Origin of the sequence: Lentzea miocenica (genome assembly GCF_033949945.1) — a bacterium.
Taxonomy (GTDB): Bacteria; Actinomycetota; Actinomycetes; order Mycobacteriales; family Pseudonocardiaceae; genus Lentzea; species Lentzea miocenica.
The window spans coordinates 1-57,671 of the sequence record NZ_JAXAVW010000047.1 but is presented as its reverse complement, the minus strand read 5'-3'; the positions used below and the strand labels follow the sequence as shown (position 1 = coordinate 57,671).

Below are 57,671 nucleotides of genomic sequence, written 5' to 3'. Positions count from 1 at the left end.
CCCGGCCGTTCGGAGTGGACGGCGTGAACCGCCAGGAACTGGTCGGCTGGGCGGTCTCGTGCGACGACATCGACCAGGCGCGGGCTGACGCCGCCGCAGCGGGCTTCGACCCCGGTGCCGTCATCGACGGACAGCGGCAGACCGCGTCGGGCGAGGTGGTGCGGTGGCGGCTGACCAGCAACGCTCTCGCCGGCGGCGTGGTGCCGTTCCTGATCAGCTGGGGCAGCACACCGTCCCCCGCGGTCTCGGCACCGTCCGGACTCGTCCTGGAGTCGCTGCACGTCGAGCATCCCGACCCGGCGCTGATCATCGCGCACCTGCGCGCTCTCCGGGCCGACGTCGAGGTGCGACACGCACCGAAGCCCGCTCTCGTGGCCCAGATCGCCGGGCCTACCGGTCGCCATCTCCTCAGATAAGTAACACTTGACTACTAAGTAACACATGTGCACGATCTGAGGTGTGGAGCTGCCCGCGGTCGAACCCGCGCTCGATCCGCGGGTGCGCCGCACTCGCGCCGCCGTGCTGCGGGCAGCGGTCGACCTGGTCACCGCACGCGGCACCGCGGCGGTCACGATCTCCGAGATCGCCACCGCCGCGGACGTCAGCCGCAGGGTGGTCTACCAGCACTTCGGCGACCTCGACACGGTGCTGCTGGAGGCCGGGCTCGACCTCGCCCGGCGTGAGCTGCTGCCCCGCCTGGCCGACCTCCGGGAACCCGTGGACGCACGGGCCGAGACGCTCACGATGGCGTCGCACTTCGCCGAGCATCAGACGTTCTACCGCGCGCTGCTGACGGGTTCCTGCGCGTTCGCCCTGGACCGCGGCCTGATCCAGCTGATGCTTCCGGTCAACCGGCAGGTCGTCGAGCACCTGCACGGCGATCGGCTCACCGCGTCGGCAGCCGACGACCTCGCCGCGTTCATCACCGGCGGGGTGGGGTCGTTCGTCACGGCCTGGGTCGTCGCGGGGGCGCCCGACCCGGAGGCGTTCACCGACCGCCTGCTGCACGTCGTCTCACTCTTGATGGAGCCCAGATGAATGGAGCTCAGGTGATCAGCCGAATTCTCCAGCGCAAGCTGAAGCTCACGCCGCCGTTGACGCGGAACGTGGTGGTGCAGCGGGATTTACGCGTGCCGATGCCCGACGGCGTCGAACTGCTGGCGGACCGGTGGATGCCGCGCTCCGGTGGCGACGGGCTGCCGACCGCGTTGATCCGCTCCCCGTACGGCCGGCGCATGTTCGGCCAGCTCCTGGCGCGGGCGCTGGCGGAGCGCGGGTACCAGGTGGTGATCCAGAGCGTGCGCGGCGGATTCGGCTCCGGCGGTACGTTCGACCCGATGCGCCAGGAACGCGCGGACGGGCTCGCGACCCTCGACTGGCTGGTGCGGCAGCCGTGGTCCGACGCGATCGTGCTGTACGGCGTGAGCTACCTGGGGCACGTGCAGTGGGCGATCGCCGACCAGCTGCCACCGCAGGTCAAGGCGATGATCCCGATCGTGACCGAGTCCGCGCTGACGCTGGAGTTCCTGCGCGCCGACGGCATGTCGCTGGAGACGCCGTTCGCCTGGGGCGTGCTGGTCGGCACTCAGGAACGCTCGCTGTCCGTCCTGCGCCAGGCGTTCCAGGGCAGGAGGACCGCGCGGGCACTGAACACGCTTCCGTTGCGGGAGGCGGACATCGCCGCGTTCGGCGAGCGTTCCCCCTACATCCAGGACATCCTCGCCCACGACGCCGACGCGCCGCGGTGGGAGGGGTTCGACCACAGTCACCGGGTCGCCGGCGTGACGGTGCCGGTCAGCTCGGTCGGCGGCTGGTACGACATCTTCCTGCCCGGCCAGCTGCGTGACTTCAAGGTCCTGCAGGAGAACGGGCGTCCGGCGCGCCTCACCGTCGGACCGTGGACGCACGCGCAGTTCACGAGCACACCGGTCGACGAGGCGGTGGAGTTCGGGCTCGCCCACGCTCACGGAGTGGAGCCGCCGCATCGCGCGCCGGTCCGGTTGTACGTGACGGGCGAGGAAACCTGGCGGGACTTCGAGTCCTGGCCGCCGCAGGGGTACTCGCCGCGGCGTTTCCACCTCGGCGCGGAGGGTTCGCTGACTTCGGAGGCACCTGCCGAGTCCTCAGTGGACTCTTATCGGTACGACCCCGCTGATCCCACACCGGCCGCGGGTGGCGTGCGGATGGTCGAGGACGGCGGACGGGTCGACAACACCGCGCTGGAGGCCCGTCCGGACGTGCTCACCTACACCACGCCCGTGCTCGATCAGGACGTCGAGGTCGTGGGCGAGGTGAGTGCCGAGATCTGGTTCTCGTCGGGCGTGTCGCACGCCGACGTGTTCGTCCGGCTCTGCGACGTCGACGAGGAAGGGCGGTCGTGGAACGTGTGCGACGGCCTGGTCAGCCTGACCGACGCGGCCGAACCGCAGTGCGCCGTCGTCCAGTTGTGGCCGACAGCGCACCGCTTCCGGCGTGGGCACCGCATCCGGGTGCAGGTCTCGAGCGGCGCTTTCCCGCGCTACGCCCGCAATCCCGGTACCGGTGAGTCACGCGCCACGGCCACCGCGATGGTCGCCGCCGACCAGACCGTCCACATCGGACCAGCCCGGCCGTCCGCGATCACGCTTCCCGTGCGGGTGAAGCCCTAGAGAACGCGAACGGAGACGGCCTGCATCCCCTTGGCTCCCTGGGCGACCTCGAACTCGACGGCCTGGTTGTCCGGGATGCCCTGGTGGTCGTACCCGGCGATCTCGGACTGGTGCACGAAGAGGTCGGCGCCGCCGCCTTCGGGTGCGATGAACCCGAATCCCTTGGTGCCGTTGAACCACTTGATGGTGCCCTGGGTCATTCGCGTGCTCCTAGCGTTGCCTTGCCCGAAAGACCGAGCATCAGGAGAAGTTCTCGGCAGTCGCCGATGTCGAGGGATCGTTCGGCCACTCGACGGGCCGCCGCGCGCTGCTGAACGGCTTCCGCGGCCTCCGCCGCCATCCTCGCCTCGGCGAAGTCGACAGCGGCGCGGCGGGTGCGGTCGGGAGGATTCATGGTCGTCATCCGGGCATCAGCCGCACAGAGGACGAGAATCCGTTGACCTGCAAGAACTGGGACGAAGCGAAGTAGAGCTGATGGTCCGGCGGCAAGCCGGTGCTCCTGTCTCCGGCCGGAGAACCAGCTGGCCGGAATGGATCGGGGGACCGCGACGGCGGGCTGCCGACAACTCCGAACCCCGACCGGGCCGACTGTACAGCAGAGCCCGCCCGTGCGCGGCGCAGTACTGTTGGCGCATGTCAGAACAACAGGGCGGCCCCGCGGTCGGCCCCACGCTGTCCGAGTGGCGCAAGGCGCGCGAGGAGACCGAACGGCACCTCACGACGGGCACCGCGCCGGTCGACGGCGAGTGGGTGCAGCGGCTCTCGGACCTGTTGGCCACCGAGCGGTCCTGGCAGGATCAGTACACCGAACTGCTCGCGCTGGGCAGCAGCGGCGGCCAGTTCCCGTCGTCGAACCGCTGACGGATCAGGGCCCCTTGCCCTTCCCCTTGCCCGACTTGCCTTTCCCGCTGTTGCCGCTGTTCTCGTTCACGACCTGAACCGGCGGCGGCGCGGTGGTCGGCACGACCTGCTGTTCCGCTGCCTGCTCTGCCACCGTGGGCGCCGGGTTCTGCTGCACCGTGCGCGGCTGGGTCGAGGCAGGCGCCGGCCGCTCCGATTCCGCCGGGGCGGAACGGTCCCTGGCGATCATCCCCGTGCCGACGGCGGCGATCAGCACCACGGCCGACGCGGCGGCGACCAGTCCTCGTGAACGGCGTGGCACCGGCGCGACGACAGTCGGTGGATCCGAAGCGAGCAAGGCGTCCGCGCACTCACGCGCAGAGGGTCGGCGAGCAGGCGACAACGACGTCATGAGCGACAGCAACCGCACGAGGCCGAACGGCAGATGGTCCGGAATCACCGGCGGACGGTGCAGCCGCGCGACCGCCGACTCGATCTCCGCGCCCTCGTACTCGCGGTGCCCGGTCAGGCACTCCAGCAACACCAGCCCCAGCGCGTACACGTCCACCGCGGACGTGATCTCCTCGCCGCGCACCTGTTCCGGCGCCAGATAAGCCGCCGTGCCGATGACCTGGTCCGTCCTGGTGAAGCGATCGCTGCCCGCCAGCCGAGCCAGCCCGAAGTCCGCGAGGCGCGGGACGGCGTCGTCGTCGAGCAGGATGTTGGACGGCTTGACGTCACGGTGGACGAACCCGCGCTCGTGCACGTGAGCCAGCGCATCGGCCAGCGCCGCGCCCAGCCGGCGCACCTCCCCGACCCGCAGCGGTCCGTCGTCGATGCGATCGCGCAACGTCCGGCCCTCGACCAGCTGCAGGACCATGAACGGCGTCTCCGCGGTCAGATCCGCGTCGTAGACCGCCACCAGACCCGGATGCGACAGCCCGGCGAGCGTGCGGATCTCGCTGTCGAACCGGCGGGCGCCCGCGGCGTCCTGGCCCGGCCGGAACAGCTTGATCGCGACATCGCGCGCCAGCAAGGTGTCCCTGGCCCTGCGCACGACGGCCATTCCGCCCGTGCCGAGCACCTCGCCCAACCGGTAGCGGTCGGCGAGAAGAGTCCGGTGCGGCGACATGCCGGTGGATGCCCGCTGATCGGGTGATCTAACCGCTGGGAACGAGTGGAGCAGGCTCCACCTCAGGACACCGGCTGCCTGGATCGATCCGTCCACGGCCGGCGGTCAGGCTGGTCACGACCGTTGCCACCGTCGCTGATCCACCCGCGCTGGGTCGTGACAGCCGCGCACTGCGTCGCCCCGGAGGGAACCGGCGCGGTGCCGGACGGGACGGTGCGCGTCGGCAGCGTCCACCGGACCTCCGGCGGCACCATGCGCGGGATCGACCGCGTGGTGCGGCATCCGGGTTGTCGGCTCGACGGGCCGAACCGGCACGACACCGCGCTGGTCCGGCTGGACCGCCCGGTCCGCGAGCGCCCGATCCACATCGCCTGGGGCCCACGCCGGCTGGATTCGCGCGACGATCAATGGCCCCTCGCTCGACCGATCACCTTCTGACTAATGTCGGTTCGCGGCCGCATTCCGCCTTCCGACAACGAGGTGAAACAATCGTGCGTGCAATTCCGATTTTCGTTCTGGCCGCTGCCGCAATGGTGGCCATGTCAGTACCGGCGTCCGCACAGGTCGAGGCCGCCCTCGCCGTTCAGCCGCAGGGCCGGCTGGAGGCGCGCGGGGCCGCTGTCACCGTGCCACTACGTCTGATGTGCCAGAACGGCGCGACCGGGTCGCTGTGGGTGCAGGTCACCCAGAACGTGCGCGGCGAGCTCGCGATCGGCGAGAAATACACGGGGAACGTTCCGTGCACCGGCGCGTTCCACAAGGTCGACGTGACCGTGGTGTCGCGCACGAAGGCGTTTCGGCAGGGCGTCGCATTCACGTCCGCCTCGCTGAACGTCTACCTTCCGCCGGACAATTCGACCACGGTCGAGGAAAACCGGGAAATGGTCCTGGTCCGCTAGTCACCGTTTGACAGCGCTGGACGCGCGGACCACGAGCTCGGGCTGGAACTTCACGTGCCGGTGCTCGTGGTCCGGCTCGTTCTCGGCCAGCAGCAGCTGGGCGGCGGTGCGGCCCAGCTGCTCGCGCGGCTGGCGCACCGAGGTGAGCGGCACGGCGGCGGCCGCGGCGAACTCGATGTCGTCGTAGCCCACCACGGCCAGGTCGTCCGGCACCCGCAGGCCCTGCTGGGTCATCGACTGGAGCAGCCCGAGCGCGAGCAGGTCGTTGGCGCAGAACGCCGCGGTGGGACGACGTGACGACGGCAGGCCCACGAGCCTCTCCCCCGCGTTGCGCCCCTCCCCCACCTGCAGGCTCTTCGTTTCCATGAAGGTGAGCGCTTCCGCGGGCAGACCGGCGTTGGCCAGCGCGCGCAACGCCCCCTCGCGCCGGTCGCGCACCTGCTGGATCGACATCGGGCCACCGACCATCGCGATCCGGGTGTGGCCGGTCTCGATCAGGTGCGTCACCGCGAGCTCACCGCCGAGCACGTCGTCGACGGCGACCGAGCAGCGCGTGCCGTCCGTCGACTCGCGGTCGACCAGCACGACCGGGGTGCCGCGATCGGCGATCTGGGCGCTTTGGGCGTCGACCGGGGTGATCAGGATTCCCTCGACGCGCTGTTCGTGCAGCAGCTCCAGGTACTCGCGCTCGCGGCCGTCGTCGGAAGCGCTGTTGCACAGGAACAACGCGAGGCCCGCCTCCCGCGCCGCGTCCTCGACGCCGCGCGCCACGTCCGTGAAGAACGGGTTCGCCGCGTCGAGCACGACGTATGCGATCACCCGGCTGCTCCCGGCCCGCAACTGGCGCGCGGACTCGTTTCGCACGAAGCCCAGCTCCGCGATCGCGGCCAGCACCCGCTGCCGCGTGGCCGGCGCGACGACGTCCGGCCGGTTCAGCACGTTCGAAACGGTCGCGTTGGACACGCCGGCCTGCTGCGCGACGTCGCGGATGCCCACTGACGGCTTCACGGGCGGCTCCTTTGTTGAAACGTGACAACGAATGGTACCTCTCGTGTCTTGACATGCCGCCTCGCCGCACCCAGAGTGCACGTAACTCAGCCGTTAAAACGTTTCAACATCGAGGTGACGAGACGTGGACCGACCTCCCGTGGTGGCGCTGGACGAGGTGAGCAAGTCCTTCGGCGCCGTCCGCGCGTTGTCCGGGGTGTCGCTGCGACTGCTCCCCGGCGAGGCCCACGCCCTGCTCGGCGAGAACGGTGCCGGCAAGTCGACGCTGATCAAAACCCTCGCCGGCGTACACCGCCCGGACGCGGGCCAGGTGCTGGTCGACGGCTCCGCGCATAGGTTCTCCGGCCCCGCGGACGCGCTGGCCGCGGGCATCGCGATCATCTACCAGGAGCCGACGCTGTTCGGTGACCTGTCGGTGGCGGAGAACGTGTTCATGGGCCGCCAGCCGCTCGGCCTCGGCCGCCGCATCGACGTGGCCGCCATGCACACGCGCACGTCGGAGTTGTTCTCCCGCCTGGGTGTCCGGCTCGACCCGGCCCGCCCGGCCCGTGGACTGTCCATTGCGGACCAGCAGCTGGTCGAGATCGCCAAAGCACTGTCGTTCGACGCCCGCGTGATCGTCATGGACGAGCCGACAGCGGCCCTGTCCGCACACGAGGTCCAGCGGCTCTTCGGCGTGGTGCGGGCATTGCGCTCTCAGGACGCCGCGGTGCTGTTCGTGTCGCACCGGCTCGACGAGGTGTTCTCGTTGTGCCAGCGCGCCACCGTGTTGCGCGACGGCGAGTTCGTCTGGTCCGGCTCGTTGGACGGTGAGACACCGGACTCCCTGGTGCGCCGCATGGTCGGCCGCGAGCTGTCCCAGCTCTTCCCCAAGCAGGACACCACCGCCGGCGAGGTGTTGCTGTCCGTGCGACGACTCACCCGCGAGGGCGTGTTCACCGACGTCTCGTTCGACGTCAAGGCAGGCGAGATCGTCGCGCTGTCCGGCCTCGTCGGCGCCGGACGCAGTGAAGTCGCGCGGGCGGTGTTCGGCATCGACCGCCCCGACGGCGGTTCCGTGGTCGTGCGCGGCCGGAAGCTGAGGTACGGCTCCCCCACCGCCGCGATGGCCGCGGGCGTCGGGTTCGTGCCGGAGGACCGCCGCCAGCAGGGACTCGTGATGGACGCGTCGATCGAACGCAACACCGCACTCGCCTCGCTGGGCCGGCTGTCGACGTTCGGGTTGCTGCGCCGCCGCTCGGAACGCGCGCTGGCCCAGGACTGGGCGGTCAAGCTGCGGCTGAAGTTCGCGCGGCTGAGTGACCCGGTCGGCGTGCTCTCGGGCGGCAACCAGCAGAAGGTCGTGCTCGCCAAGTGGCTGGCGCGCAAGCCGTCCGTGCTGATCGTCGACGAACCGACGCGCGGGATCGACGTGGGCACGAAGGCCGAGGTTCACCGGCTGTTGTCGGAACTGGCCGCTGAGGGCGTCGCGGTGCTGATGATCTCGTCCGAACTGCCGGAGGTGCTCGGGATGGCCGACCGGGTGCTGGTGATGCACGAAGGCCGGTTGGTCGAGGAGCTGTCACGCGCCGAGGCGACCGAGGAACGGGTGGCGCTCGCCGCCGCCGGGCAGGTGACCCGATGACGGCGGACACCGTGGTGGCACCGCCCACCGAACGCACGGCCGCCCGGCGCCTCACCACGCGCGTCGGCCGGGTCCGCGAGCTCGGCATCGTCGTGGCGCTGGCCCTGGTCGTCATCCCCACCGCGATCGTCAACCCGAGGTTCATCCAGCCCCAAAGCCTCCGCGACCTCCTCCTCAACGCCTCGATCGTCGCCCTCCTCGCGGTGGGCCAGACCCTCGTGGTGGTGACCAGAAACGTCGACCTGTCCGTCGGCTCGGTCCTGGGCCTGTCCGCCTTCCTCACCGCGCAGCACTTCGCCGACCACCCCGGCACCCCGCTGGTGCTGGGCATCGGCTTCGGCATCGCGGTCGGCCTGGCGTGCGGCCTGCTCAACGGCCTGCTGGTGGCACTCGGCAACGTCCCGAGCCTCGTGGTCACCCTCGGCACGCTCTACGTGTTCCGCGGCATCGACTACGCGCTCGCGCAAGGCCGGCAGGTCAACGCCGCCAACCTCCCCGACGCGTTGCTGGGCCTGGGCAGCAGCCGCGTGCTCGGCATCCCGATCCTCGTGCTGATCACCGTCGTGGTCATCGCGGTCGCCGCCGTCCACCTCCGCTCCTACCGGTCCGGCCGCGAGCTGTACGCGATCGGCTCGAACCCGGAAGCAGCAACCCTCGCGGGCATCCCGGTCGCCAGGCGCACGCTCACCACGTTCGTCCTTTCCGGACTGATCGCCGGCTTGGCCGGCGCGCTGTGGGTGGCCCGCTACGGCACGGTCGACGCGGCGGCGGGCACCGGACTCGAACTCCAGGTCGTCGCGGCCGTGGTGGTCGGCGGCGTCGCGATCTTCGGCGGTTCCGGAACCGTGGCGGGCGCCGCACTGGGCGCGTTGCTGCTGGGCACGATCACGAGTTGCCTGGTGGTGCTGCAGATTCCCGCGTTCTGGCAGCAGGCGATCGCGGGTGCGCTCCTGCTCAGCGCCATCACCGTCGACCGGCTGCTGGCACTGCGGCTGGCGAAGGCCCTGCGCAAGACCGAAGGGACCAGCCATGCGTAACCTCCTGCGCTGGGAGACAGCGCTGGTCTTCCTGCTGATCGTGGTGGCGCTGACCGGCCAGGTCAGCACGGACGGCTCGTTCCTGTCCGGCGGCAACCTCTTCTACCTCGGCCTCGACATCGGCGAGATCGCGCTCATCGCGCTGCCGTTGACACTGGTGATCGTCGCGGGCGAGATCGACCTGTCCGTCGCGTCGGTGCTCGGCCTGTCCAGCGCGCTGATCGGCTGGCTGTGGAACGCGGGCTGGCCGCTCGAAACGATCCTGCCGACCGTGATCGTGGCGGGCGCGCTCTGCGGAGCGTTCAACGGGCTGCTCGTGACGCGGCTCGGCCTGCCGAGCCTGGCGGTCACCATCGGCACGCTCGCGCTCTACCGCGGTCTGGCACTGGTGGTGCTGGGTGACACGGCGGTCGCGGACTTCCCGGCCAGCTACACGTCGTTCGGCACGACACCGTTGCCCGGCACCAACATCCCCTACCCGATCGTGCTCGCAGCGGTGCTCGCCGTGCTGTTCGGTGTCGCGCTGCACGCCAGTTCGTTCGGCCGGTCCGTCTACGCGATCGGCGCGAACGAGGAAGGCGCGCGGTTCTCCGGCATCCGCGTCAAAAGGATCAAGCTGACCCTCTTCGTGCTCGCCGGTGCGGTGGCCGCGATCGCCGGGATCGTCTACACCTTCCGGTTCTCCAGCGCCCGCGCGGACAACGGCGTCGGGCTCGAACTGGCCGTCGTCGCCGCGGTCCTGCTCGGCGGCGTGTCCATCTTCGGCGGCAAGGGATCGCTCTTCGGCGTGCTCGCGGGCGTGCTGTTGCTGGGCGGCCTGCGCAACCTGCTGATCCTGCAGGACACCTCCACCGAGGTCCTCACCATCGTCACCGGGCTCCTGCTGCTGGTGAGCGTCCTCGCCCCCTCGATCACCCGACGCGTCGGAACCCTACGAAAGGCCGCGCCATGAACACACGTCTAGTGCTCGCCCTGGTGATGTCCGGGGCCGTCGCGCTCACCGGCTGTGGTGGCACGACGAAGGACAGCGCGGGCGACCAGACCGGCGGTGCCACCAACGCCGGCAAGGCCGACCCGAACGCGGCCCTCAAGGAGGGTCTGAAGATCACGTTCCTGCCCAAGCAGGTCAACAACCCGTACTTCACGGTGGCGCAGAAGGGTGCCGAGCAGGCGGGCACGGCGATCAAGGCCGAGGTCAAGGCGACCGGGCCGTCCGACGCCGCCGCCTCCTCGCAGGTCACCTACATCAACACCGCCGCGCAGCAGAAGCAGGACGCGCTGGTGATCTCCGCCAACGACGCCAACGCCGTCGCGCCCGCGCTCAAGTCCGCGCGGACGCAGGGTCTGAAGGTCGTCACCTTCGACTCCGACGCCGCGCCGGACGCCAGGGACGTCTTCATCAACCAGGCCACGTCGAACGACATCGCCACCGGCCAGGTGAAGCTGATCTCCGAGGCAATCGGCGGCAGCGGTGAGATCGCGATCCTGTCCGCGACCCCCAACGCCACCAACCAGAACGCGTGGATCGAGGTCATGAAGACCGAGCTCGCGAAGCCGGAGTACGCGGGCCTCAAGCTCGTGGAGACCGCGTACGGCAACGACGACGACCAGACGTCGTTCCAGAAGACCCAGGGCCTGCTGCAGGCGCACCCGAACCTCAAGGGCATCATCTCGCCGACCACCGTCGGTGTCGCGGCCGCCGCCCGCTACCTCAGCTCGTCCGAGTACAAGGGCAAGGTCCAGCTCACCGGGCTCGGCACGCCGAACCAGATGCGCAAGTTCGTGCAGGACGGCACGGTGAAGTCGTTCGCGCTGTGGGACCCGACCAAGCTCGGTTACCTCGCCACCTACGCCGCCGCCGCGCTCGCGTCCGGGCAGATCAGCGGTGCGGAGGGCGAGAAGTTCAAGGCCGGCGAGCTCGGCGACTACACGATCGGCGCCAAGGGCGAGGTCGTGCTCGGCCCGCCGACGGTGTTCACCAAGGACAACATCGACAAGTTCGACTTCTGACATGCGCGTCTGCTTCACCCTGCGGGTCCGCGCCGATCGTCTTGACGACTATCGAGCGCGGCACCGCGAGGTGTGGCCGGCGATGCGGGCTGCCCTCACCGAGGCGGGTTGGCACAACTACTCACTCTTCCTCGCCGAGGACGGCCTGCTCATCGGTTACCTGGAGTGCGACGACTTCGACGCGGCGCTCGCGGAGATGGCGCGCACCGAGGTGAACGCGCGCTGGCAGACCGAGATGGCCGGGTTCTTCGTCGGTGACGGCAACGCCGACGAACGGATGCGGCCCCTCGACGAGGTCTTCCACCTCGATTGAGTTTTTGGGGAGAACACATGAGCGTGAAGGACGCGTTGCGCGAGCAGCGGATCGAGACGCCGTCGTGGGCGTACGCGAACTCCGGCACCCGGTTCAAGGTGTTCGCGCAGCAAGGAGTTCCGCGCACGCCGTACGAGAAGATCGACGACGCGGCGGTCGTGCACCGGCTCACCGGCGTCGCGCCGACCGTCGCGTTGCACATCCCGTGGGACAAGGTCGACGACTACGGCAAGCTGGCCTCGTACGCGCGCGATCGCGGGGTCGCGCTCGGTGCCATCAACTCCAACGTCTTCCAGGACGACGACTACAAGCTCGGCAGCGTGTGCCATCCGGATCCGGCGGTGCGGCGCAAGGCGATCGGGCACCTGCTCGAGTGCGTCGACATCATGGACCAGACGGGGTCGCGCGACCTCAAGCTGTGGTTCGCCGACGGGCTCAACTACCCGGGCCAGGACAACATCCGGGCCCGCCAGGACCGGCTTTCCGAGGCCCTGCACGAGACTTGCGAACGGCTCGGCGCCGACCAGCGGATGTTGCTGGAGTACAAGCTCTTCGAGCCCGCGTTCTACACGACCGACGTGCCGGACTGGGGCACCGCGTACGCGCATTGCATGCAGCTCGGAGAGAAAGCTCAGGTCGTGATCGACACCGGGCACCACGCGCCGGGCACGAACATCGAGTTCATCGTCTCGTTCCTGTTGCGTGCCGGGAAGCTCGGCGCGTTCGACTTCAACTCGCGCTTCTACGCCGACGACGACCTGATGGTCGGGGCGGCGGACCCGTTCCAGCTGTTCCGGATCATGCACGAGATCGTGCTGGCCGACGCGCTCAAGCCGGCCGCAGGCATCGCGTTCATGCTCGACCAGTGCCACAACCTCGAGGCCAAGATCCCGGCGATCATCCGCTCGGTGCTCAACGTCCAGGAGGCCACGGCGAAAGCCCTTCTGGTCGACGTCGAGGAGTTGTCCGCGGCACAGCGGTCCGGTGACGTGCTCGCCGCCAACGGCGCGTTGATGGACGCCTACAACACCGATGTGCGGCCACTGCTGCGCGAACTGCGCGAGGAGATGGGCCTCGATCCCGATCCGATGGCCGCGTACCGGCGGTCCGGGTACGCCGAGCAGATCGTCCGTGAACGAGTCGGTGGCGAGGCCGCCGGATGGGGTGCGTGAAATGAACCAGGTGGAAGCCCTCCTCCACCGTTCGAACCGGCTGGGGGCCGATCCGCGCAACACCAACTACGCGGGCGGCAACACCTCGGCCAAGGGCGAGGAGCTCGACCCGGTGACCGGGCGGCCGGTGGAACTGATGTGGGTCAAGGGATCCGGCGGTGACCTGGGCACGCTGACCGCGCCTGGGCTCGCCGTGCTGCGGCTCGACCGGCTGCGCGCGCTGACCGGCGTGTATCCGGGCGTGGAGCGCGAGGACGAGATGGTCGCCGCGTTCGACTTCTGCCTGCACGGCAAGGGAGGCGCGGCGCCGTCGATCGACACGGCCATGCACGGCCTGGTCGACGCGGCGCACGTCGATCACCTGCATCCGGACGCGGGCATCGCGTTCGCCACGGCGGCGAACGGCGAGGCGCTGGTCAAGGCGTGCTTCGGCGAGCGCGTGGTGTGGGTGCCGTGGCGGCGGCCGGGTTTCCAGCTGGGCCTGGACATCGCGGCGGTCAAGCGGGACAACCCGCAGGCCGTCGGCGTCGTCCTGGGCGGGCACGGCATCACCGCGTGGGGTGCGACGAGCGAGGAGTGCGAGGCGCGTTCGCTGGAGATCATCGAGACCGCGCAGCGCTACCTCGACGAGCACGGCCGCGCGGAGCCGTTCGGACCGGTCGTCCACGAAGCGTTGCCGGCGGCCGAACGCCGGGTGCGGGCCGCCGAGCTCGCGCCGGTGATCCGCGGCCTGGCCTCCACGGACAGCCCGCAGGTCGGCCACTTCACCGACACCGACGTGGTGCTCGACTTCCTGGCCCGTGAACGGCATCCCGAACTGGCCGCGCTCGGCACGTCGTGCCCTGACCACTTCCTGCGCACCAAAGTCAGGCCGTTGGTGCTCGATCTGCCGCCGACCGCTCCCCTGCAGGACGTGGTCACACGGCTGGAGCAGCTGCACGACGCCTACCGTGACGACTACCGGTCGTACTACGAGCGGCACGCCGAGCCGGACAGCCCTCCGATGCGCGGCGCCGACCCGGCGATCGTGCTGGTGCCGGGTGTGGGGATGTTCAGCTTCGGCAAGAACAAGCAGACCGCACGCGTCGCCGGCGAGTTCTACGTGAACGCGATCAACGTGATGCGCGGCGCCGAGTCGATCTCCCGGTACGCGCCGATCGAGGAACGCGAGAAGTTCCGCATCGAGTACTGGGCGCTCGAAGAGGCCAAGCTGCGACGGATGCCGAAGCCCAAGCCGCTCGCCACCCGCGTCGCTCTCGTGACCGGTGGTGGATCGGGCATCGGCAAGGCCATCGCCGAACGGCTGGCCGCCGAGGGCGCGTGCGTGGTGGTGGCCGACCGCAATGGCGACGCGGCACGTGAGGTCGCCGAGCGAATCGGTTCGACGGACGTGGCGGTGCCGGTCACCGTCGACGTCACCGACGCCGCGGCCATCGCCGAAGCGTTCCGGGAGGCCTCGCTCGCGTTCGGCGGCGTGGACCTGGTGGTCAACAACGCAGGTCTGTCGATCTCCAAGCCGCTCGAGGAGACCACCGAGGCCGACTGGGACCTCCAGCACGACGTGATGGCCAAGGGATCGTTCCTGGTGTCACAGCAGGCCGCGAAGGTCATGCGCGCGCAGGCGATGGGCGGCGACATCGTCTACATCTCCAGCAAGAACGCGGTCTTCGCCGGCCCGAACAACGTCGCGTACGGCGCCGCCAAGGCCGATCAGGCACACCAGGTCCGTTTGCTGGCCGCCGAACTCGGCGAGGACGGCATCCGCGTCAACGGCATCAACCCGGACGGCGTGGTCCGCGGCTCCGGCATCTTCGCCGGCGGCTGGGGTGCCCAGCGCGCGGCCGTCTACGGCGTGCCCGAGGAGAAGCTCGGCGAGTTCTACGCCCAGCGCACCCTGCTCAAGCGCGAGGTGCTGCCCGAACACGTGGCCGCGGCGGTGTTCGTGCTGACGGCGGGCGATCTGTCCCTCACCACAGGCCTGCACGTGCCGGTCGACGCCGGTGTCGCAGCGGCGTTCCTGCGATGAGAACGGTCGCCGCGGTCGACCTCGGTGCGTCCAGCGGCCGGGTGGTGCGAGGTGTCGTCGACGACGGCGCCGTGCACATCGAGGAGGTGCACCGGTTCCCCAACGGGCCGGTGCATCTGCGCGGCACCCTGCACTGGGACGTGCCGGGTCTCTACCGCGAGGTCCTCACCGGCCTGAAGCTCGCCGGTGAGCTCGACAGCATCGGCATCGACAGCTGGGCCGTCGACTACGGCCTGCTCGACGCGGGCGGCAGGCTGCTCGGCAACCCGGTGCACTACCGCGACTCCCGCACCGACGGCAGCACACCCCGGGACGGGCTGTACGAGATCAACGGGCTGCAGTTCCAGCCGTTCAACACCATGTTCCAGCTGATGGCGGAACCGCTGCTGCCCCAGGCCTCCCAGCTCCTGCTGATCCCCGACCTGCTCTCCTACTGGCTGACCGGGGAACGCGGCGCCGAGTACACCAACGCCACCACGACGGGCCTGATCGACGTCCGAACAGGACAGTGGTCGCCGGAGCTGACCCGCGACCTCCCCGCCGGCCTGCTACCGGATCTGCGCCACCCCGGCGACTCCGCGGGCACCTACAACGGCGTCCCGGTCACCGCGGTCGGCTCACACGACACCGCGTCCGCCGTCGTCGCCGTGCCCGCCGAGACCGACCGATTCGCGTACATCTCGTGCGGCACGTGGTCGTTGGTCGGCGTCGAACTCTCAAAACCCGTGCTCAGCCCGGAGAGCAAGGCCGCCAACTTCACCAACGAGGGTGGCGTGGACGGCACGATCCGCTACCTCCGCAACGTGATGGGCCTGTGGCTGCTGCAGGAGTGCCTGCGCTGCTGGGACGCCGAGCTGGAACCGCTGCTGCGCGAGGCGAGGCAGGCGGAGGGCTCGGTGTTCGACCCGAACGACCCGGTGTTCCTGCCGCCCGGTGACATGCCCGCCCGGATCCAGCAGGCCTGCGGGAGAGTCATGACCAGGGCAGAGGTCGTGCGGTCCGTCCTGGACAGTCTCGCGCTCGCCCACCGCGATGCCGTCAACGACGCACAACGGTTGTCCGGCAAAGAGGTCGAGGTCGTGCACATCGTCGGCGGCGGCTCGCACAACGAGCTGTTGTGCCAGCTCACCGCCGACGCGTGCGGCCTGCCGGTGGTCGCGGGGCCCGCGGAGGCGACCGCGCTGGGCAACGTCCTGGTGCAGGCACGTGCCGTGGGCGCTGCTCACGGCACACTCGCCGATCTCAGGAAGCTGGTCCGGGAGTCGCAACCGCTGCGGCGCTACCTGCCCAGAGCGACAACCAGCCGTTACGCGTAGGGGTTGCGCCCGGACCTTGCACGGGCCGTTGAACGCGTCACGGCACACGACAACGCCCATGTAGGTGATCGAGTCACCACTGATCGACCACGTCAGGTTGTTGTACGTGGAGTAGTCCTCCTTGTCGCAGCCGGAGTGGTCGTACCGGCGCGTCGGCGTCGAGTCGGGGTGCAGCGACCCGTTGTAGAAGAGGAAGTAGGCGTACACCGGCTTGGCGTCACAGCCCCAGTCGGACACGATCAGGTCGATGTTCCCCACCGAACTGCGCCCGGTCCAGTCGAAGGTGGCCCCGGCGTACCCGTAGTCCTGCCCCGAGTAGATGAACTCCGACGCCGCGGCACCCGCCGAGGGCGTGTTCACGGCGATGACCGACAGCGCCACCGCGGCGGCGGCCGCGACCCGGCTGACCATTCTGCTGATGCTTCTCGAACCCATGACGGCAGTTGACAACGCTCACCCGCGTGCGAAGAAGCTATTGCGCCTCAGTGCAAACCTCCCCGGCTGACGGTTTCGAAACCGGATTCGAAACCGTCAGCGATTGCCCGGCTCTCTCCCACCCTCCTAGGTTGGCGAGATGCGCAGGCGTTCGTTCCTCGGTCTGGCCGCCACCGGAGTGCTCACCCCCGCCGTCGCCCAGGCCCAGCCGCGAACCCGCTGGGTCAACGCCTGGACGTCGATGCCGCAGCTGACCGAACCCGGCAACATGCCGCCACCGCCGTTCACCCAGGACGGCCTGGTGCTGGCCGACGCCACGCTGCGCCAGACGGTCCGGGTCACGACCGGCGGCCGCCGGATGCGGCTGCGGTTCAGCAACGCGTTCGGCGGCGCGGTGCTGCCGATCACCGCTGTCACCGTCGCGCTCCCGAAGGACGGCCGCGCAGGTGTCAGCGCGATCCAGCCGGACACAGTGCAACGGGTGACGTTCAGTGGAAAGTCCTCAGTGGACGTTCCGCGAGGCGCGCTGGTCGTGTCCGATCAGCTGAACTTCACGTTGAAACCAGGAACGAACCTCACGGTCACCACCTACCTCGCCCGCGGCCAGGCGTCCAACGAGATCACCTCGCACCCCGGCTCCCGCACCACGTCCCACCTGCTGACGGGCAACCACACCGAGCCGGCGGACCTGCCCGGCGCGACGCCCACCGACCACTGGTACTTCCTCAGCGGTGTCGAGGTGCGGTCGAGCGCACCGGCCGTGGTGGTGATCGGCGATTCGCTGACCGACGGCCGCGGCAGCACCACCAACGGCAACGACCGCTGGCCCGACCGGCTCTCCGACCGCCTGCGAGGCGACGTCGCGGTGCTGAACCAGGCCGCCGGCGGCAACCGGGTGCTCGCCGACGGCCTGGGGCCCAGCGTTCTGGCCCGCCTCGACCGCGATCTGCTGGCACAGAGCGGAGTCCGGTGGCTGATCCTCTTCGAGGGCGTCAACGACATCGGCACCGCCCAGCCCTCCGAACCCGCCCAGAAGCAGGTCGCGGACGACCTGATCGGCGCCTACCAGCAGATCCTCGAACGGGCGCACGCACACGACATCAAGGTGTTCGGGGCGACACTGCTCCCGTTCGGCGGCAGCGGGTACGACGACGGCTTCCGCGAGGACGCCAGGCAGACGGTGAACCGGTGGATCCGCACCAGCCGCCGGTTCGACGCCGTCCTCGACTTCGACGCCGCCGTCCGCGATCCCGCCAGTCCGCGACGGCTGCTGCCCGCCGCGGACGTCGGCGATCACCTGCACCTGAACCCGGTCGGCTATCGCATGCTCGCGGATGCCGTTCCGCTCACGCTTTTCCGTTGAACGTCCACCGCCCGTGCGGCACCGACTTCACTCCCCCGCCCGGCACGTGCACCTCCGCGGTGGATCCCACCGGCACCTCGACGGTCAGCCGCAGTACACCGTCGACCTTGGCCCATGCCACGGAGATGCGTCCGCGCACGCTCTCGAACTCCAGCCGTGCCCACGAAATGGTGGTGACGGGCTTGACCGTGAACGTCCGATAGCCCGCGTCACCCGGCAGCAGCCCGGCGACGTGCTCGTACAGCCACTGGGCGACCGTGCCCTTGAAGTAGTGGTTGCGCGAACGGGTGCCGGTGTCCCACATCTCCCACATGGTGTCGGCGCCGTTGGAGAACCAGTGACCCCAGCTCGGATACGAACGCTCGATCGCCATCGCGTGCGCCACGTCAGCGTGTCCGTTGTCGCTCAACGCTTTCAGCAACACGCTCGCGCCGAGACAGCCGACGTTGACGTGGTTGCCGTTGGCCTTCACCTCGGCGGCCAGCCGGTCCGCGACGGCCTGGACGGATCCCGCGGGCACCATGCCGAACGCCAGCGGGATCGCGTTCGAGGTCTGCCGGTAGTCGGGATCCCTGGCGGTGCGGTAGTAGCCGTCGAGGAACGTCTTGTTGAACGCTGTCAGCAACCCGGCGGCGACCTCGCGATAGCGCGGGACCGGCTTGCCGATCACGTCACCGAGTTCGGCGGTGTGCAGGAGCGCGCGGTAGAGGTACGCGGTCGCGGTGAGCCGGGTGTCCTCGGGCGGCAGGCCGCCGGAGCCGGGCGGAAGGAAGTCGCCGAGCGCGGTGACGGCGAGCCCGTCACGCAGCCTGCCGATCTCCCAGTCCAGGTAGCGGGTCAGCACCGGCCAGTGCTGGGAGGGCAGCCGGTCGTCGCCGTAGATGCGGTACATCTCCCGCAGCACGAACGGGTACACGGTCGTCCACTCGGGCGCGGGTGCCAGTTCGCGATAGCCCCAGCCGCCGCTCGGCACGATCACCGGCAGCTGACCGGCCGTGTCCTGGCTGTCCGCGAGGTCGCCGAGCCACTTGGTGAAGAACTTCGCCATGCCGAACTCGGCGAGCATCGACGGAGCGCCGACCTGGGCGTCACCCGTCCAGCCGTTCTTCTCGTAGGTCGGCGTGTCGGTCGGGATGCCGTGCAGGTTGTTGAGGACGGTCCGGCGCATCGCGGCGTCGTACTGCTCGAACAACGGCTCCGAGCAGCGGAACGTGCTCACCTGCGGCACGTCCGAGTGCACGACGCGGCCGACCAGGCTCTTCGGTGCCGAGGCGAGTCCGGTCACCTCGACGTAGCGGAAGCCCTTGTAGGAGAACTTCGGCTCCCACGTCTCCTCACCGCCCGCGCAGACGTACTCGTCGAGCTGGACGCGGTTGCCGGTCACCAGACCGTTCTCCGCGTGCACCGTGCCGTCGGGGTTCAGCGTCTCGCCGTGCTTGAGCCGCACCACCGTGCCCGCCGGTGCGTTCACCGTGAGCTGCGTCCAGCCGGACATCGTGCGCCGCATGTCGGCCACGAACACGCCGGGCTTCGGCGAGCTGACCACGGGAGTGACCGACTCGACCACGCGGATCGGTTCGTGGTCCTGGGCTTTCACCGTGCCCTTGGGAGCCGGCCGGACAGGTGCGGACTGCCACTTCGAGTCGTCGAACCCCGGTTTGGTCCAGTCGCGTGGCGCGAGCCGGGCGTCGTACGTTTCGCCGGTGTAGAGCGAGTTCGACACCGTGGGACCATCGGTCAGGCGCCACGACTCGTCCGACGTGATGGTGGTGCGGGTGCCGTCCGGGTGGTCGATCTCCAGCTGTGCCAGCAGCTTCGGCTCGTCGTGCCACGGCGGTCGCTCCCAGCGCCACGCGTTCGGCGTTTTCATGCCGTAGAAACCGCGGCCCAGCGTCACGCCGATCGCGTTGCGGCCGGCGCGGACCAGCCCGGTGATGTCGTGCGTCGCGTACAGGACCGTGTTGTCGTAGTCGGTGAAACCGGGATCGAGCACTCGGTCGCCGACGCGGCGGCCGTTGATCTCGGTCTCGTGGTAGGCCAGCCCGCTGACGTAGAGCCGGGCGCGCGAGACGGGCTTGCCGAGAGTGAACTCCTTGCGCAGCAACGGCGCGGGCTGCTCCCCCACCGTGACGTTCGAGCCCCACGGACCTTGGCCGTACGGGTCGAGCACGGTCGCGGCGGTCCACGAGGAGTCGTCGAAATCCGGGGTCTGCCAGCCGGGTTGCTCGGTCTCGGCCACCTTCCAGCCCGGCCCGGTGACGAGTTCGCGCTGACCGTCAGCGAGATCGACGACCAGCCGCAGCAGCAGTCCGGCAGGTCCGGCCGATCGGTTCGTGGCCCGCGCGGCCAGCACGATCCGCCTGCCCACCAGCCGGGTCACGTCGGCGCGCTGCCCGACCTTCCAGACGTCGACCTGCTCCGGCACGTGCAACGCCTCGGTTCCGTTGACGTACAACGTGAAGTCGTCGTCCGCGGTCGCGACGAGCCGGGCCCGGACCGCGTCCGCCGGCAGGTCGAGCGAGGTGCGGAACCAGCGGCTCTCCGGCGGAGTGGTCGCCGACCAGATCCACGACGCGCCGGTGAAGTTGATCGACGTGTCCGGAGCGCCGATCCACCGCGCCTGCCAGGGCGTGCCCAGCAGCGCGGTCTCCCACCAGCTGTTCGTGCTCCACGCGGACGACCGGCCCGCGCCGTCCCACACCCGCACTCGCCAGTGGTACCGCGTGCGCGGCCGCAACTCCTTGCCGGCGAACGGGATTCCCGTGGTGCGGTCGGAGCTCACCCGGCCGGACCGCCACACGTCCGAACGGCCGGGCGCGGTGCCGACTTCGACCTGGTAGGCGGTCTGCCCTGCGCCGGTCCCGCTCGCCGCGAGCACCCAACCCAGCCGCGGGACCGTGACATCGCTGCCCAGCAACGTCTCCGCGTACTCGACGGTGGTGCGCACGACCCGCAACCCGGCGGCCCGACCGGCATCGGCTTCGGGTTCGGCCTGAGCCACGCCGACAGGCAGCGCCGTCGCGGTCAGCCCGACCGCGGATGTCCTGAGGAACTCGCGTCTGCGCACGTCGCCTCCACCTTCGTCGCTGGATGAAACGTTTCAATCACGGCGCCGAGGCTTAGCGTGTTGGGTACGCGAGAGCGTGTCAAGGCAGTCAGGTACGGGCTGTCCGCAATCGGACAGCCCGTTGAATCGTTTAAACCTGAGGTCAGCCAGTCGTGCAGGTGCTGCCGTTGAGTGTGAACGAGGCCGGTGCTGGGTTGGTGCCGCTGAACGTGCCGTTGAACCCGATGTTCGTCGATGCGTTCGGTGCCAGCGTGCGGTTCCAGGTCAGGTTCGTCGCGGTCACGTTGCCGCCCGACTGGGCGAACGTGGCACCCCATCCCGGCAGGGTGACCCGCTGGCCGTTCGCGTAGGTGAAGGCCAGGGTCCAGCCGTCGACCGTGCTCGTGCCGGTGTTGGTGATGGTCACTCCGGCCGTGAAGCCGTTGCCACCGCCCCAGGCCTGGGCCGAGTAGCCGACCTTGCACGTCCCGGTGCCGCCACCCGCACTCGTAGTCGCCGTCACGATGCCGGAGTTCGCCGAAACGTTGCCGGCCGCGTCCTTGGCCCGCACCTGATACCGATAGGCGGTCGACGGGGTCAGACCGCTGTCGGCGTACGTCGTCGAAGCCGTCGAACCGACCGCCGCGAACGAACCACTGCCCACCGCCCGGAAGACGTCATAACCCGTCACGCCGACGTTGTCCGTCGAAGCGCTCCAACTCAGCGTCAGACCGGTCGACGTCACGCTCGAAGCGGCCGGCGTGCCCGGCGTGGACGGTGCCTGGGTGTCGCCACCACCTCCGCCGCCGAAGATGGTCGCCTCCTTCGAGGTCTGCCGAACCCCGTTGGCACCGTTGAGGAACCGCTCACCCCACGAGGTGAGGCTCGCCGGGTTGAACGAGTTCGTCATGTCGAGGTAGGCGACGTCGCTGCTGTTGCCGCTCCACGACCAGCCGAGGTAGCCGAGGCCGCGAGCCTGGGCCTGCGCCATGATCGTGTTCTCGTCCGGGTCACCGTCGCTGTGGTTGTGCCCGAACTCCCCCACCACCAACGGCAGACCGGCGGTCTGGAACGCGTCGAAGTAGGCGTTGATCTCGGCCGCGGTGTCGTAGACGCCGTACATGTGGATGGAGAACACCGTGTTGCGTTGCGGATCGGAGTTGAACACCGAAGCCGCGTTGTCGCGCATGATGTTGCCCCAGTCCTGGCCCCACATCGGCGCGTCGGCCATGATCAGGTGCTGGAGACCGGCGCCGCGCAACTTGCTGATCGCGCCGCTCGTCGCACTCGCCCAGGTAGCACTGACCGACGCGTTGTTGCCGAACGGCTCGTTGCCCAGGTTGATGACGACATAGTTCTCCTGGCCCTTCAGGGCGTTGGCCACGCTCACCCAGTAGGTCGCCGCCTGGTCGAGGCTGGCGGCGCCGCTCTGCTCGCCGAAGCCGGTGGTGTCGTGCACCTCCAGGACGCAGATCATCTTGTTCTGCTTGCACAGCGAGATGACGTTCGTGACCTCGGCGGCCGGTGTCGGCCCCCACCGCTGACCGCTGCCGAGCACGACGCGAACAGTGTTGGTGCCGAAGGACTTCATGTCCGCGAAGGCCCTGTTCTGGGTCGGGTACCAGACGTAGGCGTGGTTCACTCCCCGCATCACGAACGGGGTGCCGTTGGCCTCGACCACCCGCGTTCCCGAGACGCGCAGGCCAACCGCCTGCGTGCCGCCGCCCAACGCCGCGACGACGGCCGGGTACCAGCGGCTCTCGATCTTCTGGATGCCGGTGGAGGTGTTGGGGTGGACGCCGTCGGTGGTGTCGGCCGAGGTGCTGAAGCCGGTCCACTGGTCCACCACCGTGATCGGCGAGGCCGCGGTGCTGTTCGCCTGCGCCCAGCCGGGAATCGCGGCGTTCAGGTCGACCACGCGCTGACCGCAGGCCGAGCAGTTGGACGGGTTCATCGGGATGATCTGGGAGACGATCAGCTTGATCGCCGGGTTGCTCGCCCGCATCTGGCCGAGCATCGTGGTGTAGGCGTTGAGGATCGTGGCGGCGGGGATGTTGCTCCACACGTCGTTGGTGCCCAGGTGCATCAGCACGACGTCCGGACGCGCCGACGACAACCAGCCGGGAAGCTGGTTGTCCCGCACGATGTTCGTGGCCAGGATCCCGCCGTGGCCCTCGTTGTCGCCGTCGTAGGTGAACCCGCAGCCGGGCGACGGCAGGGAGCCGACGAAGTCGACGTCGGTGTGCCCGGTGTCCTGCAGGTGCTTCCAGAGCAACGCCCGCCAGCAACCTGGCGAGCCGGTGATGGAGTCGCCCAGAGCCATGATCCGCGCGGGCGCGGCGGCGCTGGCCGGGACAGGAGCGATGACCGCGCTGGCCGCGAGGAGCAGGCCGGCCACCACCGCTCGGAGAAATCGCCAGGTCAAAACGACCTCCTGAGGATGACTGACAGGGGAAGTCCGATTTCTGGGAGCGTTCCCAGAAATCGGACTGTAACCACCTGGAAATCCGGTGTCACACCGCCGAGTGGCCCACTGCCGCAACCTGTCCGCTGCGGACAAGCCCGCGACGGCGGCTTGTCCGGTGGACAGGGCCCCGGACTCAGCCGTAGATCGCCGCTGCGTTTCAACGCTGGAGCGCGCGGGTCTCCTGACCTGTCAGAACCCGGTTCCACACCGTCAACCTGCGCACTTTGCCCTGAAAGTGCTGTGCGGCCGAGTTCATCGCGGCGATGCCGATTTCCGCGCGCTGGGATTTTCGACGCGTCGTCGCCCCACACCTGCACGGACACCGTGAGGTGATCGAGCCCCGTCATCAGGTTGTCCGGCAGGTCCAGGTAACCGGCCTTGCCTCCGAAGACGAGCCCGTCCGGCGAGCGGGTGACGTCGCCCCGGATCGTCGCCGTACGGCCGTTTCCGGAATGGTCGGCGACGACCGGGCCAGCTCGTCCTTCGACACCGGCAGCACCGTGCCGTGGCGCGGTTTCGCGGGCAGCTGGCAGTCCGCCGGGATCGTCCAGTTCGGGTTCGCCAGCGAGTCGGTGACGAACGGGACGTAGCACCGGCCGTTGACTAGCCCGCCCCGCCACTCCACTATGGCAACGCTCACATCTGTGCTGCGCTCTTCTCCCAGTCTTCCCCTGCTTACTGGAAAGCGAGCCGTAAACGACGATGTTAACGCTCACATCATGGCGTGCTGGGGCAATCGCCCTGGCCGTCGCCTGCAGCACCGTCACCGCGGTCGGCGTGACCCCTGTCCTCGCCGCAGCTGTTGCGCAGAACCAGGTCAAGGTGCCCTCCGCCCCGATGGGCTGGGCCTCGTGGAACACCTTCTTCGAGAAGATCGACCACAACGTGATCAAGGCCCAGGCCGACGCGCTGGTGTCGTCCGGCCTGGCGGCCACCGGCTATCGGTACGTCAACATCGACTCCGGCTGGTGGAAGGGCACCCGCGACGCGTCCGGCAACATCACCATCGACGAGTCGCAGTGGCCCGGCGGCATGAAGGCGATCGCCGACTACATCCACGGCAAGGGCCTCAAGGCCGGCATCTACACCGACGCGGGCAAGAACGGGTGCGGTTACTACTTCCCCACTCCCGGACCGCCGCACGCCGGCACCGGCAGCGAGGGCCACTACGACCAGGACATGCTGCAGTTCTCCCGCTGGGGCTTCGACTACGTCAAGGTCGACTGGTGCGGCGCGGACGTCGAGAAGCTCGACGCGCCCAGCACCTACCAGGCGCTCAGCGACGCGGTCACGAAGGCGAGCGCGGCCACCGGGCGGGAGCTGGTGCTGTCGATCTGCGAGTGGGGCAAGAACGATCCGTGGAACTGGGCGCCGGGCATGGCCCCGTTGTGGCGCACCGGAACGGACATCATCTTCGCGCACGAGACGCCGTCGATCGACATGGTCTACGAGAACTTCGACAAGAACCAGCGGCCGACCGCGCAGCACACCGGCTACTACAACGACCCGGACATGATGATGGTCGGGATGCCGGGCCTGTCCACCGCGGCGAGCCGGGTCCACATGAGCCTGTGGGCGGTCGGCGGATCGCCGATGCTGCTGGGCAACGATCTGACCAGGATGGACGCCGGCACGATCTCGGTGCTGACCAACCGCGACGTGGTCGCCGTGGGCCAGGACCCGCGCGGACTGCCCGCCGTCGAGGTCGCCGAGGACGTCCGGGACCAGCAGGTCTACGCGAAGGTGTTGTCCGGCAACGGTCGCCGGGCGGTCGCACTGCTCAACCGCACGTCGTCGGCGGCCACCATGACGGTGCGGCTGGCCGATCTGGGGCTGTCCGGCCGGCTGGCCGCGGTGCGCGACCTGTGGACCGGTGCCGCCACGCCGATCACCAACGGCAGCCACAGCGTCACGGTTCCGGCCGGTGACGCGGTGATGCTGTCCGTGGCCGGGGTGGAGGCGGAAGCCACCACATATCCCGTCGAGAACTCCCGCGTCACCGGCATCAACGCCAAGGCGGGCGGACTCGCGGTCGCAACGATCGAGTACGCCAACGGTGACAGGGTGGCCCGCAAGGCCGCTCTGCAGGTCAACGGTGGCCAGATCCCCACCACCGTCGCCCTGCCGCCGACGGGTTCGGCGCAGACCAAGGGCACCGTCTCGGTGATCGTGTCGCTGGCCAAGGGCGCCAACTCCCTCACGTTGTCCGGGAATCCGACCGCCGTCGAGGTGCGCGAACTGCCCGGCACCGCGGGCATCGAGATCATCGGTGCGCAGTCCGGCCGTTGCGTGGACATCAACCGCAACACGATCACCAACGGCACGCAGGCCCAGTTGTGGGACTGCAACGGCGGTGAGGCACAAACGCTGGCCTACACCGCCCGCAAGGAACTCGTGCTCTACGGCAACAAGTGCCTCGACGCGTGGGACCACGGCACCACCAACGGCACGAAGGTCGCCATCTACGAGTGCACCGGCGGCACCAACCAGCAGTGGAACCTCAACGCCGACGGCACCATCACCGGCGTGCAGTCCGGACTGTGCCTCGACGCCTACAACGCGGGCACGGCCAACGGCACGAAGCTCGTCCTGTGGTCCTGCAACAGCGCCAACAACCAGAAGTGGACACGCAACTGATGGCCAGGTCCCTGCTCCTGATCCCGGTCCTGCTGGCGGCACTCGCGGTGCCCGCCCACGCCGCCACCACCGGTGGCAGCTTCGAGGTGCTGACCTACAACGTGGCGGGCCTGCCCGAGGGCCTGTCGTCCGGCAACCCTGCCGTCAACACGCCGTTGATCAGCCCGCGCCTCGCGCCCTACAACATCGTCAACGTCCAGGAGGACTTCAACTACCACGCGGCCCTGTACGCGGGCGACAACCACGCCCACCGCACGCCGACCAGCGGTGGGGTGCCGTTCGGCAGCGGCCTGAACACGCTGTCCCACCTGCCGTACAGCGACCTCCAACGCACGAAGTGGTCGTCCTGCAACGGCACGGACTGCCTGACGCCCAAGGGGTTCACCTACAAGCGGGTCACGCTGGCCGAAGGGGTGTACGTCGACCTCTACAACCTGCACCCCAACGCCGGTACCGAGACCGCCGACCTCGCCGCGCGCCGGTCGAACATCACCCAGCTGTCCCGTTTCATCGCCGCGAACTCGGCGGGCAACGCGGTGATCGTCATGGGCGACACCAACACCCGCTACACCCGCGAGGCCGACAACATCCGCGAACTGGCCGGCACCAACGGTCTCACCGACGCGTGGGTGCAGCTCGAACGCGGCGGCCAGGCACCGGCGGCGGGCAGTCCGGCGATCGTGTGCGACCCGGCGGCGCTCACCGACTCGTGCGAGGTCGTCGACAAGATCCTCTACCGGGGCAACCGGCAGATCACGCTGAACGCACGCGACTACCGCAACGACAACGCGGCGTTCGTCGACGCACAGGGCAAACCGCTGTCCGACCACTACCCGATCGCCACCCGGTTCGACTGGACCGCCGCCGACAACATCCGGCTCAGCGCCGAACTCGGCGGCCCGCACGGCACCCCGTTCACCGATCTCGCCGCGGTCGACCTGGGAGCCGCGCGCTCGGTGACCTTGCGCGGTGGCAGCAGGCTGGACCAGGTGTCGATCACGATGGCGAACGGCACGACGTTCAGCCACGGCGGCAACGGCGGTACCGCGTCCACCCTCACGCTCGAACCAGGTGAGCACCTGGTGTCCGCGAAGTTCAGCCAGGGCAAGTACAACGACCGCACGAGGGTGTTCTCGGCCGCGTTCACCACGAACCGCGGACGCACGCTCTCGGCGGGTCAGCCGACCGGTGAGACGCTCACCGCCGCCGCGCCCGCCGGGTGGCGCATCGCCGGGTTCACCGGCAGGTCGGGTGACGAGGTCGACCGGCTCGGCGCCATCTTCGTGCCTGCCTAGGCCGTACCTGGTGGCCCCGCGCTCGCCGGGCGCGGGGTCACCGGATCGGTGCGTTGCGGGCCGTGCGGATCACGCGGTCGTGGTCGGCGACGGACATCAGGCCCTCGCTCACCCACTTCCGCGCCACCGCGGTCACCCGGTCCACGAAGACCTTCTTGTCCGAGAACGGTGCCGCCAGCCACACCTCGTCGAGGAACGTGGAACCGTCCACGCGCACAGGGTTCGCCACACCCGAGTCCACACCGGCGAACACGATTTTCGGCTCCGCGCGGCGGAAGTACGAGTGGAAAGCGTGCTCGGTGCCCTCGAAGAACGGCGCCAGCTCGACCTCGCCGACCCGGAAGTGCAACGGACTGCCGGCGATCGGCTGGAGGTTGCCCGCGAGGTCACCGGACAGCGCCGCGCGGCCGAGCAGCCCGAACTCCAGGAACTCACGCCGCGCGTCGCGCGCGACCAGGTGGATCGGGCCGTACATCAGCGACTGCACGAGCGGCTGGTCCGGAGTCCGTTCCGCCCGCAACGCGAACGGCATGCGCACGCGCACAACGTCTCCGTCGCGCCACGACCGGGACAACGTCACGTAGGTGCCCGGCAGCGCGTTCAGCCGCTGCCGCTCGCCGTTGACCGTCACGGTGAACTCCCCCGCCCACGCCGGCACCCGCAGCGCCAGGTCGAACCGCGCCCGGCCCCTGATTCGCAGGGTGGTGCCCTGCTCGACCGGGAAGCCGGTGGTCTGGGTGACGGTGACGCCCTTCCACTTCAGCACCGACGGGCTGTAGAGGTTCACGTACAGCCGTGAGTCGTCAGCCGCGCGGAGGTACACCGAGTCCTGGTACTTCGTCGCGCTCTCCATGCCCGTGCCCTCACAACAGGTCGTGCCCTGCTTGGGCGTGAAGTCGCGGACGGCGCCGGGCGTCAGACCGATGAAGTACGTCATCAACGGCAGCTCGGCGTCGGCACGGTCCTGTTTGGACCCGAGGATCTGGTTGTACAAGGCACGTTCGTAGTAGTCGAAGTACTTCGGCGACTGCTCGTGCAGGAACAGCTGCCGGCTGAGCTTGAGCATGTTGTGCGCACAGCAGGTCTCGGCCGCCGTGTCGCTCAGCGCGCCCGCCACAACCCCGCGCGCACGCCAGAACTCCGCCGTGCTGGTCCCACCGATGCTGAACATCCGCGGCGGCACGACCATGGTCCAGAAGTTCGTCGCCGCCAGCCAGTACCGCTGCTCTCCAGTGGCCTCGTACAACCGGACGAGCCCGGTGAAGATCGGGATGTGCTGGTTGGCGTGCAGGCCGTCGAGCACGTCGCGGTTCTCGGCGCAGGCCGTGATCAACGAGTCGAGGTCGAACAGCCTGGCCAGTTCCAGGTGCTTTCCGGTGATCGCGTGCAGGTCCATGATCGCCTCGACGATGCCGCCGAACTCACCGCTGGAGAAGATGCCCCACATCCGCTGGCGCACCTCGGCGGACAACTTGCCCAGCCGCGAGAACATCCAGTCGCACAGTCCGTCCGCGAGGTCCAGCGCCCGTGCGTCCTGGGTGTTGCGGTAGGCGTCGACCAGGCCTTTGAGGATCTTGTGAGCGGTGTAGTACGGCGCCCACACCACCTGGTAGTCCGGGCGCGTCATCGTTTCCAGCGTGATGAATTGCGTTTCGGGGTACGCGGCGAGGAAGCCGGGATGGCTCGGACCGCCCCAGGTGCGGCGCAACGTCGCGGTCCGCCCGCGTCCCGACCCGTCGGCGAACGTCCCGCCGGTCGTCTCGCCGAACGAGTAGGACGCCAGATCTCCCTTGAGCGGCAGGGTGATCTCCTCCGCGGTCAGTGCCCGGGAGAAGAGGTTCACCTCGTCGAACGCGCCCGCGAACACCGGGTCGCCGCCGAAGTGGGACCGCCCGAGCCAGTGGTGCGCCAACGATCCGAGCGCGGCGGGGTTCAGCGACATCGCGGTGTTCGCGCCGGCCTGCACGCCGTTGACGTAGAGCGTGCCGGTGGTGCCCGCGATCGTCACGGCGATGTGGCTCCACTCGTTCAACGGCAGTGGTGCGGACCCGTTGATGCCCTGTTCCGCACCGGGGCCGTTCGTCGTGATGGCGAAGCGAGGCACTCCCGTGCCGTTGCGGGCGGCCAGGTACAGGTAGCGGGTGGTGTCGTCGCCGAAGTCGAAGATCCGCGTCCAGTTCGCGTCGTGCGACGGCCGGACCCAGGCGCTGAACGTGAACGTCGCGGGCAGCGGCTCGGCGGGCAGGTCGACGAACTGGTACGACCCGCGCACCTGTTCCACCGCCCGGCCGGACTTCCCCGGCACGCTCAGCACCCGCGGATCACGGCGCAGGGCTGCCCGGCACTCGGTGAGCGCACCGACCATCGCCTGGATCTTCCCCAGGTACGCGGTGTCGCCGGTGCTGCCGTACGCCTGGGACAGCATCGACAGGAAGTGCCCGGTGTAGTGGCCGCGCAGGTTGCCGTTCGCCTCGCCGTCGAGACCTTCCCAGCCGCCGGGCGCGACGGCTCCCAACGTGTCCAGGCCCGCGTTGGCGCGGAACACCTGGAGCAGCCGGTTGACGTCGTAACCACGTGCATAGGCCAGGACGAGGTCGCGCTTCTTCGAGAACACGCCCTCGCCCAGCGCCACCTCGGACAGTTCGAACGGGCGCAAGCCGCCTGGCGCGAGTGCGTTCGGTGCCGCCAGCGCCTCACCCGTCGTCACGCCGAGCAGCGGCACGGCGGCGGCCAAGGAGGTCGCCCTGAGGAAGTCCCGCCGTGCGAACCCGTCCGCCATGCGCCTGCTCCTCACGCTCATTTGTGAGCGCTAACATATGAGCGGGTCGCCCGGACGTCAACGTTCGACTACACCAGCTGGCCATTCGAAAGGGCATTCGACAAACCTTGCCGGGCAAGAAAAAGGTGCGTTACCGTACCCCGGCGTGAGTCTTGTTAGCGATAACAGTCATCGGTTGCCAACGGAGGCACCATGTCGATCGCTCGAATCTCAGCGCTTCTCGCTGCGACAGCACTGATCATCGCGCCGTCCGCGGAGGCGGCTGCTCATCCGAGTCCCGGCCGCGTCACCGGAGACGTCCGCGTGCACGACCCGGCGGCGATCAAGCGGCCCGACGGCAGCTATCTGGTGGTCCACACCGGCGACAACCTCGTGCTCAAGACGTCCACCGACCGCGTCGCCTTCCGCAACGCCGGCACGGTGTTCCCCGGCGGCGCGGCGTGGACCACCGCCTACACCGGCGGCAGCCGCAATCTGTGGGCCCCGGACATCTCCTACCGCAACGGCCGGTACCACCTCTTCTACTCGGCGTCGACGTTCGGATCGAACCGCTCGGCGATCTTCCTGGCCACCAGCCCCACCGGTGATTCCGGCACGTGGACCCACCGCGGCCTGGTGATCGAGTCGCGCCAGTCCGACAACTTCAACGCCATCGACCCGAACCTGGTGGTGGACGACCAGGGCCGCTGGTGGCTGAGCTTCGGCTCGTTCTGGTCGGGCATCAAGCTGATCCAGCTCGATCCCGCCACCGGTCTGCGGCTCGGCAGCGGCATCACCGCCGTCGCCGGGCGGGGTGGCGGCGCGATCGAGGCGCCGTTCATCGTCAAACGCGGCCAGTACTTCTACCTCTACGTGTCGTTCGACCTCTGCTGTCGCGGCGCGTCGAGCACCTACCGCGTGATGGTGGGGCGCTCCGCCGCCGTCACCGGCCCTTACCTCGACCGCAACGGCGTGCAGATGAACTCTGGCGGTGGCACCGAAGTGCTGGCCGGGCACGGAAGTGTGCACGGGCCAGGCGCCGAGGCAGTGCTCTCCGACGTCGACGGCGACCTGCTCGTCTACCACTACTACGCCGACAACGGCACGGCGTTGCTGGGCATCAACCGCCTCACCTACGACTCGGCCGGCTGGCCGCAACTGGTCTGAAAGGACAGTGGATGAAGGCCTTCCACCGCGTCGCCGTGCTGATGCTGGCGGCTGTCACCTGTTTGATCGGGATGCCCGTACCGCACGCGGCAGCCTCGCCCGCCGTGCGGTACACGAACCCGATCGCCGAACGGCGTGCCGACCCGCACATCTTCAAGCACGCCGACGGCTTCTACTACTTCACCGCGACCGTGCCGGAGTACGACCGGATCGTCCTGCGCCGGGCGACCACGATCCAGGGTCTCTCGTCGGCGCCGGAGACCGTGATCTGGCGCAAGCACTCGAGCGGTGAGATGGCCGCGCACATCTGGGCGCCGGAGATCCACTTCATCAACGGCAAGTGGTACGTCTACTTCGCCGCGGGACGCAGCGACGACATCTGGCGCATCCGGATGTACGTGCTGGAGAGCTCCAGCGCAAACCCGCTGACCGGCTCGTGGACCGAACGCGGCCGCATCACGACGCCGTGGGACACCTTCTCACTGGACGCGTCGACGTTCGTGAACAACGGCGTGCGGTACCTGCTCTGGGCCCAGCAGGAGCCGGGCATCTCCACGAACTCCAACGTGTACATCGCCCGCATGGGCGCGAACCCGTGGACGATCACCGGCTCGGTGACCCGGCTGGTGGTACCGACGCTGGCCTGGGAAACCCGCGGGTTCAAGGTGGCGGAAGGGCCCGCGGTCCTGCAGCGCAACGGAAAGATCTTCCTGACGTACTCGGCCAGCGCCACCGACGCGAACTACTGCCTCGGCATGCTGACCGCGTCGGCGTCGGCGAACCCGCTCACGGCGTCGTCGTGGACCAAGAGCCCGACCCCGATCTTCACCACCAACGAGGCCACCGGCCAGTACGGGCCCGGCCACAATTCGTTCACGGTGTCCGAGGACGGCCTCAGCGACGTCATGGTCTACCACGACCGCAACTACCGCGACATCAACGGCGATCCGCTCAACGACCCGAACCGCCGCACGCGTGTGCAGAAGGTCTACTACAAGTCCGACGGCACACCGGACTTCGGCATCCCGGTACCCGACGGCCCCACCCCGGTGCGGCTCAGGTCGTACAACCTCCCCGACCGGTTCGTGCGGCACTGGGAGTACCGCGCGAAGCTCGAACCCGCCGTCTCCCCGCTGGCCGACTCGCAGTTCAAGCTGGTGACCGGCCTGACCGGCTCCGGCACGGTCTCGTTGGAGTCGACGAACTTCCCCGGCTACTTCCTGCGCCACCGCAACCTCGAACTGTGGGTGGAGCGCAACGACGGCGGCACCCAGTTCCGCGACGACGCCAGCTTCTCGCAGCGGCCAGGACTCGCGGCGAGCGCGGCGGTGTCGTTCGAGTCCATCAACCGGCCGGGCAGCTACGTCCGGCACAGCAACGGGTTGCTCAACCTGCAAGCGGTGACCGACGCCCAGGGACGGGCCGACGCGACGTTCGTGCTGGAGTGAGGAGAACCATGACAGCGACAGCCCGCTTGCTCACCGTTGCCGTGTTGGTCGGCGCGACCGCGGTGGCATCGCCGGCCGCGGCGGCCACAGTGGACACGAACGCGTCCTACGTGCTGGTCAACCGCAACAGCGGCAGGGCGTTGGACGTGTACAACCTGGCCACGAACGACGGCGCGCCGATCGTGCAGTGGTCCCGCAACGACGGCGCCTGGCAGCAGTGGCAGTTCGTGGACTCCGGCGGCGGCTACTACCGGCTGAAGTCCCGGCACAGCGGCAAGGTGCTGGACTTCCCGTCCACCGCGGACCGCGCCGGGCTCGTGCAGACGACCGACGCCGGCCGCACCGGCCAGCAGTTCCGGCTGGCCGACTCCGACGGCGGCCACGTCCGCCTGATCAACCGCGCCAGCGACAAGGCCCTCGACGTGCTGGACTTCTCGACCGCCGACGGTGCGCAAGTGATCCAGTGGCCGGACACCCAGGCGAGCAACCAGCAGTGGCAGCTGGTCAAGCTGGGAGCCAGCACGTTCACCAACCCGATCAAACGCAACGGCCCCGACCCGTGGCTCCAGTACTACAACGGCTACTACTACCTGGCCACCACGACGTGGAACTCCACGATCACCATGCGCCGGTCCCGCACGCTGGCCGGTCTGTCGAGCGCCGCGGACACCGTGCTCTTCACCCTCTCGGGCAGGCCCAACGGGTGCTGCAACATGTGGGCGCCGGAGTTCCACCTGCTCAACGGCCGTTGGTACCTGTACTACGTGGCAGGCCAGAACGTGCCGGACTACAACCCCACCCAACGCCTGCACGTGCTGGAAAGCTCCGGCACCGACCCGATGGGCCCGTACACGTTCAAGGCCGATCTGGGTTCTACCTGGGAGCTGGACCCGAGCATCCTGCAGCACAACGGCAAGCTCTACCTGATGGGCAGCGCGATCGACGGCACCCAGAGCCTCACCATCACCCCGCTGTCCAACCCGTACACGATCAGCGGGGCGCGGCGCACCATCTCCCAGCCCACCCTGGCGTGGGAACGGCAGACCGGCGCGGTCAACGAGGGCGCGGAACCGTTGTACCGCAACGGCCGCGTGATGATCGTCTACTCGGCCAGCGCCTGCTGGGGCCCTGACTACAAGCTCGGCCTGCTCACCCTCACCGGGTCCGACCCGCTCAACCGATCGCATTGGACGAAGTCACCGAACCCGGTGTTCCAGCGCAACGACGGCAACGGCGTGTTCGCGCCCGGCCACAACGGGTTCTTCAAGTCGCCCGACGGCACGGAGGACTGGATCGTCTACCACGCCAACGACAGCGCTTCGGGTGGCTGCGACATGAACCGCTCCACCCGCGCGCAGAAGTTCAGCTGGAACGCCGACGGATCACCGAACTTCGGCACGCCGGTCCGGCTCGGCGTTCAGCTCGCCGCGCCATCAGGTGAGCCCGCCGGCTGATCGGGCGTCACCTCAGATCTCAGGCACGGCGCAGGCGCGGGGTCGTGCTCGCGCGGCCGGAGAGTTTCGGGGGCAGCAGGGTCAGCGGTGCCGTCGGATGTCCGTTCAGCCGGGCGACGAGCAGTTCCATCGCCTGCCGGCCCAGTTCCTCCGCCGGCAGCTGCACCGAGGTCAGCTGCATCTGCTCCGCGAGCTCGTCCGGGCAGATCGCCACGACGGCCACGTCGTCGGGAACCCTGCGGCCCAGCGCGCGCAGGCTGCCCGCCACCCAGCCGAGCGCCGCCTCGTTGTGCACGACGAGCGCGGTCATCCCCGGTTGCGAGCGCAGGAGAGAACGCACGGACCCCAGCACCGACTCGTAGTCGTCCTCGGTGGGCAGCGCTGTCGAAGCGATCCCACGCCGCATCGCCGCGGCGCCGAACCCGGCCATCGTGCGTTGCGCGTAGCCGGTGTTGCGCTGGTACACGACGCTCGGGGCGCCGAGGAACCCGATGTAGCGGTGGCCCAGGTCGGCCAGGTGATCGACGCACCGCGCGCCGGCGGCCTCGAAGTCGAGGTCCACGCAGGTCAGCCCCTTGACCGCGGCCGGGCGTCCGATGAGGACGGACGGCTGTGCCATCTGCCGCAGCAACGGCACCCGGTCGTCGTCCAGTTCGACGTCCATCACCAGGAAGCCGTCGACCTGGGCGCTGCCCGCGACTCTGCGCAGGCCCTGCGCGCCCTGGTCCGCCGTCACCAGCAGCACGTCCATGTCGTGCCTGCGGGCCGTGGTGACGGCCGCGGTCACGAACCGCATCAGCACGGGCAGGTGCACACCAGGTCGCAGCGGCAGCACCAGTGCCACCACGTTCGCCCTGCTGCTCGCGAGCGCCCTTGCCCCGGCGTGCGGGTGGTAGCCCAGCAGCCGGATGCTCTCCCTGACCTTCGTGCGGGTCTGCGGCGAGATCGACCGCTTGCCCGTCAGCACGTAGGAGACGGTGCTCGGCGCGACGCCGGCATGCCTCGCCACATCCGCGATGGTGACCACGCTGGCACCTCCGGTGTTGGTGGAACTCTCACGATTGACAGCCGAGCTCCAGCTCGGCCGGCCGGATCCCCGGGGCGTTGAACACGGCGACGATGTCGTGCCTCAAGGCGCACCCCTCCTGGTCACCGAGGATGAATCGAATCGCTTCGACCGGACGTCGTGAACGTGGCACGGCTCACAGCGGCCGTCAAGCGACCAAGGGACCGTTTCGACTTGTTCGACACATTTTCTGTCGAATGGCCCCGCCGATTCGACATCTCGTTTGGGAAAACGCTTTCCGCATTACGTGCCAACACATTTGGACTCTTGCGTCACGTGCTGGAACGGTTCATCGTAGCCGCCGTGGATCTGCGACGAAGCGTGCTCCCCTTGGTGATCACCGCCGTTCTCGCCGGGCAGTTGCCCGCCTCCGCGCACCCGTCGGCCGGCGAACACCTCGACCGCGGGCTCGTCGCGGCCACCACCGGGACCGGGGTGCACCTGAGCTGGCGCCTGCTCGGCCGGGAGGCCACCGGCGCCACCGCCACCGGCATCGCCGGACCCGATTTCGCGGTCTACCGCAACGGCAGGCGCATCGCGACCGTCACGGACAGCACCACCTACGTCGACGCGAACACGACACCCGGTGCTCAGTATCAGGTTGCCCCCGTACACCGAGGCGTCGCGCTGGGGCGGAGCAAAGCCGTGACGGCCTGGGCGGAATCGCATCGCGACCTGCCGCTGCGCAAACCCGCGGACGGTGTGACACCGGCCGGTGAGCGCTACACCTACTCCGCCAACGACGTCAGCGTCGGTGACGTGGACGGCGACGGGCAGTACGAGTACGTCGTCAAGTGGGATCCCAGCAACTCCAAGGACGTCTCGCAGGTCGGCTACACCGGACCGGTGTACCTCGACACGTACCGTTTCGACGGCACGTTCCTGCACCGGATCGACCTCGGCGTGAACATCCGGGCGGGCGCGCACTACACCCAGTTCCTCGTCCACGACTTCGACGGCGACGGCCGCGCGGAGCTGATGACGAAGACCGCGCCTGGCACGCGCGACGGCCGCGAGCGGTTCATCACGATGCCGCGTGAGGACGTCCGGGCTGGCTACTCGCATTCCGACGACTACCGGCTCAGCCCCGAGGGCTACCGTCAGCACCTCATCGGCGTGTTCCGCGGCTGGGACAGGCATCCCGAGGTGGTCGCCGGGCGCTGGCCCGCGACGCTGGAGCAGGCGTTCGGCATCGAACCCCGGTACGCCTACCCGCTGTCCACTGAGGACGCTTCCGCGTTGGTGGACCACTTCGTCGACGTCTACGCGCCGTCCCGCAGCGCCAACAACAAGCTGCGCCAGTTCGCCGGTTTCGTCGTCGACGGCCCGGAGTACCTGACGGTGTTCGACGGCGCCACCGGGCGGGAGTTGCAGACCGTCCGCTACGAGCCCGGCCGCTCCGACGACGGACTCATGTGGGGCGACTACGCCATGTCCCGCGTCGAACCGGGCAACCGCGTGGACCGGTTCCTGTCCGGAGTCGCCTACCTGGACGGCAGACGCCCGTCCGCGATCTTCGCCCGCGGCTACTACACCCGCTCCACGGTCGCGACCTACGACTGGGACGGCCGGCGGCTCAAGAAGCGCTGGCTCGTCGACAGCGGCTGGGTGCCGATGACGAACCCGTTCAACGACACCCCGCACGGCCGCGACGGCACGAACCCGAGCCACGCTGAGCTCACCACCCAGGGCGCCCACTCGTTGAGCGTCGCGGACGTGGACGGCGACGGCAGGCAGGAGATCATCTACGGCGGCGCGACGCTCGACGACGACGGCTCGCTGAAGTACAGCTCCACCGGCGTGCTGCCACCGGGCAGCGCGGACCCCGGCGCCGCGGTCCGGGTCGGGCACGGCGATGCCCTGCACGTCACCGACATCGACCCGAACCGCCCAGGACTCGAGATCTTCATGGTCCACGAAGGCGCGCGCAACGCCCCGTACGGCTACGCGATGCGCGACGCCCGCACTGGCGCAGTGCTGTACGGCGCCTACTCCGGCATGGACACCGGCCGCGGCATGATCGGCGACGTCCGCCCGGACGTGCCGGGCCTCGAAACCTGGTCGTCCATGCCGAACGGCTCGGACTCCGGCGGTCTCTGGAGCGCGGACGGCCGCAGGCTCGACACCCGTTCTCCCGGCACGAACATGAGCATCCGCTGGGCCGGCGATCTGACCACCCAGATCGTGAACGGCGCCCAGGACGTCACGCCGACCATCGACGACTGGCGGCGCGGCACGCTGCTCACGGCGTCGGGAACCCGGACCAACAACGGCACCAAGGGCACTCCCTCGCTGGTGGCCGACGTGTTCGGCGACTGGCGTGAGGAACTGGTCGTGCGCACCCAGGACAGCACGGCGCTGCGCTTCTACCTCAGCACCGAGCCCACGAACCACAAGATGTACACGCTCATGCACGACCGCCAGTACCGCGTCGAGGTCGCCCGCCAGCAGACCACCTACAACCAGCCGTCGTACCCGAGCTTCTACCTCGCCTCGGACACCGACTGGTCGCGCGTTCCCCTGCCCTCGCACCGATTGGCCGCACCGTGAAACTCCTCGTCGCCGCAGCCGTCCTCGCCAGCACCGTGGTCGTGGTGCCGTCCGCTGCCGCCGCCACGCCCACCGACCCCAACGTCCGGTACTTCGGCCGTTGGAACACCAGCACGTCGAGCGCCTACGTCTCCGAATGGGCGGGCGCGTACCTGACGGTCGGTTTCACCGGCCGGTCCGTGAAGCTCAACCAGCGCCGCGCGATCGACTTCTTCGTCAGCATCGACGGCGGCCCCGACGTGTCGTACGTGAACCGCAGCGGCACCGTCGACCTGACGCCGACGAAGCTCGCGACCGGGCGGCACACCCTGCGCGTGTCGTACCGCCCGATCGCGGGCTCCTACAAGGGCGACGCGGTGTTCCAGGGCATCACGCTCGACCCTGGCGAGAGCACCTTCGCGCCGCCCGTGCCGTCGAAGATCATCGAGTTCGTCGGCGACTCGATCACCGTCGGCCAGCAGTCGTCAAAGCAGGCGCTCACCGCGTACGGCTGGCTCACCGGCGAAAAGCTCAAGACCGGCCACACCCAGATCGCGGTGGGCGGCGCGTGCCTGCACCCGGCCGCCGACGGCTGCCTGAGCATGCGGGAGGGCTTCCTGCGCACCGGCCTCGCGCTGACCGCCCCGGCGTGGAACTTCGGCCGGTACAAGGCGAACGCGGTCGTGATCAACCTCGGCACGAACGACGTCGGGCACAGCGTCACCAAGGAACAGTTCCGCTCCTCCTACGTCACGCTGCTGCAGCGCGCACGGCAGAAGTACCCGACGGCGGCGATCTTCGCGCTGGGCACGTTCCGCAAGCGATACCTTCCGGAGACCCAGGCGGCGGTGCAGACTCTCACCGACGGAGGCGACCGCAACGTCTACTTCGTGAACACCGAGGGCTGGATCAACGAGGCCACCGACACCACGGACAACGTGCACCCCAACGACCAGGGCCACCGCAAGATCGCCGACCGCCTCGCCCCGATCGTCGCCGCCAAGATCTAGCGGCCCGACCACGAATTCGCCGCCGCCCCTAGGAGAACGCGTGCCTCTCGTCGACATGCCCGAGGAAGACCTGCTCCGGCACCGCGTCACCACGCCGGAGCCAGCCGACCTCGACGAGTGGTGGGCCGCCCAGCTCGCCAGGACGGCGGCCGAGGCGAAGCCCGTCGTCCTCACGCCGCACGAGCCCGAGCTCTACCAGCCGTTGTCCGTGTACGACGTCGAGTTCTCCGGCGCGCACGGCCATCCCGTGCGCGGCTGGTACCTGCGCCCGCCCGGCGACGGCCCGCTGCCGGTGGTCGTCACCTACATCGGCTACGGCGGCGGTCGTGGCCTGGCCGCGCAGCACACGTTGCTGCCGAGCCTGGGGTTCGCGACGTTCGTGATGGACAGCCGGGGTCAGGGCGGCCGGTGGTCGGTGGGCGCCACGGCCGACGCGGGCGCGGGCACCGGTCCCGAGCACCCCGGCGTGATGACCAGGGGCATCGCAAGCCCCGACGACTACTACTTCACCCGGCTGTACCTCGACGCCGCACGGGCCGTGGACGTCGCGGCCGAACTGCCCGGCGCCGACCCGGACCGCATCGCCGTCACCGGTGGCAGCCAGGGCGGCGCACTGGCCCTGGCCGCCGCGGCCCTGACCGACAAGGTGAAGGTCTGCCACTCGGACGTGCCGTTCCTGTGTGACCTGCACCGCGCCATCAGGATCGGCGGCACCCCGCCGTACACCGAGATCAGCGACTTCCTCGCCCAGCACGACGCGCTCGTGCCCGCCGCGATGGAAACGCTTCAATACGTCGACTGCGCGCTGCTGGCCCGCCGGATCACCGCGCGGTGCCTGTTCAGCGTCGGGCTGATGGACGAGACGTGCCCACCGTCCACTGTGTACGCCGCGTACCACGAGGTCCGCGCGCCCAAGCAGATCACGGTGTCGCCGTTCGGCAAGCACACCACGCCCACCAGCCACGTCGAGACGCAACTGCGTCACCTGCGGGAGTTCCTCTGAGCAGGCCTCCAAAGTTCTGTCCGTGACTCGCCAACCCGGCCGCGCCTGGCCCTGATGGCGTCTGCAAGTACCTCCAACTCAACATCAACAGGCACTTTTCCACGACCAACAGCTCCCTCGGGCCTGCCGGTTCGGCAGACAACGAACAGATTGGGTGTGGTTGAGGGCGATTCGATCAAGGGTTGGTAGTACTTGCAGACGCCAGTCGCGACCGACCGGGGCAGCGCCGGCGCGGCCGCCCCGGTCACACCAGCGGTCACTGCACCGCGCACGGCCGATCGTTGAGCGTGAACGACACCGGTTTCGTGTTCGTCCCCGTCCAGCTCCCGGTGAACCCGAAGCCGACAGTCGCGTTCGGCGCGATCTCCTTGTTGTAGCCCTGGTCGGCCACGGTCACCGCGGCACCGGTCTGGGTGAGCTTGCCGTTCCACAGCTGGCCGATCACCTGGCCGTTGGCGAACGTCCACTTCAGCGTCCATCCACTGATCGCGGCCGATCCGGTGTTGGTGATGTCGACACCGCCCTGGAACCCGCCCTGCCACTGGTTCGGCACGGTGTACTTCACCGCGCACCCGGTACCCGGTGGCGGGCCAGTGGTCGTGGTGGTCGTGGTTGTCGTAGTCGTGGTTGTCGTCGTGGTGGGCGGAGTTCCGGTCATCTCGCCGAGCACGATCCCGCGCCCGTTCGTGCCGAGGTAGACGCGGCCGTACACCCGCGGGTCACCGGTGATCGCGTCCTGGATGTTGCCGTACTGGTGCCGGTCGTCGTTGATCCGCACCCAGCTCGCACCCGTGTCGTCGGACCGGAAAACACCCTTGACGCCGGCGACTTCGCCGATCAGGTACAGCGCGGGGTAGGCACGTCCCGGTGCCGCCTTGCCGAACCCGATGTTGAGCGAGCTCGCCACACCGGTGACCTTCGCGAAGCTCGCGCCGGAGTCCGTGGACCGCCACAGCCCGCCCTGGCCCGCGAGCCACACGTCGCCTTCCTTGCCCGCCACGGCCTGGAAGCGCGCTGAGGTGGGCAGCCCGGTCGCGGCCGTCGCGGTGAACGCGGCGCCGCCGTTGGTGCTCACGTAGAACTTTCCCGCGGCGAAGCCGTAGAACTTCATCGGGTTCACCCGGTCCGACTCCACGACCGCGCCCGCCGGGATGCCGGTCGACGCCGCCCACGAGTTGCCGAAGCCGGTCGCGTGGTGCACGCCGGTTCCCGCGGGACTCCAGACGAACCTGCTGCCGTCGGCCGCCGCCGCGACGGTGCCGCCACCGGTGACACCGCCGGGTTCCTGGCCCTGGAACCAGTTCGCGCCGCCGTCGGTCGAGAACGCGACCCGGTTGTCGTTGGGCCTGCTGGTCTTGTCGAAGTCACCGGCGCGCACGATCGTCGCGGGGTTGAGCTCGGCGAAGTCCAGGCTGCGCGTGGTGGTGAAGTACGGCTGGGTGAACGTCCTGGCCGGCACCGCGTCCAGCCGGTCGTGCCGGAACCCGCCGATGTCCCCGAGCGCGCTGATCAACGGCGGCCCGGACGGAGGACTGATCAGGTCGTTCACCGCGGTCTCCTCGAGCCCCGCTGCCATCGGCCTGATCGTGAGCTGGGTGCCGCGGTCCCACGCCGTGAGGTCCGTGGTGCCGTACAGCGTGGCGCCGGTGCCGTACATCATCCGGTCGGAGTTGAACGGGTCGATCTCCATCGACTCGGTCATCCAGCCGAGCTTCGGGGAGACCTCCGGCGGTGCGGGGGTCGCGCCGAGGTCGAGCCACGGCGACGCGCTGATGTCCATCTTGTAGCGGAAGCTGCGGTTCGGATAGCTCGTCCAGTCCCAGATCCGCGTCCACGTGGCGCCGTGGTCGGTGCTGCGGAAGAAGGTGACGTCCGGCCACCACGCGATCTGCGTCGCGACCATCAGCGTGCCGGGCTTCTTGCGGTCCACGGTCAGGCCGCTGTAGCCGAACGTGTTGTCGGCGCTGCTCGACGGCACGGGGCTGATCTGCGTCCACGCGCCGGTCGCGGTGTTCAGCTTCCAGACGTCGCCCTTGGCCCCGTCGTACGGGCCACCGGTGTCACTCGTGGCGAGGTAGAGCGTGTCGCCTTCGAGCACTCCCTTGTGCGGCAGGAAACCCGTGGGCTGCCCGGCCACGCGTTCCCACGTCGAGCCGCCGTTCGTGCTGCGGTAGACGTTGTTCTGCTTGTCGGCCACGCCCACGTAGATCGTCTGCGTCGCCGTCGAGGCGCTTCCGGTGCGCGGGTCGAACGTCACCCACAGCACGCCCTGGTTGTCGGTGAGATAACCGTTGGGGTCGCTGGGGTCCTGCACGTAGTTGCCGGGGTTCGGGAACGCCGTCACCTTGCTCCAGGTGGCACCGAAGTCCGTGCTGCGCCACAGGCCGTTGCCGCTCGGCGCGCCGAAGTACAGCACGCTGTTGCGGTTCGGGTCGATCGCGAGCCGCTCCCCCATGCCGCGGCCGGGCATGTTGCCGCCGACCTTGAACGGCAACGTCGTGGTCTGCCAGGTGGTGCCGCGGTCGGTCGAACGCAGGATCGCACCGTTGTTGGGATCCCAGCTGTTCGTGTACATGCCGGCGGCGACGTACACGCGGTTCGGGTCGACGGCGTCGGTGGCGAGGCTCGCCACGCCGTTCAGCCCCCAGTTGTCGAGGCCGACGTGGTCGAGCAGCGGAATCCACCTGTTCGTCTGCGGGTTCAACCGATACGCACCGCCGATGTCGGTGCGCGCGTAGACCAGATTCGGCTCGCGCTGGTTGAAGACGATGCCGGGCACGAACCCGCCGCCGGCTATGTCGACGTTGCCCCAGGAATACGTCTCGGCCGCGGCCGCGGAATGGCCCGCGCTCGTCATGTGTGCCACCACGACGAGCGCGGACATCGTCACCGCCGCCAGTGCGCCCGCGAGAGCTCTCCGCATCGGGAATTCCCTTCACCGTTTCGGGAAGTGTCCGGCGGCGCACCATTTATTTCAATCAGCACTGACGATTTCGAATCGATTCGATCGCACCGCCAGGTCGAATTCCCCCGAATTCACGGAGTCGGCGCCTTCGCCAGCACCTCGATCTCACCGAGGGTGAGATACCCGGACGGACGCGCGGTGAGAACGACCCGCACCGCGGTCGCCGGAGGTGACGGGTTCAGCACGACCTCCGTCCTCAGCGCGGTCACCTCGACCTCACCGCTCGCGTCGATCCACGCACCGTCCACCGAACGCAGCTGCACCTTGAGACTCTTGGCCACACTGCCCTCGCCGTCGCGGTAGGAATGCACGGCGACCCGTGTGAGATCACGGATCTTCGGCAACGTGAACGTGATCGTGCCGGCCGGGTTCTTGGTCCCGGACCGCCAGTTCGACCACGCCTTCTCCTCCGTCACGCCGTTGCGCAGCCGGTCCGCGGAACAGCCGGACTCGGTGTAGGTCGCCGAGACTGCCGCGTCCAGCGCCGCGGTGCACCCGGATCATCGCGGCCACGGCTACGTCGACCAGCTGCTGCGACTGGCCTGCCGCACGGCGCGTCAACTGGGGTCCACCGGGATGCTCTCGGACACCGACGTCCTCAACGTCCCGATGATGCAGGCCTTCCGGCGCAACGGTCACAGCTCCGAGTCCCGCGCCCGGCACAAGTGGATGCACCGCGGGACGGTGCCGCCGCTAACCCAGCCGGAAGTCGGCGACGCGGATCGGTGACGGCGTGGTGCCGCTGGAGATCTGCTGGTACTGCACCGACAGGATGCCCTGCGACACAACGCGGGACGTGTCCACGTTGACCTCCCCGAACGCCTGCAGCGACGGGCGGTCGAACACGGTCGTCCAGTCCGTCCACCCGCTCGCCTTGCTCGCCGCCACGATCTTGCCGCGCGGCATCACCAGGTAGGCGTTGTCGTTGCGGTCCAGCACGATCTTCGTGCGCTGGGTGTGGTTCGGCGGGATCGGCACCTCCATCTTGGTCCACCTGCCGTCCGCGCCGCGGAAGACGTGGAACGTGCGGCCGTACTGCGCGCGCTGCTGGGCGTAGTTCGAGACGCACTGGGTGAAGCGGCCGGGCACGTAGCTGATCACCACGTGCGGCCGGCCGCTCGTGTCCACCGCCTGACTCTCCTGGTTCATCAGGCCGTGGTTCGGGTCGAGCGGGTCCACCACCAGACCCGGTGAGGTGATGCTCACCGGTGTGGCCAGCGCGGTTCCCGCGCTGTTGCGCCATGTCCGGCCGCGGTCGTCGCTGTAGACGTAGCCGGTGTCGTGGTTGGTCAGCCCGCCCTGGTTGCAGAGCACGCCGGAGTTGCCTTCACGCCAGGTGAAAGCGGCGTGCAACCGTCCACTTCGGTCATATGTCAGGCCGTGCAGGTACATGTTGCGGGTGGTCGACACCACGCCGTTCGGGCCGGTGTAGGAACCGGTGGCGGACGACCATCCGCCGAGCTTGCGCCACGTGCCGCCGGTGTACTCGGCCAGTTCGTTGACGCCGTTGCCGGAACCGCCGGTGCGGTAGCTGAACTGCAGCCTTCCCTCTGGTGTCACCACGAACTGCGGGTAGGTCATCGAACCGAGTTCAACGCTCCCGAGCGTTCGTTGCACCTCGCCGAACGACGCGGTGTTCCACGGTTGTGCGCCGATCGCGAGGCCGGGCTTGGAACGCAGGTAGAACAGGCGCGTGTTGTGCGTGTCCATGGCGACGTGGATCGTGTTGTCCTGCGGGGAGATCCCCAGCGAGATCACGTTGTGCGAGTCGTCGGCGCTGAGCCGGTGTGGCAACACCACGGTCTCCCACCGCGCGCCGCCCACGTTCCTACGCGCGATCACGGCGTTGCGGCTCGCGGTGTACCAGGCGGCGTACTGACGTCCTTGGTAGGTCACGATCGCGTCCTGCTGGAACGAGTTGTTGTTCACCACCCCGTCGTAGGAAACGAAGTACAGCGCCGAAGGATCGAGCACCGTGTCGCTCACGAGACTCACACCGGGTGCGGCCTGCGCGGTCACCGGCACCGAAAGCGCGACCGCGACCGCGGTCAGCAGAGGAACGAACGTCCTGGCCATGCCTCGGCAGCGTGCTTTCGAACAACATCGAACGCAAGGGCTTCCTCGTTCGATAACCGCATCGACGGTGTGAACGTCGCCTACCTCGCGGCCCCTTGTCGCACCAGGAAACCGGCTGTTCACTTGTGTTCGGTTCTGTCTGAACATGGAGGTTCAGCGTGCGGCGCGCGATTGTTCTTGCAACAGTCATGGTGGTTGCGGCGGGTTCGACGACACCGATCGCCGCCGCCGTCGATCCCCCTCCTGACGTGCACACCTATCTCGAAGATCCGCGCAGGACCGGCGAAGGGCAGCAGCCGCACCACGCGTTCCTCCGCCAGCAGCCGGGCTTCACGCGCACGCTCGACGGCAGGTGGCAGATCGCGATGGCGGACAAGCCCGCCGACGTGCCCGCGCGGTTCTACGCCGACGACTACGACACGTCCCGCTGGCGCACGGTGACCGTGCCGCACACGTGGCAGACCGACGGCCTGGACCACCCGATCTTCCGCAACATCGCGACCGAGGTGCAGCCCGACGACCCGCCCCGCGTTCCCCGTGACATCAACCCGACCGGCGCCTACGTCCGCGACTTCGACGTTCCGGCCGACTGGACGCAACGCACGACGTTCGTCCGCTTCGAGGGCGTGACGTCGGCCTACTTCGTGTGGGTCAACGGAAAGTACATCGGTTACGACCAGGGCGGCTACACCCCGGCCGAGTTCGACATCTCCTCCGCGCTGCGCCCAGGCCGCAACAAGATCGCCGTGCAGGTGCACCGCTGGAGCGCAGGTTCCTACCTGGAGGACTACGACCAGTGGCGGTACTCGGGCATCTTCCGCTCGGTGTCGCTGTACTCGACGCCCGCGACGTTCATCCAGGACGTCACGTTGCGCACGGATTTGGACGCCACCTACACCGACGCCACGCTCACCGCCGACGTCGAACTGGGCCACCAGACCGGCGGCACGCACCGCGTCACGGCCAGCCTGCGTGACGCCCGTGGCACCGAAGCGGGTTCGGCAAGCCAGGAAGTGTCCGGCAGCACCGCACGCCTCACGCTGCCCGTGCGCAACCCGGCCAAGTGGACCGACGAGACGCCGAACCTCTACACCGTCGTCCTCACCCTCACCGGGCCGGACGGCCAGACGCACGTCGTCACCGAGACCACCGGCTTCCGCGAGATCGAGATCCGCGACAAGGTGTTGCTGGTCAACGGGAAACGCGTGCTGTTCAAGGGCGTCAACCGCGCGGAGACCGACCCGGACCACGGCCGGCACGTCCCCCGCGAGGCTCAGGAACGCGACGTCGAGTTGATGGAGCAGCTCAACGTCAACGCCGTCCGCACCTCGCACTACCCGAGCGACCCGTACTTCTACGACCTCGCCGACCAGCACGGCATCTGGATCGACGACGAGGTCGACATCGAGACCCACAACCACGAGAACTGCGCCCGGTGGTGCCAGGCCAACCAGCCCGAGTGGCGCGACACTTTCCTGGACCGGCTCATCGGCATGGTCGAGCGGGACAAGAACCACCCCAGCGTGTTCATGTGGGACACCGGCAACGAGGCAGGGCTCGGCGCGCACCACTACGAGATGGCCAGGTGGCTCAAGGCCAACGACCCGTCACGGCCGATCTACCACCAGTCCAACAACCCCGACGGTGACGCGCCGTTCGCCGACGTGTGGGGGCCGCGCTACCCGTCGCCGGAGCGGTTCGCGGAGCAGGCGAAGACCACGACCAAGCCGTTGATCTTCGGTGAGTACGCGCACGCGATGGGCAACAGCCTCGGCAACTTCCGCGAGTTCTGGGACATCATCCGCGCCAACCCGCAGACGCAGGGCGGGTTCATCTGGGACTGGGCCGAGCAGAACATCAAGCAGAAGACCCTGATCACGCCGGACAGCTCCGGCAACAACATCACCGCGCTGCTCTCCGGGGCGCCGGAACTCGTCGACGGCCACCGCGGCAAGGCGTTGTCGCTGTCCGGACTCGACGACTTCGTGGAGGTCTACCGCGACCGCAAGCTCGACATCACCGGCACCGCGCTGACGTTGGACGCGTGGGTCAAGCCCGGCAAGTGGACCGGGCAGTTCCCGATCATCGCCAAGGGCGACCACCAGTGGACGCTCAAGATGAAGAACGAGACCACGCTCGAGTTCTTCGTGCACAGCGGCACCTGGCGCGCGGTGCAGGCGAAGGTGCCCGCCGACTTCTACGGCAAGTGGCACCGGGTCAGCGGCACGTACGACGGCACCGCGCTGCGGCTGTACATCGACGGCGCCGAGGTCGGCGTGCTGCCGTTCACCGGCGTGATCGACTACTCGGCGGCGGACGTGAACATCGGCCGTGACTTCGAGATGTCCTGGAACGACCCGTCGTCCGTCGGCTGGATGGCCCGCGGCGAGGTCGACGACGTGCGCGTCTACGACCGGGCGTTGCCAGCGGCCGAACTCGGGGTTTCCTCGGCCCCGGCCGGCGGCGCCGTGCTGGCGCTGGACTTCGACCGGGTGCGGGAACGCGGCACGCACCTGGCGTACGGATCGACGCTGTCCGGTGTGGACGGTCTGATCAACACGGACCGCACGCTCCAGCCAGAGGCACTGCAGATGGCGTGGGCACACCAGCCGATCCGGTTCGCCTACTCCGGTAGCGTGCTGTCGGTAACCAACGAACGCCAGTTCACGGGCACTGACGACCTCACCCTGCGGTGGCGGGTCGCGGAAGGCTCACGAGTGGTCAAGAGCGGCGACCAGCCGTTGCGAATGGGCAGCGCTTCGACCGCGCAGATCCCGCTGCCGGTACCGGTCAACGACGCCGATCGCGAGCGGTTCCTGACCGTCGAAGCGGTCACGTCCGCGGGTCACGCCCTCGCGCACGACCAGTTCTCACTGGGCGGCAGCCGGATTCCGGGTCTGGACAAGGCTCCGCTCGACTGGGCTGTCGTGTTCACCCACGAGGACGAGGCCAAGGTCACCGCGACCGCGGCCGGCGCGACCTACACGGTGGACAAGAAGTCCGGCGTGCTGACGTCCATCAAGTCGTGGGGCCGGGAGCTGCTCACCAGCGGCCCGAAGCTCGACGCGTGGCGGGCGCCGATCAGCAACGAGACCTTCACGTGGGGTCGCGCGGAGGGTGAGGACTGGCGCAAGGCCGGCCTCGACCGCCTCGAGACCACGGTGAGCGGTGTGCGTGTGGAGAAGGACGGCCATAAGACCACGCGGATCGTCGTGGACAGCAAGGTGGCGGCGCCCGGTGTGAGCGGGGCGTGGTTCGACCAGACGATGGTCTACGCGGTGGACTCGGCCGGCGTGCTTCGACTCGGGCACCGGGTGACGCCGCAGGGTTCCATGCGCACGCTGCCGTACCTGCCCCGCATCGGCGTCCAGCTGTCGGTGCCGGACCGGTACTCCGAGTTCTCCTGGTACGGGCGGAAAGCAGAGAGCTATGTCGACCGCAAGGACGGCACGCCGATCGGGGTGCAGTCGACCTCAGTGGCCGACCAGTACGTCGAGTACCACCGCCCGCAGGACCACGGCAACCACACCGACACCCGGTGGGCGCTGCTCACCGACGGCCGCACGTCCGGCCTGCTGGTGTCGGGTGCTCGTGAGGTCAGCGTGACGCAGTACGACGACATCGAGCGCGCCGCGTACCCGTTCATGTTGCAGCGCAACAAGGGTTACTTCACGCTGCACGCCGACCACGCCGTGACCGGTGTCGGTGACACGCCGAACCCGGTGCGGCAACGCAACCAGGTCCGTCCTGACAGCACCTACGAGTACACGCTCACGATGCGACCGCTGACGTCGCAGGAGGCCTGGTCAGGCAAACCGGCGGGAGCCTGACCGGAGGAGGTGGCCCCGGCATCCGCGCCGGGGCCACCTCCTGTCACGCCCGCTCCGTCCGATGTGGACGTTCTGTGCTCACTCGGCGATCTGGTACCTGCCGAGCACCATCTGGGCCAGCTCGTCCGCGACCTCGTCCAGCGTCGCGTCGACCCACCCGACGACCCAGTCGTGCATGAGTCCGTTGACGGCGCCGATGATGGCCGCGGCGGTGATGCGGTAGTCGCCAGGAGGGATCTCGCCGCGGGCGGCGGCGTCCGCGGCCAGCTGGTTGATCATCTCGACCCAGACGGCGCGGCGTTCGAGGCGCTGGCGGTCCATGCGAGGGCTGACCCCGACGACCTCTACGTAGGCGATGCGGGCGTGCCGCGGGTCGACGCAGGCGCCCTTCACGTAGGCGTGCACCAGGCGGGGAAGCAGCTCCGGCAGACTCAGGTGCCCGGTACCGGGCAGCGCCTCGGCGACGGCCTTCCCCGCCACGTCGTTGACGTGGAGGTGCAGATCGGCCAGCAGATCTTCCAGGGCGTGGTACTCCTCGTAGAACTGGCGGCTCGACAGACCGGCTGCCTTGCACAGATCACCCAGGCGGGTCCCCCGGAAACCCGGTCCGGTGCCGAACGTCTCCAGGCCCGCTTCCCGGAACCGCCCGCGCCGCTCGTCCCGGCGCTCGGCCGCGTCCTTGCCGCCGTAACGACCCTCCGCCGGGGTGATCCTGCCTGCCACGGCGCCTCCAACGGATGCATGCGGTTGTTTCCTCCACTGGCTCTTGTGGCCGGGATCACGCCAGCCTACTATCCAGTAGGTAGAATCTGAACTTGACCAAGTTCAGATCTCCCCTGCGGCACGCGCCCTGCCTTGTCGGCGCCCACTTCACTCGGAGATGCAACGATGCACGCTTCGTCCAACCCTGCGCGGAAACCTTCCGGAAGCGCTCTCACGCGCCGCCGCCTCACCCACGCTGTCGCCGCGGCGGCAGTGCTCGCCGCCTGCCTCACCACGCCGGCCGCCTCCGCGGCGCCGCTGCGTGAGGTGATGTTCGTCGGCAACAACTGGGACGGCACCGCCGACGTCATCAAATCCACCGGTGACTTCGCCAAGATCGGCCGGATCAACGTCATCCCCGACAAGGACCAGCGACTCACCGAGATCTACCTCAACCCGATCAAGCTGGCCTTCTTCCTCGGTATTCGCTCAGGCCCCGGCGAAGGGCACGACCAGTTCGTCGACGACATGTACTCCACCCCCGACGGCACGGCCATGGTCGTCTCACGCCCCAGCTTCGCCGACGTCGTCTCCCTCGACCTCGCCACCGGCAACATCAAGTGGCGGTTCCCCGTGTCGGGCTTCCGCTCCGACCACATGGCCGTCTCCCCGGACGGCACCAAGATCGCGGTTTCGGCGTCGACGTCCAACACCGTGCACGTGCTGGACATCAACACCGGCCGGCAGCTCGGCTCCTTCAAGACCGGTGACAAGCCGCACGAGAACGTCTTCACCAACGGCGGCAGGTACCTCTGGAACATGTCGATCGGCGAGGTCAACAACAACTTCGACGCCCCGTGGCAGGACTTCCTCAAGGGCGACCGGCACATCACCGTCGTCGACGCCGCCACCTACCAGGTCGTCCGCACCATCGACATGCGCGGCAAGCTGGACGCCTTCGGCCGCAAGGACCTGTCCAACGCCGTGCGGCCCGCGACGTTCAGCCCCGACTTCTCGAAGCTGTACTTCCAGGTGTCGTACTTCAACAGCTTCATCGAGTACGACGTCGCCACCGACAGGATCACCCAGGTGAAGACCCTGCCGAAGAACCCGAACACCAGCGACGACCGCACCACCTTCGTCAACGACTCACGCCACCACGGCCTGTCCATGAGCCCGGACGGCAGCAAGCTGTGCGTCGCAGGGACCATGGACGACTACGCCACCGTCGTCGACCGCGCCACCCTGCGGCAAGGCCCGCTCGTCACCGCCTCCAAGCCCTACTGGGCCACCGTCAGCGGCGACGGCCGCCAGTGCGTCATCTCCGAAAGCGGCGCCGACCAGGTCACCGCGATCGACTTCGGCACCGGCCAGAAGGTCGTCTCCGTCCCCGTCGGCGACCACCCGCAACGCGTCCGCGTCGCCCACATCACCGCCGGGTGGACCGGCCCCACCAGCTGACCACCGGTGCGAAGTGGTGGCCCCCGGTGTGCACCGGGGGCCACCTCCTTTCACGCCCGCGTCCGTCCGATGTAGACGTTGCGAGCGCGGTAGACCGTTTCCGCGGTGGGACCAGGACTGCCGGACGAGCCCTCCATCTGCAGGTTGATGATCACCCACAACGGCTTGCCGACGAAGTTCTTCGCGGTGTGCTGGGCGATCCACTTGCCGTCGAGGTAGTAGTGGATGTCGACGTCGGTGTTGTTCACCTTGGTCATCCAGGCCCGGTAGGTGTGCCACGAGCCCGGCGAGGACACGCCGACGATCGAGCTCGACACGTCACTGGACGTCCGGAAGGTGTTGAACCAGTTCCGGTTGTCCCCCTTGAACTCCACGATGTCGCTTTCGGGCGGCCAGCTGTTGACGCCGGTCAGCCAGAACGCGGGCCAGGTGCCGCGGGTGGACGGTGCCTGGAAGTCGCCCTTCACCTCCCAGTTCGGGAACTGGTTGTTCACCACCACGTGCTCCTTCGCGTGGATCGCCCCGGAGTGGTAGCGGATGGGCAGATGCGGAACAGCCCCGCTGTTGCCCTCGTCCCAGGAGATGCGCGTCGCTTTGACCGTCAGCACGCCGCCGGACAGCGACACGTGGTTGTGGTCGCTGGAGCTCGCGTACATCCTGGCCGTGCCGTTGTGGTCGGAGCCCCAGGGGTAGCGGTAGTTCCATTCCGACTCCAGCGCGCCGTAGCCGCTGAAGGAACCCGTCCCGATCACGTCTTCCCACGCCGCCGCGTTCGCGGGGGTGGCCAGAGCGGTCGTGAGGACGACGACGAGTGCGCCCGCTGCGATTCTCATCGCCTCACTGTCCAGCACCAAGTCGCTGTGGCACAACGGCTTCGTCGATTCGACGGGCAGTTCGACCAGGCGGTTCGACTCGACGGGGTCAGTCGTGCGGTGACCGGCCCTCACCGGGGTCGTGCACGTCGAGCCGGCCGCACATGCCCAGCCGTTGCGGGCCCTCCGCGCGCATCACGTGGATGTCCGCTTCGGCGAGATGCCCGATGTCGCCGTCCCGCAACCGGTCCAGGTGCTCCCCGGTCAGCTCGGCGGCCGCCCGCGCGCCTTCCCGCCACCGCTGCTCCCACGCGTCCAAAGCGTCCTGCTTCAGCCGCACGGCAGAGCGGTAGAAGTCGTCCAGCGCCGCGTGGTCACCGGCGACGACACGGCCCCGCAGCTCCAGAAACCCTTCCAGGGCGAGGTCCCTGCGACGCCGGGCCGACTCCTCGTCCCCGGCCTGAGCGTGCGCGGAGTAGTTCGCGGAATCAGCCAGCACCGAAGGCGGGAACGTGAACACCGCGTCGCCCGCCTCCGGCAGGCCGCTGTTCTGCATCACGACGATGATCCGCAGGTCGCCGTCGTTGACCAGGCGGTGGATCGTGCCGGGCGTGAACCACGCGACCGTGCCCTCGCGCAACGGGGTCGAGGCGAACCCGCGGCGGGTCAGGGTCTGCACGCTGCCCTGACCGCCGATCACGTAGTAGCACTCCGCGCAGGTGAGATGGACGTGCGGCGACCCTCCGCACAGCCCGTCCACCGTCGGCCAGTCGTACACCCGCAGACCGGAGATGCCCACCCCGCCCGGAAACGGCGTCACCACGGGTGGGCCTCCACATAGGACTCCAGATGATCCCGGCCCCACTCCCCGGAAGCGACGACGAGCCGGTAGCGCAGGGTCAGCGTCTCGCCCGGTGCGACCTCCACCGTGTCGTGGAAGGCGAACGAGGGGTTGACGGCCGCGAACGGGGTGCTGCGCACGAACCAGTGCGTGCCCTTGTTGTCCGGGTGGTCCAGGAACAGCAACGTCGACGAGCGGTCCACCTCGTCGTGGTGGCCGACGAACGCGAGCCACCGGGCGGCCTTGCCCATCATCTCCTGCCCGGCTCCCCCGTCGGCGGCGATCACCGTGCCGTCGGTGAACGAACGCGGGCCGCGCCAGAAGAACCCGGTGTAGCCCGCGAGCTCACGGCCGTTGGTGGTCGGGCTGCCGAAGACCAGCGGTTCCGAACGCAGGTTCGTCAGCTCGGAGCGGAACTCCAGCGTCCACGAGTCGTCCTCGACGTCGCGCACGGTGAACGAACGCGTCTCGTGGACCCAGTGCTGACCAGCCTCGGTGAACCACGACAGCAACTCGTCGAACCGCGCTTCGGCCGGCGAGGCCGTGAACTGCTCGTGCCGCATGGTGCCGACGTTCGGCAGCGCCACGTAACCCTGGTCGCGCACATAGGTGACGCCGCCCCAGAAGTTCTCGCCCGACACGTCGGTCGCCGTCATCTGCACGCCTTTGTGCCAGCGGTGGTCGTGCGGCCGGAACGCCGTCACGACGTCACCGGCCAGCGTCCGCACGGGGTGCAGATAGGGCTTCGGGCCTTCGAACGCGGGTGTCGACGGCGTGTGCACGTAGGTGAAGAGCTCGACGTCACCTACCGACACGACGAGCACCTCGTCGTCCTGCCGCGAGATCACCGGGCGTTCGCCCATGGAGCACCGATTCCTTCCATCGTCGCGTAGAACGGGCTGTCCGGCCCGATCTGCCCCGCCTTCACCACGGTCCCGGTGAACGCCGAGGCGTACAACGCCGCGATGAACTCCATGGTGTTCCGCGTGTCCGCCAGCGTCACCGGCGGTGTCTCCCCACTGTCCAGCGCGTCGAGGAACGCCGCCATCTGACACCGGTGGCCGCTCACCATCCCCGACTGCTCCTCGCGCCACCGCGCCACGACGTCGTCGTGACCGGGCGCGGGAGTGACCGTCCAGTGCGCGTCCGTGTAGCCGTAGAGATGCTCCACCTCGACCGTGGCGCGGTCGAAGTCGAACCTCAGCTCCGAGGTCTCCCGCGGCGACAGCACGGAGTTGACCACCGAGGCGACCGTGCCGTCGGCGAAGGTCACCAGCGCCATGGACACGTCCTCGGTCTGCACGGCACGGGCCTGCCGGGCCGCGACCGCGCGGATCTCCTGCCACGGCCCCAGCACCGACAACATCAGGTCGAACTGGTGGATGCCGTGGCCCATCGTCGGACCGCCGCCCTCGTTCTCCCACGTCCCGCGCCACGGCACGTCGAAGTAGGCGTCGCCGCGGTACCAGAGCGTGTCGCACTTCGCCACCAGCGACCTGCCGAGCACGCCCTCGGAGACCAGGCGCCGCAACCGGATCGCGGCCGGGCCGAAGCGGTGCTGAAACACCGTCGCGACCCGGCCGGACGACAACCGTTCGGCCGCGATCAGCGTGTCGATCTCGCTCAACGACAACGCCGGTGGCTTCTCGACGAGCACGTTCACGTTGGCGGCGAGGCATTCCAGCGCCAACGGCGTGTGGTGACGCGGCGGCGTGCAGATGTGCACCACGTCCAGCTGTTCCTCGTCCAGCAGCGTCGCCAGCCGCGGACGCACCCGAGGCACGCCCCATTCGCCGGCGAACGCGGCGGCGCGATCGGCGTCCACGTCCACCACCGCGACCAGCTCGATGCGCTCTCCCGCCGCCCGCAACGCCTCGGCGTGGGCGGACGCGATCGCACCGGTGCCGACGATGGCCGCGCGCCTCACTTCGCCGCGTCCACTTCTGCCTGGAGCTCCTTGATGAACGACGCTGCCGCCGCGTCCGGTGTGGTCCGGCCGAACAGCACGTCCTCGGTGTGCCGCTTGAGGATCGTGTCGACCGTGCTGGCACCGTTCGGCGTGATCCGCGGCGGGTCGCTGACCGGCACGGTGTCGAGGTACTCCTTCGCGGCCTTGTCGGTCTCCTTGAGCTGGCCGGAGATCGCGTCGCGGATCTTCTGGTTGGCGGGCACGCCGCGTTCGGTCAGCAGGATCTTCGCCGCTTCCTCGTCGTTGGCCAGGAAGCTCACGAACGCCGCCGCCTCCGCGGGGTGCTTCGAGCGGGACGACACCGACCAGAACATCGACGGCTTGTAGTAGGCGCCGGGCCTGCCCTGCGACTCGCCGGGCAGCCGCAGCAGCTTCAGCTTGGCGCCGCTGGCGGCGGTCAGCGCCGTGAGCTGGGTGTTCCACCACAGTCCGAACGCCGCGGTGTTGGTCGCGGTGGCGGACTGGTTCAGCCCGGCGGAGGCCTTCTCGACGGTGACCGACGGCGCCGCCGCGATCCCGGACTTGGCCAGGTCGAGGATGTACTGCCAGTAGTCCCGCGCGATCTCCTGCGGCAGCACGACCTTGCCCCCGGCGTCGAACATCGCCTTGCCCTGCTGCCGTGCCCGGATGCTCAGCCCCGCCGTGTCGTTGATGCCCGGCGACTGCACGCCGAACACCTGACCGCCGCCGGCCTTGGACACCTGCTCGCCGATCTTCTTCAGGTCGTCCCACGACCACTTCGTGTCGTCGGGCACGGGGATGTCGTACTTCGCCAGCAGATCGGTGTTGACCATGATCGAGTACATGCCGAGGCCGACCGGAAGCCCGTACTGCTTGCCGTCGACAGCGCCGGTCGCCAGCGCCTTCTGGTCGAAGTTCGACGTGTCGAGGTGCTTCTTCGACTCGTTGAGGTCCAGCAACGCACCGCGCTCGGCGTAGGAGGCGATGTACAGCTCGTCCATCTGCATGATGTCCGGCGCGTCGTTCGCGGCCATGGTCGTGGCGAGGCTGTCCCAGTAGCCGTTCCACTCCTTGAACTCGCCCTTGACGGTGATGTTCGGGTGCTTCTTCTGGAACATCTCGATGACCTGCTGGGTCCGCTTGTGCCGGTCGTCCGCGCCCCACCACGTGAACCGCAGCGTCACCGGTTCCGCGGTCAGCTCTCCACCGGCGTCGGAACCGGACCCGCAGGCGGCGAGCAGGGACGCGGTCAGCGACAGCAGGACGGCCCACGCGGCCCCGCGGCGACTACCTCTGAGCATCAGACCGTTCCTTTCGGCTACTTGCCACCGGTCGTGGCGATCCCCTTGACGAGGTACCGCTGGCCGATGAGGAAGGCGAGGAAGATCGGGAGGAGCGAGACCACGCTCATCGCGAACTGGGAGCCCCACGACGTGGCGACCGTCGAGTCGACGAACGAGCGCAGGGCGACGGGCACCGTGTACATCTCCGGGTCCGTCAGGTAGATCAGCTGGGTGAAGAAGTCGTTCCACGTCCAGATGAAGGTGAAGATCGTCGTGGTGGCGAGCGCGGGTGTCATCAGCGGCAGGACGATCCGCAGGAAGATCCGCGGATGACCGCAGCCGTCGATGCGCGCCGCCTCGTCGAGCTCGCGCGGCAGGCCGCGGATGAACTGCACCATCAGGAACACGAAGAACGCGTCCGTGGCGAGGATCTTCGGCACGATCAGCGGCAGGAACGTGTTCACCCAGCCGATCTGGGAGAACAGCACGTACTGCGGCACGATGATCACGTGGATCGGCAGCATGATGGTGCCGAGCATGATGCCGAACCACCACCGCTTGCCGCTGAAGTTCAGCCGGGCGAAGGCGTAGGCCGCCATTGAGCAAGACACCAGGTTGCCGACGATGCAGCCCAGCACCAGGATCGCCGAGTTGAGCAGGTACGTCCCGAACGACGGGGTGAGCGCGTTCCAGCCCTCGGTGTAGTTCTCGGTCTGGAGGCCGTCCAGGATCAGGCCGGGGCTGCGGAAGATCTCGTCGCCGGGCCGCAGCGAGCTCGCGATCATCCACAGCACCGGGTACAGCATCACGAACCCGATGAGGAGCAGGCCGACGTGCTTGGCCGGCGTCGAGACCCGCCGCGGGAACGGAACCCGCCGAAGCTCAGTCGTCATAGAACACCCAGTACTTCGCCGCCCAGAAGTTGATCGCGGTGAACGCCGCGATGATCAGCAGCAGGAACCACGCCAGCGCGGACGCGTAACCCATGTCGAACCGGCTGAAACCCTGCTGGTACAGGTAGAGCGTGTAGAACATGGTCGAGTCGGACGGTCCGCCGGTGCCGCCGGAGACGACGAACGCCTGCGTGAACGACTGGAACGCGTGGATGATCTGCAGCACCAGGTTGAAGAACAGGATCGGCGACAGCAGCGGCAGCGTGATCCGCCAGAACTGCGACCACCTGCTCGCGCCGTCGATCGCGGCGGCCTCGTAGTAGACCGCCGGGATCTGCCGCAGCCCGGCCAGGAAGATGATCATCGGTGAGCCGAAGGTCCAGACGTTCAGCACGATGAGCGTGGACAGCGCGGTGTCCGGGTCGGAGATCCACCCCTTGCCCTCGACGCCGAAGAACCCCAGCACCCGGTTCACCAGGCCGTCGGTGCCGAAGACCTGGGTCCACAGCACCGCGATCGCCACGCTGGAGCCGAGCAGCGACGGCAGGTAGAACGCCGAGCGGTAGAACGCGAGCCCGCGCAGCCCCCGGTCGAGCAGCAGCGCCACACCCAGCGCGCACGCCAACTGCAGCGGCACCGACACCAGCACGTAGGTGAACGTGACGCGCAGGGCGTTGTGCAACCGCTCGTCGCTGAGGATCCGCGCGAAGTTGTCGAGTCCGATGAACTTCGGCGGCTGGATCAGGTTGTACTTGGTGAAACCGAGGCCGAAGGACGCGAGCACCGGGCCGACCGTGATGAAGACCAGCCCGGCGAACCAGGGCGCGAGGAACCAGAACGCGGCCTTGTTGTCGCGCTTGCGCACTTGGACGCCGCCGTGGCGCAGCTGACGCAGTTCGTCTAGAGCGCTCATGAACTCCTGACCCCGTCGGCTGGAAAACGCTTTCCGGAGTCTGCATCGGGGGTTCCCGAGCGTCAAGCAAGGCCGTCGAACGGCGTCGAACAGCGTTGTCGAACGGAGACGTCCCGTTTCGACAACAGTCCTGTGTGGACTGGTGCTGGCCGCCAACCTTTTTCCCGCGTTCGGCGTTCAGCCGGCTACATCGTGGTGCCGCGAGGCGCCCTGCTGAGCGTTGAAGACCCGGCGAAGGTTGGGGGTCACGCCACTAGTAGTG

General features: G+C 68.8%; 47 protein-coding genes (1 of these 47 running past the window's edge). 28 read left to right on the top strand and 19 right to left on the bottom strand.

The window, feature by feature from the left end; translation table 11 throughout:
- The 3 genes in view from SK803_RS41305 to SK803_RS41295 are tightly spaced (at most 43 nt apart) and all read left to right on the top strand, a layout consistent with a single transcriptional unit that may run on beyond the window.
- Positions 1-416 carry the 3' portion of a VOC family protein gene (locus SK803_RS41305; protein WP_319971669.1) on the top strand. The gene continues 196 nt to the left of window position 1, outside the view, so 416 of the gene's 612 nt are visible here — the last part of the coding sequence; its start codon lies beyond the left edge, outside the window; its stop codon occupies positions 414-416.
- 43 nt (positions 417-459) lie between these two features.
- Complete coding sequence (locus SK803_RS41300; protein ID WP_319971668.1) at positions 460-1,038, top strand: TetR/AcrR family transcriptional regulator; 579 nt, start codon at positions 460-462, stop codon at positions 1,036-1,038.
- Positions 1,035-2,648: a CocE/NonD family hydrolase gene (locus tag SK803_RS41295; RefSeq protein WP_406601659.1), complete on the top strand. Its 1,614-nt coding sequence runs from the start codon at positions 1,035-1,037 to the stop codon at positions 2,646-2,648. Before SK803_RS41300 ends, SK803_RS41295 begins: the two co-directional genes overlap by 4 nt.
- Here the strand turns inward: SK803_RS41295 and SK803_RS41290 are convergent.
- Positions 2,645-2,848 carry a cold-shock protein gene (locus SK803_RS41290; protein ID WP_319971666.1) on the bottom strand — a complete coding sequence of 68 codons (204 nt, stop codon included), beginning with the start codon at positions 2,846-2,848 and terminating at the stop codon, positions 2,645-2,647. The genes SK803_RS41295 and SK803_RS41290 overlap by 4 nt on opposite strands.
- Positions 2,845-3,042, bottom strand: coding sequence for a hypothetical protein (locus tag SK803_RS41285; RefSeq protein ID WP_319971665.1), 198 nt, complete (start codon positions 3,040-3,042; stop codon positions 2,845-2,847). The genes SK803_RS41290 and SK803_RS41285 overlap by 4 nt, the downstream gene beginning before the upstream one ends.
- A 239-nt stretch (positions 3,043-3,281) precedes the next feature.
- On the opposite strand from SK803_RS41285, the gene SK803_RS41280 reads away from it, so the two are divergent.
- Positions 3,282-3,509 (top strand): hypothetical protein, encoded by a 228-nt coding sequence (locus SK803_RS41280; RefSeq protein ID WP_319971664.1) that lies wholly within the window; start codon positions 3,282-3,284, stop codon positions 3,507-3,509.
- 4 nt (positions 3,510-3,513) lie between these two features.
- On the opposite strand, the gene SK803_RS41275 is transcribed toward SK803_RS41280, so the two are convergent.
- A complete protein-coding gene (locus tag SK803_RS41275) occupies positions 3,514-4,620 on the bottom strand; it encodes a serine/threonine-protein kinase (protein WP_319971663.1) in 1,107 nt (368 codons plus the stop codon).
- A gap of 123 nt (positions 4,621-4,743) precedes the next feature.
- On the opposite strand from SK803_RS41275, the gene SK803_RS41270 reads away from it, so the two are divergent.
- Both SK803_RS41270 and SK803_RS41265 read left to right on the top strand, forming a co-directional pair.
- A complete protein-coding gene (locus SK803_RS41270; protein ID WP_319971662.1) occupies positions 4,744-5,058 on the top strand; it encodes a trypsin-like serine protease in 315 nt (104 codons plus the stop codon).
- Between the two features lie 101 nt (positions 5,059-5,159).
- Positions 5,160-5,519 carry a hypothetical protein gene (locus tag SK803_RS41265; protein ID WP_319971661.1) on the top strand — a complete coding sequence of 120 codons (360 nt, stop codon included), beginning with the start codon at positions 5,160-5,162 and terminating at the stop codon, positions 5,517-5,519.
- Here SK803_RS41265 and SK803_RS41260 read toward each other — a convergent pair whose 3' ends face one another.
- Positions 5,520-6,527, bottom strand: coding sequence for a LacI family DNA-binding transcriptional regulator (locus SK803_RS41260; RefSeq protein ID WP_319971660.1), 1,008 nt, complete (start codon positions 6,525-6,527; stop codon positions 5,520-5,522).
- Between the two features lie 124 nt (positions 6,528-6,651).
- On the opposite strand from SK803_RS41260, the gene SK803_RS41255 reads away from it, so the two are divergent.
- The 10 genes from SK803_RS41255 (at position 6,652) to SK803_RS41210 (ending at position 17,823) form a co-directional block, all read left to right on the top strand.
- On the top strand, positions 6,652-8,151 hold the full coding sequence (locus tag SK803_RS41255; RefSeq protein ID WP_319971659.1) for a sugar ABC transporter ATP-binding protein: 1,500 nt from the start codon (positions 6,652-6,654) through the stop codon (positions 8,149-8,151).
- Positions 8,148-9,188: an ABC transporter permease gene (locus tag SK803_RS41250; RefSeq protein ID WP_319971658.1), complete on the top strand. Its 1,041-nt coding sequence runs from the start codon at positions 8,148-8,150 to the stop codon at positions 9,186-9,188. The genes SK803_RS41255 and SK803_RS41250 overlap by 4 nt, the downstream gene beginning before the upstream one ends.
- A complete protein-coding gene (locus tag SK803_RS41245) occupies positions 9,181-10,140 on the top strand; it encodes an ABC transporter permease (protein ID WP_319971657.1) in 960 nt (319 codons plus the stop codon). The genes SK803_RS41250 and SK803_RS41245 overlap by 8 nt, the downstream gene beginning before the upstream one ends.
- Positions 10,137-11,198, top strand: coding sequence for a rhamnose ABC transporter substrate-binding protein (rhaS, locus tag SK803_RS41240; RefSeq protein ID WP_319971656.1), 1,062 nt, complete (start codon positions 10,137-10,139; stop codon positions 11,196-11,198). Before SK803_RS41245 ends, rhaS begins: the two co-directional genes overlap by 4 nt.
- Before the next feature lies 1 nt (position 11,199).
- Positions 11,200-11,511, top strand: a complete 312-nt coding sequence (locus SK803_RS41235; protein ID WP_319971655.1) for an L-rhamnose mutarotase — start codon at positions 11,200-11,202, stop codon at positions 11,509-11,511.
- Between the two features lie 17 nt (positions 11,512-11,528).
- Positions 11,529-12,683 carry an L-rhamnose isomerase gene (rhaI, locus tag SK803_RS41230; RefSeq protein WP_319971653.1) on the top strand — a complete coding sequence of 385 codons (1,155 nt, stop codon included), beginning with the start codon at positions 11,529-11,531 and terminating at the stop codon, positions 12,681-12,683.
- A gap of 1 nt (position 12,684) precedes the next feature.
- The gene (locus SK803_RS41225; protein ID WP_319971652.1) at positions 12,685-14,709 is read left to right on the top strand and encodes a bifunctional aldolase/short-chain dehydrogenase; all 2,025 of its coding nucleotides are present in this window, start codon (positions 12,685-12,687) and stop codon (positions 14,707-14,709) included.
- Positions 14,706-16,025: a rhamnulokinase gene (locus SK803_RS41220; RefSeq protein ID WP_319971651.1), complete on the top strand. Its 1,320-nt coding sequence runs from the start codon at positions 14,706-14,708 to the stop codon at positions 16,023-16,025. The genes SK803_RS41225 and SK803_RS41220 overlap by 4 nt, the downstream gene beginning before the upstream one ends.
- A 319-nt stretch (positions 16,026-16,344) precedes the next feature.
- The gene (locus SK803_RS41215; RefSeq protein ID WP_319971650.1) at positions 16,345-16,530 is read left to right on the top strand and encodes a hypothetical protein; all 186 of its coding nucleotides are present in this window, start codon (positions 16,345-16,347) and stop codon (positions 16,528-16,530) included.
- A 69-nt stretch (positions 16,531-16,599) separates the two neighbouring features.
- Entirely contained in the window at positions 16,600-17,823 is a 1,224-nt protein-coding gene (locus SK803_RS41210) for an SGNH/GDSL hydrolase family protein (RefSeq protein ID WP_319971649.1), read from the top strand.
- On the opposite strand, the gene SK803_RS41205 is transcribed toward SK803_RS41210, so the two are convergent.
- Positions 17,807-20,890, bottom strand: a complete 3,084-nt coding sequence (locus SK803_RS41205) for a family 78 glycoside hydrolase catalytic domain (protein ID WP_319971648.1) — start codon at positions 20,888-20,890, stop codon at positions 17,807-17,809. The genes SK803_RS41210 and SK803_RS41205 overlap by 17 nt on opposite strands.
- Positions 20,891-21,032: 142 nt before the next feature.
- Positions 21,033-23,294 (bottom strand): cellulase family glycosylhydrolase, encoded by a 2,262-nt coding sequence (locus SK803_RS41200; protein ID WP_319971647.1) that lies wholly within the window; start codon positions 23,292-23,294, stop codon positions 21,033-21,035.
- A 371-nt stretch (positions 23,295-23,665) separates the two neighbouring features.
- Here SK803_RS41200 and SK803_RS41195 point away from each other — a divergent pair, with 371 nt between their 5' ends.
- The 3 genes from SK803_RS41195 (at position 23,666) to SK803_RS41185 (ending at position 27,268) form a co-directional block, all read left to right on the top strand.
- Positions 23,666-23,926, top strand: coding sequence for a hypothetical protein (locus SK803_RS41195; RefSeq protein ID WP_319971646.1), 261 nt, complete (start codon positions 23,666-23,668; stop codon positions 23,924-23,926).
- Between the two features lie 187 nt (positions 23,927-24,113).
- A complete protein-coding gene (locus tag SK803_RS41190; protein ID WP_319971645.1) occupies positions 24,114-25,973 on the top strand; it encodes a ricin-type beta-trefoil lectin domain protein in 1,860 nt (619 codons plus the stop codon).
- A complete protein-coding gene (locus SK803_RS41185) occupies positions 25,958-27,268 on the top strand; it encodes a jacalin-like lectin (RefSeq protein WP_319971644.1) in 1,311 nt (436 codons plus the stop codon). Before SK803_RS41190 ends, SK803_RS41185 begins: the two co-directional genes overlap by 16 nt.
- 37 nt (positions 27,269-27,305) lie before the next feature.
- On the opposite strand, the gene SK803_RS41180 is transcribed toward SK803_RS41185, so the two are convergent.
- Positions 27,306-30,047 carry a beta-L-arabinofuranosidase domain-containing protein gene (locus SK803_RS41180; RefSeq protein ID WP_319971643.1) on the bottom strand — a complete coding sequence of 914 codons (2,742 nt, stop codon included), beginning with the start codon at positions 30,045-30,047 and terminating at the stop codon, positions 27,306-27,308.
- A gap of 192 nt (positions 30,048-30,239) precedes the next feature.
- Between SK803_RS41180 and SK803_RS41175 the strand changes: the two genes are divergently transcribed.
- From SK803_RS41175 to SK803_RS41165, 3 genes are read left to right on the top strand one after another with little or no spacing between them, the layout of a single operon-like run.
- Positions 30,240-31,193, top strand: coding sequence for an arabinan endo-1,5-alpha-L-arabinosidase (locus SK803_RS41175; protein WP_319971642.1), 954 nt, complete (start codon positions 30,240-30,242; stop codon positions 31,191-31,193).
- A gap of 11 nt (positions 31,194-31,204) precedes the next feature.
- A complete protein-coding gene (locus SK803_RS41170) occupies positions 31,205-32,641 on the top strand; it encodes a family 43 glycosylhydrolase (RefSeq protein ID WP_319971641.1) in 1,437 nt (478 codons plus the stop codon).
- Positions 32,642-32,649: 8 nt separating this feature from the next.
- Positions 32,650-34,095 carry a family 43 glycosylhydrolase gene (locus SK803_RS41165; RefSeq protein ID WP_319971640.1) on the top strand — a complete coding sequence of 482 codons (1,446 nt, stop codon included), beginning with the start codon at positions 32,650-32,652 and terminating at the stop codon, positions 34,093-34,095.
- 19 nt (positions 34,096-34,114) lie between these two features.
- On the opposite strand, the gene SK803_RS41160 is transcribed toward SK803_RS41165, so the two are convergent.
- On the bottom strand, positions 34,115-35,122 hold the full coding sequence (locus SK803_RS41160; protein ID WP_319971639.1) for a LacI family DNA-binding transcriptional regulator: 1,008 nt from the start codon (positions 35,120-35,122) through the stop codon (positions 34,115-34,117).
- Positions 35,123-35,464: 342 nt separating this feature from the next.
- Between SK803_RS41160 and SK803_RS41155 the strand changes: the two genes are divergently transcribed.
- Genes SK803_RS41155 through SK803_RS41145 form a run of 3 tightly spaced genes read left to right on the top strand, consistent with a single transcriptional unit; the run spans position 35,465 to position 39,703 of the window.
- Positions 35,465-37,711: a rhamnogalacturonan lyase gene (locus SK803_RS41155; protein ID WP_319971638.1), complete on the top strand. Its 2,247-nt coding sequence runs from the start codon at positions 35,465-35,467 to the stop codon at positions 37,709-37,711.
- Positions 37,708-38,700: an SGNH/GDSL hydrolase family protein gene (locus SK803_RS41150; RefSeq protein WP_319971637.1), complete on the top strand. Its 993-nt coding sequence runs from the start codon at positions 37,708-37,710 to the stop codon at positions 38,698-38,700. The genes SK803_RS41155 and SK803_RS41150 overlap by 4 nt, the downstream gene beginning before the upstream one ends.
- Before the next feature lie 40 nt (positions 38,701-38,740).
- Positions 38,741-39,703, top strand: coding sequence for an acetylxylan esterase (locus SK803_RS41145; RefSeq protein WP_319971636.1), 963 nt, complete (start codon positions 38,741-38,743; stop codon positions 39,701-39,703).
- A 256-nt stretch (positions 39,704-39,959) separates the two neighbouring features.
- On the opposite strand, the gene SK803_RS41140 is transcribed toward SK803_RS41145, so the two are convergent.
- Together SK803_RS41140 and SK803_RS41135 are read right to left on the bottom strand one after the other, a co-directional pair.
- Positions 39,960-42,626, bottom strand: coding sequence for a cellulose binding domain-containing protein (locus SK803_RS41140; protein ID WP_319971635.1), 2,667 nt, complete (start codon positions 42,624-42,626; stop codon positions 39,960-39,962).
- A 113-nt stretch (positions 42,627-42,739) separates the two neighbouring features.
- Positions 42,740-43,150, bottom strand: a complete 411-nt coding sequence (locus tag SK803_RS41135; protein ID WP_319971691.1) for a discoidin domain-containing protein — start codon at positions 43,148-43,150, stop codon at positions 42,740-42,742.
- Between the two features lie 7 nt (positions 43,151-43,157).
- On the opposite strand from SK803_RS41135, the gene SK803_RS41130 reads away from it, so the two are divergent.
- Positions 43,158-43,397 carry a GNAT family N-acetyltransferase gene (locus SK803_RS41130; RefSeq protein ID WP_319971634.1) on the top strand — a complete coding sequence of 80 codons (240 nt, stop codon included), beginning with the start codon at positions 43,158-43,160 and terminating at the stop codon, positions 43,395-43,397.
- Here the strand turns inward: SK803_RS41130 and SK803_RS41125 are convergent.
- Positions 43,362-44,744: a BNR repeat-containing protein gene (locus SK803_RS41125; protein ID WP_319971633.1), complete on the bottom strand. Its 1,383-nt coding sequence runs from the start codon at positions 44,742-44,744 to the stop codon at positions 43,362-43,364. The genes SK803_RS41130 and SK803_RS41125 overlap by 36 nt on opposite strands.
- A gap of 158 nt (positions 44,745-44,902) precedes the next feature.
- Between SK803_RS41125 and SK803_RS41120 the strand changes: the two genes are divergently transcribed.
- On the top strand, positions 44,903-48,574 hold the full coding sequence (locus SK803_RS41120; RefSeq protein WP_319971632.1) for a glycoside hydrolase family 2 TIM barrel-domain containing protein: 3,672 nt from the start codon (positions 44,903-44,905) through the stop codon (positions 48,572-48,574).
- A gap of 78 nt (positions 48,575-48,652) precedes the next feature.
- On the opposite strand, the gene SK803_RS41115 is transcribed toward SK803_RS41120, so the two are convergent.
- A complete protein-coding gene (locus SK803_RS41115; RefSeq protein ID WP_319971630.1) occupies positions 48,653-49,297 on the bottom strand; it encodes a TetR/AcrR family transcriptional regulator in 645 nt (214 codons plus the stop codon).
- A 165-nt stretch (positions 49,298-49,462) separates the two neighbouring features.
- On the opposite strand from SK803_RS41115, the gene SK803_RS41110 reads away from it, so the two are divergent.
- Positions 49,463-50,737: a YncE family protein gene (locus SK803_RS41110; protein ID WP_319971629.1), complete on the top strand. Its 1,275-nt coding sequence runs from the start codon at positions 49,463-49,465 to the stop codon at positions 50,735-50,737.
- Positions 50,738-50,787: 50 nt separating this feature from the next.
- On the opposite strand, the gene SK803_RS41105 is transcribed toward SK803_RS41110, so the two are convergent.
- From SK803_RS41105 to SK803_RS41075, 7 genes are all read right to left on the bottom strand, one after another.
- Positions 50,788-51,570 (bottom strand): family 16 glycosylhydrolase, encoded by a 783-nt coding sequence (locus SK803_RS41105; RefSeq protein ID WP_319971628.1) that lies wholly within the window; start codon positions 51,568-51,570, stop codon positions 50,788-50,790.
- An 88-nt stretch (positions 51,571-51,658) separates the two neighbouring features.
- A complete protein-coding gene (locus SK803_RS41100; RefSeq protein WP_319971627.1) occupies positions 51,659-52,369 on the bottom strand; it encodes a cupin domain-containing protein in 711 nt (236 codons plus the stop codon).
- Entirely contained in the window at positions 52,366-53,253 is an 888-nt protein-coding gene (locus SK803_RS41095) for a DUF6807 domain-containing protein (RefSeq protein ID WP_319971626.1), read from the bottom strand. The genes SK803_RS41100 and SK803_RS41095 overlap by 4 nt, the downstream gene beginning before the upstream one ends.
- Entirely contained in the window at positions 53,235-54,317 is a 1,083-nt protein-coding gene (locus tag SK803_RS41090; RefSeq protein ID WP_319971625.1) for a Gfo/Idh/MocA family protein, read from the bottom strand. The genes SK803_RS41095 and SK803_RS41090 overlap by 19 nt, the downstream gene beginning before the upstream one ends.
- Entirely contained in the window at positions 54,314-55,621 is a 1,308-nt protein-coding gene (locus tag SK803_RS41085; RefSeq protein ID WP_319971624.1) for an ABC transporter substrate-binding protein, read from the bottom strand. Before SK803_RS41085 ends, SK803_RS41090 begins: the two co-directional genes overlap by 4 nt.
- 17 nt (positions 55,622-55,638) lie before the next feature.
- Entirely contained in the window at positions 55,639-56,496 is an 858-nt protein-coding gene (locus SK803_RS41080; protein ID WP_319971623.1) for a carbohydrate ABC transporter permease, read from the bottom strand.
- Positions 56,486-57,409 (bottom strand): carbohydrate ABC transporter permease, encoded by a 924-nt coding sequence (locus SK803_RS41075; protein ID WP_319971622.1) that lies wholly within the window; start codon positions 57,407-57,409, stop codon positions 56,486-56,488. Before SK803_RS41075 ends, SK803_RS41080 begins: the two co-directional genes overlap by 11 nt.
- Between the last annotated feature and the right edge of the window lie 262 nt (positions 57,410-57,671).

Excerpts from the sequence above, each read along its gene's own strand:
- SK803_RS41295 (WP_406601659.1), top strand. The coding sequence starts at position 1,035 with ATGAATGGAGCTCAGGTGATCAGCCGAATTCTCCAGCGCAAGCTGAAG.
- SK803_RS41290 (WP_319971666.1), bottom strand. The coding sequence starts at position 2,848 with ATGACCCAGGGCACCATCAAGTGGTTCAACGGCACCAAGGGATTCGGG.
- SK803_RS41285 (WP_319971665.1), bottom strand. The coding sequence starts at position 3,042 with ATGAATCCTCCCGACCGCACCCGCCGCGCCGCTGTCGACTTCGCCGAG.
- SK803_RS41280 (WP_319971664.1), top strand. The coding sequence starts at position 3,282 with ATGTCAGAACAACAGGGCGGCCCCGCGGTCGGCCCCACGCTGTCCGAG.
- SK803_RS41275 (WP_319971663.1), bottom strand. The coding sequence starts at position 4,620 with ATGTCGCCGCACCGGACTCTTCTCGCCGACCGCTACCGGTTGGGCGAG.
- SK803_RS41265 (WP_319971661.1), top strand. The coding sequence starts at position 5,160 with ATGTCAGTACCGGCGTCCGCACAGGTCGAGGCCGCCCTCGCCGTTCAG.
- SK803_RS41250 (WP_319971658.1), top strand. The coding sequence starts at position 8,148 with ATGACGGCGGACACCGTGGTGGCACCGCCCACCGAACGCACGGCCGCC.
- SK803_RS41245 (WP_319971657.1), top strand. The coding sequence starts at position 9,181 with ATGCGTAACCTCCTGCGCTGGGAGACAGCGCTGGTCTTCCTGCTGATC.
- rhaS (WP_319971656.1), top strand. The coding sequence starts at position 10,137 with ATGAACACACGTCTAGTGCTCGCCCTGGTGATGTCCGGGGCCGTCGCG.
- SK803_RS41235 (WP_319971655.1), top strand. The coding sequence starts at position 11,200 with ATGCGCGTCTGCTTCACCCTGCGGGTCCGCGCCGATCGTCTTGACGAC.
- rhaI (WP_319971653.1), top strand. The coding sequence starts at position 11,529 with ATGAGCGTGAAGGACGCGTTGCGCGAGCAGCGGATCGAGACGCCGTCG.
- SK803_RS41225 (WP_319971652.1), top strand. The coding sequence starts at position 12,685 with ATGAACCAGGTGGAAGCCCTCCTCCACCGTTCGAACCGGCTGGGGGCC.
- SK803_RS41220 (WP_319971651.1), top strand. The coding sequence starts at position 14,706 with ATGAGAACGGTCGCCGCGGTCGACCTCGGTGCGTCCAGCGGCCGGGTG.
- SK803_RS41215 (WP_319971650.1), top strand. The coding sequence starts at position 16,345 with ATGAACTCCGACGCCGCGGCACCCGCCGAGGGCGTGTTCACGGCGATG.
- SK803_RS41210 (WP_319971649.1), top strand. The coding sequence starts at position 16,600 with ATGCGCAGGCGTTCGTTCCTCGGTCTGGCCGCCACCGGAGTGCTCACC.
- SK803_RS41180 (WP_319971643.1), bottom strand. The coding sequence starts at position 30,047 with ATGGCGGACGGGTTCGCACGGCGGGACTTCCTCAGGGCGACCTCCTTG.
- SK803_RS41175 (WP_319971642.1), top strand. The coding sequence starts at position 30,240 with ATGTCGATCGCTCGAATCTCAGCGCTTCTCGCTGCGACAGCACTGATC.
- SK803_RS41170 (WP_319971641.1), top strand. The coding sequence starts at position 31,205 with ATGAAGGCCTTCCACCGCGTCGCCGTGCTGATGCTGGCGGCTGTCACC.
- SK803_RS41165 (WP_319971640.1), top strand. The coding sequence starts at position 32,650 with ATGACAGCGACAGCCCGCTTGCTCACCGTTGCCGTGTTGGTCGGCGCG.
- SK803_RS41140 (WP_319971635.1), bottom strand. The coding sequence starts at position 42,626 with ATGCGGAGAGCTCTCGCGGGCGCACTGGCGGCGGTGACGATGTCCGCG.
- SK803_RS41125 (WP_319971633.1), bottom strand. The coding sequence starts at position 44,744 with ATGGCCAGGACGTTCGTTCCTCTGCTGACCGCGGTCGCGGTCGCGCTT.
- SK803_RS41110 (WP_319971629.1), top strand. The coding sequence starts at position 49,463 with ATGCACGCTTCGTCCAACCCTGCGCGGAAACCTTCCGGAAGCGCTCTC.
- SK803_RS41105 (WP_319971628.1), bottom strand. The coding sequence starts at position 51,570 with ATGAGAATCGCAGCGGGCGCACTCGTCGTCGTCCTCACGACCGCTCTG.
- SK803_RS41095 (WP_319971626.1), bottom strand. The coding sequence starts at position 53,253 with ATGGGCGAACGCCCGGTGATCTCGCGGCAGGACGACGAGGTGCTCGTC.
- SK803_RS41085 (WP_319971624.1), bottom strand. The coding sequence starts at position 55,621 with ATGCTCAGAGGTAGTCGCCGCGGGGCCGCGTGGGCCGTCCTGCTGTCG.
- SK803_RS41080 (WP_319971623.1), bottom strand. The coding sequence starts at position 56,496 with ATGACGACTGAGCTTCGGCGGGTTCCGTTCCCGCGGCGGGTCTCGACG.
- SK803_RS41075 (WP_319971622.1), bottom strand. The coding sequence starts at position 57,409 with ATGAGCGCTCTAGACGAACTGCGTCAGCTGCGCCACGGCGGCGTCCAA.